Raw genomic sequence first — 57,671 nt, 5'->3', positions numbered from 1 at the left:
GTGACGGAACTGCGCGTCGCCGTGTCCCGGTTGCGCCGCCAACTGGCCGCGTATCCGGCCGAGTTACCCGACCGGCCCATCGCGGAGGAGGAACTCGCCGCGCTCGCCGCGATGACCGTGGGAGGCGTCCCGGAGACCGACCGGCTGCACCGGTCCCTGCTCCTCCTCGCCGGCGCGATCGGCTCCGTCAGCGCGCTCGCACAGGGACTGACGCGGGTGCGGGCGGCGGTGGAGCTGTTCGGGGAGCGGCGGCGGGGGGCGATGGACGGGGGCGCGAGCGGGTGACGCGCGGGCGGCCCGGTGGGCGGGGCTCGCGGTGGGCGGGGCTTGCGGACGGCCGGTGGGCGGGAGCCGTGGGCGGGTCCGGTGGGTGGGAGCAGCCGGTGCGTGGTCGGTCGTCGGCTCGTTGGTCTGTAGATCCGTCGGTCTGCCGGTCTGCCGGTCCGTCGACCGGAGCGGTCCGTCCCGTCTCCCGCGGGACTCAGCCCGCCGGGCCGGATGAGCTCGCCAGTGTCTCCGACAGTTCCCGCGCGACCTCCAGCAGCACCGGCACGATCCGCGCCGTCGCCGCCTCGGTGACCCGTCCCGCGGGCCCGGAGATGGAGAGGGCGGCCGGGGTGGGGGAGCCGGGCACCGGCACCGCGAGGCAGCGGACCCCTATCTCCTGCTCGTTGTCGTCGACGGCGTACCCGAGCCGGCGCACGTCCTCCAGGGCCGCGAGGAAGCCCTCCGGCGTGGTGATGGTCTTCTCGGTCGCGGCGGGCATGCCGGTGCGGGCGAGCAGGGCGCGCACCTCCTCGTCCGGGAAGGCCGCCAGCAGCGCCTTGCCGACGCCCGTGGAGTGGGGCAGGACCCGCCGGCCCACCTCCGTGAACATGCGCATGGAGTGCTTGGACGGCACCTGCGCCACGTACACGGCCTCGTCGCCGTCCAGCAGCGCCATGTTCGCCGTCTCGCCGGTCTCCTCCACCAGGCGGGCCAGGTGCGGCCGGGCCCAGGCGCCCAGCAGGCGAGAGGCGGACTCGCCGAGGCGGATCAGGCGCGGGCCGAGCGCGTAGCGGCGGTTGGGCTGCTGGCGTACGTAGCCGCAGGCCACCAGGGTGCGCATCAGGCGGTGGATGGTGGGCAGCGGCAGCCCGCTGCTCGCCGACAGCTCGCTCAGGCCGACCTCGCCGCCCGCGTCCGCCATGCGCTCCAGCAGGCCGAAGGCGCGCTCCAGGGACTGGACCCCGCCGGCTGCGGGCCGGGCGGAGCCGGTGGTGCGGGCGCTGGAGGTCGGCACGGGGCGTTCCTTTCGGACGGGCGGGGAGGGCAAGCGTATCCGGCGGTCGACCGGCTCCCCGGGCGCGCGGACCGGCCGGTGCGGCCCGGTCGCCGTGGACCGGTCGGTGCGGACCGGCCGCGCGGACCTTGCTTCTGCTGAGCGGAATCCTAATTCCGCTTCATGGAAGCGTCCAGGCCGGATTCGTCGGGATACCTACAGCAGTGTGCCCTTGACGGTGGCATGGGGGGAGTGGAGACTCCGCTCAACAGAACGTTGAAGGAACCGAAGAACCGAAGAATCGAAGAACCGAGGAAACCTCGGAAACCGAGGAAACGTGGCGAGGGGAGCTCCGGGTGCCCGACGCTGAACTGGTGCTGCGTTCGACGCGCGTCATCACCCCGGAGGGGACGCGCGCCGCCTCCGTCGCGGTCACCGGCGGCACCATCACCGCACTCCTGCCGTACGACGCCGACGTACCGCCCGGCGCCCGCCTGGAGGACGTCGGCGACCACGTCGTACTGCCCGGCCTGGTCGACACCCACGTGCACGTCAACGACCCCGGCCGCACCGAATGGGAGGGCTTTCGGACCGCCACGCGCGCCGCGGCGGCCGGCGGCGTCACGACCCTCGTCGACATGCCGCTGAACTCCCTGCCGCCCACCACCACCGTCGACAACCTGCGCGTCAAGCGGAAGACCGCCGCCGGCCGGGTGCACGTCGACGTCGGCTTCTGGGGCGGCGCCCTCCCGGACAACACGGCCGACCTGCGGCCGCTGCACGAGGCCGGCGTCTTCGGGTTCAAGGCGTTCCTGTCGCCGTCCGGGGTGGAGGAGTTCCCGCACCTCGACCAGGACGCCCTGGCCCGCTCCATGGCCGAGACCGCCTCCTTCGACGGGCTGCTCGTCGTGCACGCCGAGGACCCGCACCACCTCGCCGCCGCCCCGCAGCGCGGCGGCCCCCGGTACGCCGACTTCCTCGCCTCCCGCCCGCGCGGCGCCGAGGACTCGGCCGTCGCGCACCTGATCGACCGGGCGAGACGCCTCCACGCGCGCGTGCACGTGCTGCACCTGTCCTCGAGCGACGCGCTGCCGCTGATCGCCGCCGCCCGCGCCGAGGGCGTCCGGCTCACCGTGGAGACCTGCCCGCACTACCTGACCCTCACCGCGGAGGAGGTGCCGGACGGCGCCGGCGAGTTCAAGTGCTGCCCGCCGATCCGCGAGGCCGCCAACCGGGACCTGCTGTGGCAGGCGCTCGCCGACGGCACGATCGACTGCGTCGTCACCGACCACTCGCCCTCCACCCCCGACCTGAAGACCGGCGACTTCGCCACCGCCTGGGGCGGCATCTCCGGCCTCCAGCTCGGCCTCGCGGCCGTGTGGACCGAGGCCCGGCGGCGCGGCCACACCCTGGAGGACGTCGCGCGCTGGATGTCCGCGCGGACGGCGGCCCTCGTCGGCCTCGACGGCCGCAAGGGCGCCATAGCGCCCGGCCGCGACGCCGACTTCGCCGTCCTCGCGCCCGACGAGACCTTCACCGTGGACCCGGCCGCCCTGCAGCACCGCAACCCCGTCACCGCCTACGCCGGCCGCACCCTCAGCGGCGTGGTCAGATCCACCTGGCTGCGCGGCGAACGCGTCTACGCCGACGGCGAGTTCACCGAGCCGAAGGGACGACTGCTCACCCGGCCCGCGTGACCTGTGCCCGCATGATCCGGGCTCGCGTGACCCGTGCGCGCGTGCGGCACGGCGGTCCCACCGGGCGCGCGCACCGCCCTCCCGCCGCACCGGGACACCGCCCCGCACGCTCCGGCCGACCGGAAAGGAACCCCTGATCACCGTGACGGAGATTCCCCGCTTCACCGGCGCCGCGCACCCCTACCGCGGCGGTGACCCGTACGCGGACTACCGCACCGCCGACTTCCCCTTCACCCATCACGCCGACCTCGCCGACCGCCGGCTGGGCGCCGCCGTCGTCGCCGCCAACGACGAGTTCTTCGCCGAGCGCGAGAACCTGCTCGTGCCCGGACCCGCCGTGTTCGAACCGGAGCGCTTCGGCCACAAGGGCAAGGTCATGGACGGCTGGGAGACCCGGCGCCGCCGCGGCACGGGCGCCGGGCACCCCTGGCCCGCCCCCGAGGACCACGACTGGGCGCTGATCCGCCTCGGCGCGCCCGGCGTCGTGCGCGGCATCGTCGTCGACACCGCGCACTTCCGCGGCAACCACCCGCAGGCGGTGTCAATCCGGGCCGCCTCGGTGCCGGGCACCCCCTCGCCGTGGGACCTGCTCGGCGACGGCGTGGAGTGGACGACGCTCGTCCCGCGCACCGAGGTCGGCGGCCACGCCGCCAACGGCTTCGAGGTCGCCGTCGAGCGGCGCTTCACCCACCTGCGCCTCAACCAGCACCCCGACGGGGGCGTCGCGCGCCTGCGCGTGTACGGCGAGGTCGCCCCCGACCCGGCCTGGCTGGCCGCGCTGGGCACCTTCGACGTCGTGGCCCTGGAGAACGGCGGGTGCGTCGAGGACGCCTCCGACCTCTTCTACTCGCCCGCCGTCCACACCATCCGGCCCGGCCGCTCCCACAGGATGGACGACGGCTGGGAGACCCGGCGCCGCCGCGACACCGGCCACGACTGGATCCGCTACCGCCTGGCCGCCCAGTCCGAGATCCGCGCCCTGGAGATCGACACCGCCTGCCTCAAGGGCAACGCCGCCGGCTGGGCCTCGGTCTCCGTGCGGGACGCAGAGGAAGAGGATGCGGAGGGCGAGGAGGGCGCGGAGAGCGAGGGGGGCGGGTGGCGCGAGATCCTGCCCCGCACCCGCCTCCAGCCCGACACCGGCCACCGCTTCGTCCTCGACACGCCCGCCGTCGGCACGCACGCGCGCGTGGACGTCTTCCCCGACGGGGGCATCTCCCGGCTGCGCCTGTTCGGCTCGCTCACGAAGGCGGGCGCGGCAGCACTGGCGGCCCGCCACCGGGAGCTGGGCGGGTGACACGGGAGGCGGGGGGTCGGCGTGAGGGCCGGGCGGGTGACGGCGGAGGGGTGGCCGACGCCCCGGTGCGCGTGGTGCGCATGGTGCATCTGGTGCGTGCGGTGCGCGTGCCGACCGTACGGCTCCGGCGCACCCCACCCGCAGCCTCCGCCCGTCCGTGGCCTCCGCCCGCCGGCGGAACCCGCCGGTCCACTCCCGCGTTCATCCGGTGTGACCCTTCAGCAAGAGATCGTCGGCAACGCCATGCAGATGGCGGTCGTCACCCTGCAGCCGGGCCAGACCGTGTACTGCGAGGCCGGAAAGTTCCTGTTCAAGACGTCGAACGTGACGATGGAGACCCGCCTGTCGACGCCGTCGAACGGAGACGGGCAGCAGGCCCGGGACGGGTCGGGCGGCGGCATGGGCGGCTTCCTGCGGCAGGCCATGGGGACGGCCATGCAGGTCGGGCAGCGGGTACTGGCGGGCGAGTCGCCGGCGTTCCAGTACTTCACCGCCCAGGGCGGCCAGGGCACCGTCGGCTTCGCGGGCGTCCTGCCCGGCGAGATGCGCGCCCTGGAACTGGACGGCACACGCGCGTGGTTCGCGGAGAAGGATGCCTTCGTCGCCGCCGAGTCCACCGTCGACTTCGGCATCGCCTTCGTCGGCGGCCGCACCGGCACGAGCGGCGGTGAGGGCTTCGTCCTGGAGAAGTTCACCGGGCACGGCACGGTGATCATCGCGGGCGCCGGCAACTTCATCGACCTCGATCCGGCCGACTTCGGCGGCCGGATCGAGGTCGACACCGGCTGCGTCGTCGCCTTCGAGGAGGGCATCCGGTACGGCGTCCAGCGCATCGGCGGCCTCAACCGCCAGGGCCTGATGAACGCCGTCTTCGGCGGCGAGGGCCTGTCCCTGGCCACCCTGGAGGGCAGCGGCCGCGTCATCCTGCAGTCCCTCACCCTGGAGAGCCTCGCCAACGCCCTGAGGAAGGCCCAGGGCGGCGACAAGCAGGGCCCGACCGGCGGACTGTTCTCCACCCACGTCGGCTGAGCCGCCGCCTCCCGGCGGGGACGGCGACGCGCCCCGTCCCCCTTGGCTGCTGAGTCCTCCCCGGCTCCTGGGTCCTCCCCGGCTCCCGGACCCCGGCTCCCGGACCACTGGCGTGTTCGCGCCCGCCCCGCCCGGGCGGACGCGGACCACCGCACGCAGGCACACCGCACGCAGGCACACCGCACGCGGACACGCCGCACGCGGATCCGCCGCACGCGGCCCCGCCACGCACCTGCCGGACCCGGCCGGGGGTCAGGGCCGCAGCACCACCCGGCGCCCGCGCAGCTCGCCGCGCTCCATCCGCCGGTGGACCTCCGCCGCCTCGCTCAGCGGCACCTGCTCCAGCGCCCGCGGACGCAGCGCGCCCGCCGCCAGCGCCTCGTTGATCGTCCCGGCCGCCTCGGCGAGTTCCGCGACCGTGGCGTGCGAGAGGGCGAACCCCCGCAGCGAGCCGTCCTTCATGTACAGCGGGCCCACCGGCAGCACCGGCTCGTCCCTGGCGCCCGCCAGCAGCACGATCCGGCCGCGGTGGGCGAGCAGGCCGACGGCGGACCTGAGGTCGTTGCGGCCGGAGGTGTCGACGTGGACGTCGACGCCGGACGGCGCGGACCGGGCCAGCCGCTCGGCGAGGTCCGGGGCGCGGTAGTCCACCACCTCCGCGGCGCCCAGGGACCGCACGTGGTCGTGGTCGCGCGGGGACGCCGTGGCCAGCACCCGGGCGCCGGCCCGTGCGGCGAGCACCACCAGCGCACCGCCCACGTTGCCGCCCGCCCCGGCCACCAGCACGGTCTCGCCCGCGCGCAGCCCGCCGTGGGTGAACAGGGCCAGATACGCGGTGGCGGCCGGGTGGACCACGGCCACCGCCTCCTCTGCGGCCACCCCCGGCGGCAGCCGGTAGAGCCGGTCGGCCGGCACCGCGGCCAGCTCGGCGGCGGCGCCCTGCCGCCCCGCGTGGCCGAGGCTGTTGCACCACACCGTCTCGCCCGCGGCGAAACCCGCGCCGGCGGTGACGACCGTGCCCACCAGGTCGCGGCCGATCACGAACGGAAAGGGCAACGGCGTGCGGAACAGGCCCGAGCGGACGAAGGTGTCCACCGGATTGACCGTGGTGGCCAGCACCCTCACCAGCACCTCACCGGGGCCGGGCTCGGGATCGGGCAGCCGCCCGAAGCGGATCGCGTCGGCCGGGCCGAGCCGTTCGACGTAAGCGGCACGCATGGGCACGCATTCTTCCAGCCGGCGCGGGCCGTGGTCGCGGCCCGCGCCGGTGCTGTGTCAGGTCGCCGGCGGAACACCGCGGGGACTTGACGTTCTCTCACCGGTCGCCTTTTCCCCGCCCTCGACCGCGGCGCAGCATTCCCGGCATCGGCGGACCACCATCGGGAGTGACCAGACGTGAGCGAACACACCACCGAAAAGCCCCTGTTCCGTGTCGCGGCCGACGTGCACATCGCCGCCACCCCCGCCCAGGTCTACGCGGTCGTCAGCGACCTCACCCGCAGCGGCGAATGGAGCGAGGAATGCGTCGGCGGGGAATGGGTGGCGGGCGAACCCGGCACCGTCGGCGCCGTGTTCCGCGGCGACAACCACCGCGCGGAGGACGTCGTCGCCTGGGCGCCGGTCGTCCGCGGCTCCTGGAGCACCCGCTCCGAGATCGTCGCCGCCGAGCCCGGAGTCACCTTCTCCTGGGCCGTCCAGGACTCCGCCGGCCGGACCCAGGACAGCGTCTGGACCTTCGACATCCGGGCCGAGGGCAGCGGCAGCCGCCTGGTGCACCACTTCCGGATGGGCCGGGCCACGGAGGGAATCCGCGGCATCACCGCACAGATGACCGCGCAGGAGAAGCAGAGGTTCTTCGCCGACTGGGGCGCCAAGCTGGAAAAGGATCTGGCGGCCACGGTCGAGCGCATCAGGAACGTCGTCGAAGGCGATTTCCGGGGCTGAATTCCCGCGCCTTGGAACCTGTTCAGGGAAGGGCGAGCACGTGCTGCTGCAACGCATTGGAAACCGGGGAATCCGGCTCGGGACGCTCTTCGAGCGAGCGGCCGCCCGGCACCCGGCGAACGTACTGATCCTCGACCACGACCTCGACATCGCCCCGCACCTGGGCCGCCGCGCCACGGTCGCCGAGGTCGCCGACCTCGTCGACGACTTCGCCTCCCGGCTGTGGGCGGCCCGGGTCAGGCCGGGCGACCGGGTGGTGGTGTACAAGTCCGACGGATTCGACATCACCCTGCTGGCCTGCGCCGCGGCCCGCATCGGCGCCGTACCGGTGCTGCTGTCGCCGAAGCTGGACGGCGCCACCGTCAAGGAACTGCTGCGCCGCACCGACCGGCCCTGCCTCGTCACCGACCAGGCCAAACTGGAGCAGGAACTGCCCGCCTCCGCCGCCGGGCTCGCCTCCCCGGTGCTGCTGGTCTCCGGCAGCCACCCCTCCGGCACCCCGCTGGCCGAGTTCGCCGGTGTCGAGCGGGTCGCCCCGGTCACCATGCCGCCGGAGCACCCGACGCTCATCACGCACACCTCCGGCACCACCGGCATCCCCAAGCTCGCGGTGCACACCGGCCGCACCCTGCAGGCCCGCTACCGGCCCCAGGCGGCCGCCGTCAACCCGGTGGTCCCGCGCCGGGAGACGATCGCGATCCACGTGTCCTTCGTGCACTCCCGGCTGTTCACGGCGCTGGCGATCGCGCTGCTGCGCGGCTTCCCCATGGTGGTGCTCGCCGACTCCGACCCGGCGCACGTCGCGGACGTCTTCGCCGCGCTCAGGCCGGGCGTCATCGAGGCGCACCCCAACTCCTTCATGAAGTGGGAGGCGCTGGCGGAGGACCCGCGCCGCCCGCTGTCCAACGTCAAGCTCTACAGCAGCACCTTCGACGCCCTCCACCCGCGCACCGTGCGGCGGCTGCTGGCCGCCACCGGCCGCCGGGCCCCCGTCTTCGGGCAGCTGTACGGGCAGAGCGAGATCGGCCCGGCCGTGGTCCGCTCCTTCAGCAGGCGGCGCCCGCCCGACGCCGACGGCCGCTGCGTGGGCATGCCCTTCCCCGGCATGACCGACGTCCGCGTGGTCAGCCGCGACGGGCGGCCGCCGTCCGCGGACAACCCCGGCTTCATCGAGGTGCGCAGCGACGGGCGGATCGTCACCTACCTCGGCGAGCAGGAGCGCTACGACAAGCAGCTCTCTGAGGGCGGCTGGTGGCGCATGGGCGACGTCGGCTACCGCACCAAGTGGGGCTGCCTGCACCTGCTGGACCGCGAGGTCGACGTCATCGAGGGCTTCGGCTCCACGCTCGCCGCCGAGGACAAGCTCTTCGCGCGGCTGGAGGAACTGGCCGAGGTCATCATCATCCCCGGCCCCGACGGCACCGCCGTACCCGTGGTGTGCACCAAGGACGACGTGCCGCTGGACCGGCGGGCCTGGCGGGCCGCCGTCGCGGACCTGCCGCCGATGGCCGACCCCGTGCAGTGGCGGCTGGCCGACCTGCCGCAGACCGCCACCACCAAGATCAAGCGCCTGGAACTCGCGCGCGTCCTCACCGCGCGGCAGGGCGGTTGACGCGATGATCAGGGCAGTCATCACCGGCGGTGGCATCGGCGGTCTCGCCGCCGCCCTCAGCCTGGCCCGCCGCGGCCACCGCGTCCTGGTCCTGGAACGCGCCCCCGAGTTCGCCGAGATCGGCGCCGGCATCCAGCTGGCACCCAACGGCCTGCACGCCCTGGACCGGCTCGGCGTCGGCGACGAGGCGCGCGCCGTGGCCGTGCGCATGGACGAACTGCGCTTCATGGACGGGGTGACCGGCGAGCACGTCACCAGCCTGCCGCTCACCGAGACCTACCGGCGCCGCTTCGGCAACCCCTACGTCGTCGTGCACCGCGCCGAGCTGCACTCCCTGCTGCTGCGCGCCTGCCGCGCCCACGACGCCGTCGCACTGCGCGGCGGCAGCACCGTCCAGGGCTACGAGCGCGACGCCGCCGGCGCCACCGCCGTCCTCGCCTCCGGCGAGCGGATCACCGGCGATGCGCTGATCGGCGCCGACGGCATGCACTCCGCGGTGCGCCGGCAGCTCGTCGGGGACGGCGCACCGCGGGTCTCCGGCATCACCGTCCACCGCGCCGTCATCCCGATGGACCGGGTGCCGCGCGCCCTGCGCCGGGACACCTCCGTGGTGTGGTGGACCGGTCCCGGCTGCCACTTCGTGCACTACCCCATCGCCGGCGGCAGGTACCTCAACCTCGCGGGCAGCCGGCACGACGGAGGCACCGAGGCGTTCTCCGGGGTGCCCGCCGACAACGACCACGTGCGGCGGCAGTTCACCGCGCTCGGGCCGGACGTGCAGCGGCTGGTGGAACTCGGCGACGGCTGGCGCTCCTGGATGCTGGTGGACCGCGACCCGGTCGCCGGCTGGACCGACGGCCGCGTCACCCTCCTCGGCGACGCCGCCCACCCCATGATCCACTATGCGGCCCAGGGCGCCTGCCAGGCCCTGGAGGACGCCGTGCACCTCGGCGACCTGCTCCAGGACGCCTGCGCCGACGACGTGGCCCAGCGCCTGGAGAAGTACAACGCCGACCGGCGCGAGCGCACCGCCGCGATCCAGCTCGCCGCCCGCGAGAGCGTCCGGCTCTGGCACCCCGCGGGCGCCGAGGCCCGCGCCCGCAACGCGATGCTCCGCGCGCTCACCGCGGACGACCTGCACGACCACGTCGCCTGGATGCACGGCGCCCGCGACTTCGGCGCGACCACGCCGCCCCCGCCCTACCTCCCGACCCCCTGGCAGAACGGAGTCCGGCCTTGAGCACGCGCCTCCGGCGCGACGGCCGGCCAACGGGCCCGATCGGGGTGCACGCGACCGCCTTCGACGGGAAAGAGCGCGACCTCGACTAAGCCGGGCGGGTGGGCCCCGTTCCCCTCGACGTCGACGACGAGGAGGGGAACGGGGCCAGTCGGCATGTTTTCGGCATATTTCACGGGCGGGGGTTCCTCCCGGGGCCTGCCGGCCGATTTCCGCGCGGCCGTGCCGCCGCGGTCGGTGAGGGCGGCCGCGCAGAGGCCCGCCTGCCTTCGCGGGCGGACGTCGCACAGCTCCCGGATGCCGTGACGGCCGTTGCGGCCCGCCGCTTTGTGGGCGTGGGCGACCGCGTAGGAGGTCGTGCGGAACAGTGGCCCGAAGGGCTGTTCCTCATCGCGGGGACGGTGGAAGGCCGCCGGAATCCAGAACGCGGGACTCCGGCGTCTCCGGCGTGATCTCGAGGCGAGCGGTGGTGCCGGTGGTGGGGGGTACGAGCCGGGCGGTGGGGGCTCGCCCCGCCCGGGCGGGGCGGTTGCGCGGGCAGGGCAAGGCCCCGGCCCCCGGGGGGAACGGGGCTGGGGCCTTCGGGGGCCGGGGTCAGGAGGTGCGCAGGACGTCCTGGAGGAGGTGGGCCAGGATCGCCGGGCCGTTCTGCGTCAGCAGGGACTCCGGGTGGAACTGGACGGAGGCGAAGCCGGGTCCGCGCAGCGCGTGCACCTCGCGCGAACCGGGGTCGCGGCACACCTCGACCACGCCCACCTCGGGAACCTCCACCTTGTCCTCCGTGCTGCGGGCGGTGAACGTGTTGTAGAAACCCACCCGCTCGCGCCGTCCGAACAGGTCGATCTCCCGCTGCACGCCCTGGTTGGGCACCGCTCGCCGGGTCAGTGCCAGGCCGAGCTCCCGGCTGAGCACCTGGTGGCTCAGGCACACCGCCAGGAACGGCCGGCGCCCGGCCAGCAGCGCCCGCACGGCCGAGCGCAGGTGCGCGATCTTGGGGTGCCGCACGTCCCGCGGATCGCCCGGACCCGGTCCCATCACCACCAGGTCGCAGGCGTCCGTGTCGTACGGTTCGTCGAAGCGGCGCACCGTCACCGACAGGCCCAGCGAGCGCAGTTGGTGGGCGAGCATCGCGGTGAACGTGTCCTCCGCGTCGACGATGAGCACCTCGCGCCCGGTCGCCGCGGCCACCGCCGTACGGTCCGCCTCGGCCAGCCAGAACCCGGCGATCGTCTCGTTGCGGGCGGCCAGCGCGCCGCGCACGCTGGGGTGGTCGGCGAACCGGGCCGGCCGCTCCGCGCCCAGGGCCGCGAGCAGGCCCGCGGCCTTGGCCCGGGTCTCGGCCACCTCGGAGTCGGGGTCGGAGTGGCGCACCAGCGTGGCGCCGACGCCGATGCTCAGCCGGCCGGCGGCGTCGATGTCGGCCGTACGGATCAGGATCGAGGAGTCCAGGGTGCGCCCGCCGGAGGCGTCCCGCCCGATCAGGGCGAGCACGCCGCTGTAGTAGCCGCGGCCCTTCGGCTCGTGCCGGCTGATCACGCGGGCGGCGCTCTCCAGCGGGGAGCCGGTCACGGTCGGCGCGAACAGCGTCTCGCGCAGCACCTCGCGGGGATCGCGGCCGGTCTCGCCCTCGACGAAGTACTCGGTGTGCGCCAGCCGGGCCATCTCCCGCAGGTAGGGGCCCCGGACGCGGACGCCGCTGTCGCAGATGCGGGCCATCATCTTCAGTTCCTCGTCGACGACCATGTACAGCTCGTCGGCCTCCTTGCGGTCGGCGAGGAAGTCCATGACGTCGGGCAGGGAGGGGCCCGCCGCCGGGTAGCGGTAGGTGCCGCTGATCGGGTTCATCACCGCCGTGCCGCCGTGCACGCTGATGTGCCGCTCCGGGCTGGCGCCGACCAGGGTGCGGCCGCCGGTGTGCACCAGGAAGGTCCAGTAGGCGCCCGACTCCTGCTCCATCAGCCGCCGGAAGAGGGTCAGGGCGCCGGCGGGGGAGTAGCCGGTGATGTCGGCGGTGAAGGAGCGCCTGATGACGAAGTTGGCGCCCTCGCCGGTGCCGATCTCCTCGTTGACGACGCGCCGCACGGTCGCCGCGTAGGTCGCGTCGTCGACGTCGAAACGGCCGCCGGCCAGGTGGATCGGGACGTCCGGGATCCGCCGCAGGGCCTCCGGGACCGGCACTGTGGCCTGGTCGGTGACGGTCAGCGCGACCAGCGGGGTGCCGTCGTCGGCGCAGGCGTAGCCGCGCTCCCTGAGCTGCCGGTAGGGCACCAGCACCAGCACCTCGTGGCCGCCGGGGGAGTCCTCGGGCAGCGGGATGCCGGCCAGCGTCTCCGGCTCGCTCACCTCGCCGGCCAGGACCTCCAGGGTCCCGCGGCCGGTGACGGCCGGACGGTGCAGCAGGGCGTAGGCCGGGACCCGCCCGGCCAGGACGCGGCCGAGCAGGTCGGAGGAGGGGCCCGTCATGCGAAAACCTCCTTGGCGGGGATGACGACGGCGCAGCGCCGGGCCGCGTAGTGCAGGGCGGCGCGGTGGTCCCCGGCCGAGAAGTCGGCGACCGCGTCGGCGACGACGAAGGTCTGCAGGTCGTGCGAGAACGCCTCGGTGGCGGTGATCAGCACACCGACGTGCGCGTACACACCGCAGACGACCAGCTGGTCGCGGCCCGCGGCCCGCAGCCGGGCCAGCAGGTCGGTGCGGAAGAAGGCGCTGTAGCGCCACTTGGTGAGCAGCCAGTCGCCCGCACGGGGCGCGAGCTCGTCCACCACCTCCCGGTCGGCCGGGTCCACCCGCATCCCCGGCCCCCAGAAGTCGGCCAGCAGGCCGCGCTGTTCGGGCGTCATGCCGCCCGGCTGGGCGGTGTAGGCCACGGGCACGCCGAGCCGCGCGCAGCGCTCCCGCACCAGGGCGGCGTTGCGCACCAGTTCCCCGCGCGGCCCGTGCTCGGGCAGCGGCTCGAGGAAGTAGCGCTGCATGTCGTGGACGAGGAGCACCGCCCGCCGCGGATCCGGCGTCCAGTCGGCGACGTTGCGGGGCAGCTCGCCGGGCGTCGGCATCGCGTACGGCTCGATCGTCGGTATGCCTGCCATGGGAAGTCCCTTCGGTACGGGCGGTCTCAGGCGCCGAGCGACGCGCCGCCGTCGACGGTGAGCAGGTGCAGGGTGATGTGCGCGGCCCGGTCGGAGAGCAGGAAGGACACCGCGTCCGCGATCTGCGAGGGCCGGGCGATGCGGCCCAGCGGGATGCCGACGCGGAAGGCCTCCGGGCTGCCCTCGACGGTGGCGCGCGGACCGGACTCGTCGTGCCACATCGAACTGAGCATCGGGGTGTCGGTGGAGCCGGGCGCCACCACGTTGCAGCGGATGCCGTGCCGCGCCACCTCCAGGCCCAGACTGCGGGTGAACATGGTGGCCGCCGCCTTCGACGCCGCGTACGCGGCCATCTGGGTGCGCGGCGTCACCGCCGCGTTCGAGGCGACCGTGACCAGCGCGCCCCGGCCGCGCGGGACCATCCGCCGCACCACCGCCCGGCTGACGTGGAAGACCCCGTCGACGTTGACGGCGAAGGTGGTGCGCCAGTCCTCGCCGGTGAAGTCCACCACCTCGCCCAGGCGCAGCACCCCGGCCGCGTTGACCAGCCACTCCACCGGGCCCAGCCGCTGCTCCACGGCGTCCACGGCCGCGTCCACCTGCGCGCTGTCGGAGACGTCCGCGCAAAAGGCCTCGGCGTGCAGTCCGTCGGCGGTCAGCTTCTCCACGGTCTCCCGCAGCGCCCCGGCCTCCCGGTCGACCGCCGCCACCCGGGCACCCTCCTCGGCCAGGGTCCGGCAGACGGCGGCGCCGATGCCGCCCGCGGCACCCGTGACCAGGGCGACGGGCCCGGCCGGCCGCTCGGACTGCTGCTGCTCTTGTCGCATGTGCACAACCTCCTTGGTCGGTTCATCCGCGATCGGTCCGTTTCTCCGCGTCTCTGCGTCTCCGCGTCTCCGCGGTCCCTGCGTCTTCGCGTCACCCGCGTCGTCCGTCTCCTCCGGGGCCTCCGCATCATCCGTGTCATCCGCGTCCTCCGCGGCGGCCTCCGCGACTTCCGCGTCATCCGCGCCAGGCCGAGACCACCGACGCGGCCTGCACCGGGTTCAGCCGGGGGTCGCAGAAGCTCGTGTACTTGTCGCCGACGTGGCCGATGTCGGCCGGTCCGGCGACGCACTCGGTGACGTGGTCGGGGGTGGTCTCCAGGTGCAGCCCGCCGGCGATCCCCCCGGAGGAGCGCACCGCGCACTGGAACGCCTCCACCTCGCGCACGATCGCCTCCAGGAAGCGGGTCTTGAGACCGTCGGGCGCCGGCACCGTGTTGCCGTGCATCGGGTCGGTCAGCCAGATGACCGGGTGGCCCGCCACCCGCACCGCCCACACCAGTGCCGGCAGCCGTTCGGCGACCAGGTCGGCGCCCATCCGGGCGATGAGGGTCAGCCGCCCCGGCTCCCGGTCGGGATCCAGCCGCTCGCACAGCGCGAGCAGTTCACGCACCGTCATGTCCGGGCCGACCTTGCAGGCCACCGGGTTGACCACCTGCGACAGCAGGGCGACGTGCGCGCCGTCCGGCTGCCGGGTGCGCTCGCCGATCCAGGGCCAGTGGGTCGAGGTGAGCAGCAGCCGGCCCGCGGGTTCCCGCCGCACCAGGGGAAGTTCGTAGTCGAGCAGCAGGGCTTCGTGGCTGGTGAAGACGGGCGGGCAGATCTCGGACGGCCGCCTTCCGCCGATCCAGCCCAGGTGGCCCGCCGCCTCCCGGGCCGCGGCGTAGCAGGTCAGCAGCCGGCGCGGGTCGGGTCGGCGCAGCTCCGGGTCGGGCTCGGGGTCGTTGACCATGTGCCCCCGGTAGACGGGGAGTTCGCGGCCCCCGATCACCTCGGTGGGCCTCGAGCGCGGCTTGGCGAACTGGCCCGCCATCCGGCCCACCCGGACCACGGGCCTGTGGGTGATCATCTTCAGGTGGCCGGCGAGCACGTCCAGCAACCCCGCCTTGCGGGCGACGTAGCCCGCGGTGCACTCGGCGGGGTCCTCGGCGCAGTCCCCCGCCTGTACGACATGGGCCCGGCCGGCGGCGACCCGGGCCAGCAGGTCCCGCAGCGCCAGCACGTCGGACACGCCGACCAGCGCCGGGCTGCGCGCCAACTCCTCCCTGACCGGCCGGATCTCCTCGTTCCCGCCCCAGTCCGGCTGCTGTCGTGCGGGCCGCGACCGGACACCGGGCAGATCAACGTCCACGTTCGTCTCCAAGGGGTGGTTCTCCAAGGGGTGGTGTCTTGCGGGTGCTCCTGTGCGACAAAGGGTGTGAGACCGTCGGGAACCGGCCAATGACGCACCGGCGAGTACGTCAGGTGGCCGCCCGGTCCATCAGGTCGCGAGGCCACCCGAAGTGCATTCGTGCGCGGGGGAGTTGACGGAGTATGCGGCTGCACTCGCGGCAGTGCCCGCGGCGGGGCAGGCTGCTCCATCGACTCGTCGACCGCGTCGGGAGGGGGCCATGCCGGACGGAAACCTGCGCCGTCTCGTCCACGAGGGCGTCTCCCCGTGGCTGAACGGGTTCCACCGGGGACTCCTGCGCTCGGGCCGCCTGGTGGACCTCGTGACGCGGGGCCTGCGCGGCGTCACCACCCGGCCCGACCTGCTCGCCGCCGCCCTCGCCGGGGACGCCTCCTACCAGGGTCAGCTGGCCCGGCTGGCCGCCCGCGGCAGCGCCGTCGACGAGGCCCTGCGGGCCCTGCGCGACCTGGACGTCCGCCTGGCCTGCGACGGCCTGGCCGCCACCTACCGGGCCACCGGCCACCGCGAGGGCCTGGTCTCGGTGGACCTCGACCCGCGCCTGGCCCACGACGCCGCGGCCACCGTCGCCGAGGCGGTCCGCGTCCGGGCCGCCGTCGCCCGGCCCAACGCCCTGGTGAAGGTCCCGGCCACCGCCGCCGGACTGGCCGCGATCCGGGAGTGCACCGGGCGCGGCATCGGCGTGCACGTCACCGAGATCTACGGCGTCGGCCGCTACCGCGAGGTCGTCGACGCCTACCTCACCGGGCTGGAACGGGCCCGGCGGGCCGGGCGGCCGCTGGGTGACATCACCTCGGTGGCGTCCTTCCCGGTGCACCGTATTCAGGCCGAGGTCGACGCCCTGCTGGGCGCCTCGAACGCACCGCTCGCCGGGGACCTGCGCGGTGAGGCCGCCCTCGCCGTGGCCCGCGTCCTGTACGGCGCCTACGACGAGGAACTGGGCGGCGCCCGCTGGAGCGCGCTGGCCGCGGCCGGCGCCCGCCCCCAGCGCCTGATGTGGACGGTCGACGGACCCTACGCCCCCGAGCAGGCACGATACGCCGCCCGCCTGGTCGGCTGGCACACCGCGGTGGCGCTTCCGGTGCGCGCCCTGGCCGCCGCCGACCGCGGCGAGCGGCCCCGCGGCGACACCCTCGACGGCCGGCTCGACGCCGGTCTGGGCGTGTTGGACGCCGTGCTGCGGACCGGCCTACGCTGCGAATCGGTCGCCCGGACCCTCGCCGAGCATGGCGAGAAACATCGGGTGCGCGCCTGGGAGGCGCTCCGGGCGGCCGTGGCGCTCCGCCTGCGGGCCCCGGCCGGCGGGCGGTGACCGGCCGGGCACACATGCAAAGGGGGAGGCAGCGTGTCGCAGGAGCCGATGGTGCGGGACACCAGTTCCGCCGTACTGGAACTGCTGGCGGCGGGTGCCCCGGCCGACCGGTTCAGCTTCCTCGTGGAGGACGCCAGGCGGCGCGGGGCCGAGGGCGCGGAACTGGCCGGCGTGGAACGGGCCGCCCGCCTGGGCCTGAGCATCACCTCGCGCTGGGAGCGGCACCGGCGGCGGGAGACCGGCCTGGCCGCGCTGCTGGAGGCGGTGCGCGACCTGGCCGCCGCGCACCAGCCCGAGGACGTCCTGCTGCAGTCGGTCGCCCGCCGGGCCCGCCTGCTGCTCGGGCTGGACCTGGCCTACGTCTGCTACCCCGACGAGGAGGCCGCGCAGGTCCGGGTGCGTGCCGTCGACGGACGGATCGCCCGGCTCGAGGCGGGGCTGACGCTGCCGCTGGGCCGGAGCCCGGCCGGCCTGGCGATGACCGACCCGGTCCCGCTGTGGACCGCCGACTACCTCACCGACGAACGGGTCGAACACAGCACGGCCGTCGACGAGGTGGTCCGCGCCGAGGGGCTGCACACCATGCTGGCGGTGCCCCTCAACCGGCAGACCCGCCCCTTCGGCGTCCTGCACGTCGCCGCCCGCCGCGTCCGCGGCTTCACCGCCGACGAGGTCGCCCTGATGAGCGCCTACGGCGACCTGGCGGGCACCGCCGTGGAACGCGCCCGGGTCCTGGACCGGGCCGCCGCCCTGCGCGAGTCCGGCGACGCCCACGCCCGGCTGCTCCGCCTCGTGCTGGGCGGTGCCGAACTGGGCGAGCTGGCCGAGGAGACCAGCAAGCTCGTCGACGGCGCCGTACGGGTCTGCGGCACCGACGGCGTGCCCCTGGCGACCACCGGCGAACTGCCCGAGACGGCCTGGGAGCAGGCCGAGACCGGCGCGCTGGAGGCGCACGGCTCCTGCCGGCCGGTCCCCGTCGGCCCCGGTCTGTGGGCCGCGCCGATCTGCACCGGCACCGTCGGCCTCGGCACCCTGCTGGTGCGTCTCAACGGGCCGCTCTCCGACGACGGCGCCCAGCTGCTCGGCTGCGCCACCCAGGCCATGGCGGTCCTGCTGCTCCTGCACAACAGCCGCGCCGCCATCGCCGAGGGGCAGGTCCGCGACGACCTGCTGGACGACCTGCTCGCCCATCCGGACCTGTCCGCGCAGAAGGTCCGGGCCCGCGCCCGGCGGCTCGGCCTCGACCTGGCCGGGCCGCACGTGGTCGTCGTCGCCCGGCCGGAGGAGGACAGCACGGGCCGTGCCTCGGTGTGGGCGGCCTCCTACGCCTACCGCCGCAACGGCCTGAAGTGCCTGCGGCACGGCACGGCCGTCTTCCTGCTGCCCGGCAGCGATCCCGGCGACGCGGCCCGCGCCGTCTCCGCCGAACTCGGGCCGCTGCTGCGCCACCCGGTGACGGTCGCGGGGGCCGGCCCCGTCACCGACCCCGGCGCCGTGCGGCACGGCTACCAGGAGGCCGTGCGCTGCCTGGAGGCGATGATCGCGCTCGGGGCCGTGGGCCGGGCCGGGTCGGTGGGCGAACTCGGTTTCCTGGGCCTGCTGCTGTCCGACAGCCGGGACGCCCAGGGCTACATCGGCTCGGTGCTCGGCCCGCTGCTGACCTACGACGAGCAGCGGCTGTCGGAGCTCACGCCGACGCTGGAGGCCTTCTTCGCGGCGGGCGGCAGCCCCACGTACGCCGCGCGGCGGCTGCACGTCCACCCCAACACCGTGGCCCGCCGCCTGGAACGGATCGGCGAACTCCTCGGCCCCGACTGGCAGCAGCCCGCCCGCGCGCTCGAACTCCAGCTCGCCCTGCGGCTGTTCCGGGTCCGCGAACAGCTCTCCGGCGAACCGGCGGGCGGCCGGTGAGGCCCGCGCGGCCGCCGGCCGGCAGGCGCATGGGGTGCGTCCCGCCGGCGGGACGCATCCTGCTGGCGGTGCGCGGCGGTCAGGACGCCTGCCGCAGGTTCTCCTCCGCGCGGAACCGGCCCTCGTCCATCCCGCCGAGCGCGGCCAGCGCGTGCGCCGCCGAGGCGAGGGTGGTGTGGCGGTGCCAGCCGCAGTACGAGCGGCCCGCGTAGTCCCGGATGCCCACCCGCTCGGAGATGTCCCGGAAGTCCCGCTCCACCCGGTCCAGCAGCCTGCTCAGCCGCAGCAGGGCCACCGGGCCCGCCTCCGTCAGGTCGGTCAGCCACAGCTCGGCCGGCCAGGGCCGGCCGCCGTCCCCGACCCCGAGCAGCAGCAGGTCGTCCGTGCCGCGCGGGCCGGCCGCCCGGCCGGTGCCGCGCACGCGCACCGTCGCCACCGGCGCGGTGCGCAGCGCGTGGCCCGGCCCGTGGTCCCGCCACACCACGGGCCGGCGCAGCAGCCCGGCCGCGGCCATGATCTGCCGCGCGGGCAGCGCCTCGGCCACGCCGCGGCCGAAACGCGCCGGATCGGCCGGCGCCAGCCGCAGCACCCCGTCGATCCGGACGAGGTAGGGCACCCCGGCCGAGCGCAGGCGCCGCACCAGGGCCGGGACGTCCATGCCGCGGGCGTCCAGTACCGCGGGGCGGGCGGGCAGTCCCCAGTCGCGGGTGGCGAGCAGGGCCGCCGCCGCGGACTCCTCCGGGGTTTCCTCCCGTACGTCGTCCGGGATCGCTGCCTGTCGCCGGCGTATCCCGTTCTCCAGCCAGTCCTGCGGAATGTGCAGCCGCCAATTGACCGGAACGCTCGTTGCCTGCGCGGCGGCCCACACTCCCACGGCCCGCTGCACGCCGCGGATCTGGCCGAACTGCGGGACGTAGCACCGGTACACGCCCACCGAGTTGCCGCCCGCCTTCGGGATGACCATGGTGTGCACCACGTACGCCTCGGGCAGCGCGGAACGCACCACGTACCGCGCCAGCGCCCTGCGCACCGGCATCCAGTGCCAGGTCGAGTTGGACACGAAATGGTGCAGGCTCTGCTCACGGGCCGAACCGCCCACCGGTGCGGCCATGTTGCGGATCGACTTGCGCCCCTTGGTCGCAAGCAGGCCGCGGATGTACTCCTCGCCCTTCCTGCGCTGGTCACTGCGGGGGAGCGTGGCGAACAACGTGGTTGCGAGTTCGGTGCCGCTCATCGGAATCCCATCTCGGTCATGAGGTCGCTCGGTTGAGCCGGGTCCACAGTGCGCGGCACGTCGTGTCGCGCTCCAGGTGATCCGGACACACCACTGGCGGACCTCGTGGTGGTCCGGCAACCACGGGCGGGCACGGCGGTGGCGGCGCCACCGCGCCCCGCCGCGCGGTGGTGGCCGGACCACCGCGCCGGTGACCGGCACCCGGCCGAGGAGGGAGCGAAGAGGGAGGGAAAGCGTCAACGACGTTCAGACGTGGCTGAATTCCGGCCAATCACCGTGCGTGTACGGGCGACCGGCGCCCGAGGGAATCCCCAGGTGGCCTCCGCCGAAACGGCCCTTCCCGGTCGCCCGCAGTTGGTTGACAGCCGTAGTCGATTCTTCTTACGCTCCGGCGAAAAGTAACCGCTCCGGTCTGCGCGGGTGGCGGCCCGCCGGGGGCGCGTGCCCGCCGCGGCGGGCTTGAGGCGGGGGAAATCGCCATGAATGCCAGGCGTACGGCGTTCTTCTTCCTGGACGTCACGCTCGGAATGGCCCCGAGCGTGACCGATTTCGTGCGCTTCTGGCAGGGTCGGCAGGGCGCGGTGACGGACAACCGCGGCGATCCCCGCTTACTGACCCGGGCCGAGGCGGAGGAGTGCCGGGAGGAACTGCTGGAGGCCGGTCGCGTCTGGGCGGCCGGCCGCGGGGTGTCCGCCGCCTGGGCCGACAGCGTGCTGCCGGAACTGCTGCGCAGACACCGGTTGGCCGGTGACGAACTCGTCCTGGTCTCCACTTCGTTCGCCCCGTGCGTCCGGCCGGTCGCGGAACTCCTCGGCATGCCGAGGGTGTTGTGCGTCGAACCCGCGCTCCCGGACGGCCGGCCCACCCTGGACCGGGCGCCGCGGAGCCGCGCGCTGGCCCAGGCCGTCGTGGAGACCATGATCCTGCTCGGCAGTGAGGCCGCCCGCTGCTTCGGGTACGCCGACCACGCCGACGGCCTGGACATGCTCGCCGTCGTCGGCAACCCCCGCCCGGTGGGCGTCGACCCGGTCCTCCTGCGCACCGCGCGCGAGCGCGGCTGGCTGCCGGTCTCCGTCCGGCGGCGGCTGGGGCCGGTCGGCGAGCCGGATCCCGGCCTCGGCGACCTGGGCCCGCGGCCCGGACCCGGACCCGGCTCGTTCTGAGCGGCCCCGCGGCGGCCCCGAGGCAGCTTCGCGGCGGCCCTGAGGCAGCCCCGAGGTGGCCCCGCGACGAGGCCGGGCGGGCCCGCTCCCGCGCCTTCGGCCGGGTGTCGTGCGGCCGCGTCGGAGGCCGTCGAGCACGGTCCGCACGGCGAGTTGACAAGGTCTCGATGGATTTGACAAGTCGTTTGACTGGCGGTGGACTTCCGGGCTTCCATCTCGTCAGGAGAGCTGGGCGAAGCGGGAAGGCCCGACAGGATCCACGGCAGGTTCCACGGGCCCGACGACTCGCCGGGAGGCGCTCTCCTCCACGACGACGCGCCTCCTCCACGGCGCGTCCCCACGGCGAGGAGGAAGAGGAGGACCCGATGGACCCGATGGACAGCCCGGTGGTGGTGATCGGCGGCTGCGGCCGGTTCGGTCGGCTGGTCGTCGGCAGACCGTCGGAACGCGGCGGGCGCGTCCCCGTGCCCGCCCGCGACGGCTCGGGACACCGGACGGCGGGCGGCACGGCCCGCCCGGCCGCCCCGGCGCGCGGCAGCGCCCCGACCGCGGTGCCCGGAAGGCGCCCGGCGGCATCCGGCCCGCCGCGCCCCGCCCGCCGCGCCGGGCGGCCCGGCCCGCGGCGCGTCCCGTCCGTGCCGTGGCGGGGCCGGGCCCCGGTGGGATGAGCTCCGGGACCGCGCGTCCCCGTGCCGCGACCCTCGCGGGACCACGGGTCCCCGGGTGACCGACGGCGGGATCCGCGCGTCCCGGACGGCGGCCGGCGACACCGGCGCGGCCACCCGCCCTGGGCCTCGCATCCTTGCGGGGGCGTGCCCCGTGTCCGTGCCCCGTCGTGCCGCCGCCGGGACCGCGCGTCCCCGTGGAGCGCCCCCGGACGCCCGTTCCCCCCTCGGGCCGCCCCCGGGCAATCGCACGTTCCCGTGGGGTGGCCCCCTCCCGGTGGCCGACCCGACGACAGAAACCACTCCCGAACGCCATGCAGACTCCACCCTTCCGCAGCGCCGGCCGGGTGACGGCCGGCCATCCGCAGCCGCCGGGCGCGACCCCGGACGAGGCGGGCGTGAACTTCTCCCTCTTCTCCGAGCACGCCGACCGCGTGCAGCTGCTGCTCTTCGACACGGCCGAGGACCCGCAGCCGAGCCGGGTGATCGAGCTGGACCCGGCCGTCCACCGCAGCCGCCCTTTCTGGCACTGCCACGTGGCGGGCCTGCGCCCCGGGCAGATCTACGCCTACCGGGTCGACGGCCCCGACCGCACCCGGGACCCGGGCACCCGCTTCGACTTCCGCAAGGTCCTGCTCGACCCGCGGGCCCGCGCCAACGTCAACACGCTGTGGGACCGGGTGCGCGCCATCGGACCGGGGGACAACTGCGCCCACGCGATGCGCAGCGTGGTCGTCGACATGGACGACTACGACTGGGAGGACGACGCGCCCCCGCGCACCCCGCTGTCCGACACCGTCGTCTACGAGATGCACGTCCGCGGCCTGACCGCGTCCCCCACCTCCCGCGTGCGGCGGCCCGGCACCTACGCGGGCGTCGTGGAGAAGATCCCGTACCTGACCGACCTCGGCATCACGGCGGTGGAGCTGATGCCGGTCTTCGACTTCGACGAACGGCAGGTGCTGCGCACCGGCCCGGACGGCGAGCCGCTGCGCGCCTACTGGGGCTACGACCCCTTCGGCTTCTTCGCGCCGCACTCCGGCTACTGCTCCGACCCCTGCCGCCATCACGCCACCGAGTTCCGCGACATGGTCAAGGCGCTGCACCGGGCCGGCATCGAGGTCATCCTCGACGTGGTGTTCCACCACACCGCGGAGGGCGGCGAGCACGGCCCGACGATCAGCTTCCGCGGCCAGGCCAACGACGCCTACTACCACCTGTGGCCGCGGGACCGCCGTCCCTACATGGACTTCACCGGCCGCGGCAACGCGCTCAACGCCAACCATCCCGCGGTCGCCGGGTTCATCGTCGACTGCCTGGAGTTCTGGGTCCGCGAGTACCACGTCGACGGCTTCCGCTTCGACCGGGCCTCGGAACTCCACCGCGGTCCCGGCGGCTTCGGGATGGCCGCGCCGCCCGTGCTGCGGGGCATCGAGCTGTCCGGCGCGCTCGCCGAGGTGAAGCTCATCGCCGAACCCCGGGACGGCGGCGGCCTGTACCAGGTGGGCCGCTTCCCGGGCCGCCGCTGGGCGCAGTGGAACGGGCCGTTCCGGGACGACGTACGCCGCTTCGTGCGGGGCGACGGCGGCCTGGTCGGCGCCGTCGCCTCCCGTATCGGCGGCTCGCCCGACCTGTTCCGCGGCGCGCACGAACGGCCCACCAGCAGCGTCAACTTCGTCACCTGCCACGACGGCTTCACCCTCAACGACCTGGTCAGCTACGACCACAAGCACAACGACGGCAACGGCGAGGCCAACGCCGACGGGGCGCACGAGAACCACAGCTGGAACTGCGGGGTCGAGGGGCCCACGGACGCCGCGGAGGTGGAGCGGCTGCGGGTGCGCCAGATCAAGAACTTCGCCGCCGTGCTGCTGATCAGCCGCGGCGTGCCGATGATCCTGGCGGGCGACGAGTTCCGCAACAGCCAGCGCGGCAACAACCACGCCCACTGCCAGGACAACGCCGTCTCCTGGCTGGACTGGGACCAGGCGGACAAGGAGACCGAGGTCCGCGGCTTCTTCCGCGGAATGATCGCGGTGCGCCGGCGCTTCCCGGCCCTGCGCGCCCCCGAGTTCTTCAGCGGCCGGACCAACGAGCGCGGCGTCCCCGACGTCTCCTGGCACGGCACCCGGCTGCACCGGCCGGGCTGGGACGACCCGCACGCGCGGGTGCTGTCGCTGACCCTGGCCGGCTTCCACGGGCAGCCGGATGTGCACGTCGTCCTCAACATGCACCGCCGGGGGCTCGACTTCGAGCTGCCGCACATCGCCGGCCACCGCTGGTTCCGCGTCGTGGACACGGCCCGGCCGGCCGGCGAGGACGTCCTCGCGCCCGGCGCGGAGGTCCCCGTCCAAGGCCGCGTCCTGCACGCCCACGGACACAGCGTCGTACTGCTCATGACACGCCCTGACCAGGGAGGAACACACTCATGAGGGCGCCCGAGACCCGCCGTTCCTACAGTGACAGCGTCGCCGGCTACATCACCGTCCACGAGCCCGCGCACGAGCGGTTCGGCCTGCGGACCACCGACGGGCGCGAGTTCACCGTCCACCTCGACGGACTGCTCGGCTCGCAGATCGTCCGCAACCTCGGGGAGCCGCCCCGGGACACCAGCGCCGCCACCCTGGACATGCTCGTCGAGGGCCGCTACGTCTTCGTCCACGGCATCTTCTACGAGTGGACCGGCGGCATGCGCATCGAGGCGCGCACCCTGACCTTCCCCGAGCGGCGGCGCGGCAGTTACGTCTTCGAGGATCCCGACTGGTGGATCCGGCAGGCGCGCGAGATAGCCGACTTCTACCTGCGCGGCCAGTTCCCCGACGGCATCCCCGACTGGCGCCGCTTCCGCACCCGGCTGACGCTGTGCGGGACCCACCTGCCGGAGTTCGCCGGAGAGAACGTGCGCCAGGAGGCGGACACCATCTCCCGCCTGGTCTACGCGCTGGCCACCGCCTACCTGCTCACCGGCGAGGACCGCTACCTGGAGGCCGCCGAGTCCGGCACCGAGTACCTGCGCGAGCACATGCGGGTGACCGACGACCGCGAGGGCATCGTCTACTGGTACCACGGCATCGACATCACCGACTCCGGCCGGCGCAAGGTGTTCGCCTCCGAGTTCGGCGACGACGTCGACGCGATCCCCATGTACGAGCAGATCTACGCGCTGGCCGGCCCCACCCAGACCTACCGGATCACCGGCGACCCGCGGATCGCCGAGGACATCGACCGCACCGTGGAGCTGTTCCGCCGCCACTTCAAGGACTACGTCCGCGGCGGCTACTTCTCCCACCTGGACCCGGTGACCATGGACCCGCGCGCCGACACCCTCGGCCACAACCGGGCCCGCAAGAACTGGAACTCGATCGGCGACCACGCCCCCGCGTACCTGATCAACGCCTACCTGGCCACCGGCCGGGCGGACTTCGCCGACATGCTGGAGGAGACCGCCGACACGATCGTGCGGCACTTCCCGGACGAGTCCGGCAGCCCGTTCGTCCAGGAGCGCTTCCACGAGGACTGGAGCCCGGACCGCACCTGGGGCTGGCAGCAGGACCGCGCGGTGGTCGGCCACAACCTGAAGATCGCCTGGAACCTGATGCGCATCCACAGCCTCGTGCCCAAGCCCGAGTACCGCGCGCTCGCCGAGCGGATCGCCCGGCGCATGCCGGCCGTCGGCAGCGACCGCCAGCGCGGCGGCTGGTACGACGTGGTGGAGCGGCGCCCCGACCCCCGCTTCGGCGACCACCGCTTCGTCTGGCACGACCGCAAGGCCTGGTGGCAGCAGGAGCAGGCGATCCTCGCCTACCTGATCCTGGCCGGCGTCACCGGCGACGCGGAGCACCGGCGCCTGGCCCGGGAGGCGGCGTCCTTCTACAACGCCCACTTCCTCGACTACCAGGACGGCGGCGTCTACTTCAACGTGCTCGCCAACGGCATCCCGTACCTGCTCGGCACCGAACGGCTCAAGGGCAGCCACTCCATGGCCGGCTACCACGCGCTGGAGCTGTGCTACCTGGCCGCCGCCTACGGCAACCTGCTGCTCGGCGGCAACCCGCTCACCCTGCACTTCCGGCCGCTGCCCGGGGCACTGCCCGACCGCACCCTGCGGGTCGCGCCCGACCTGCTGCCCGAGGACTCCGTGCGGCTGTCCAGGGTGTGGATCGACGGTGAGCCGCACGAGGACTTCGACGCCAAGAACCTCACCGTGCGGCTCCCGCCCGCGCCCCGGCGGCTCAGGGTGCGGGTGGAGATCGAGCCGGCCGACGTGCCGGTGCGCATCTCCGGCGGCCGCGAGGGCCGCACGGCACGCATCACCTGCGAGGGCGTCCTGGGCCGGGACAGCCTGGAGAAGCTGCGGCGCACGCTGGCCGAGGCGCTGGCGGACGAGCCCGAACGGGTGGAGTTCGACATGTGCCGGGTCACCGACATCGCCCGCGAGCCCATCAACGAGCTGCTGTTCCAGCGCACCAAGACCGGCCTGCACGTCGACTTCGTCATCGTGGGCGACGCCCCGCCGGAGGTGACCCGGGCGCTCGCGGCCACCGACGCCTTCCTGACGGAGCGGCACGCGCGCTGCGCCGCCGGGTGACCGGCGGCCGGTCCCGCCCCGCCGTCCCCGCCGCCCCGCCTCACCCCTCCCACCGCGACCTGCCGCGAGCACCCGCGCCCGGCACCGCCCGCTTACGGCGCGGCTTCGCCTGCCGCGCCCGGGCCGCCCGGCCAACCCGGGCGGCCCGGGCCACCCGGACACGGCAGTGCCCCCGCCGGCCGGCGGGGGCACTGCCGTGCGGGGGCGACGGCGCGGGAGGTCACAGCAGGGGCGGCCCGGGCAGGGCCGCCGCGTACTCCCGGCGGCCGAGGTACTCGATCCTCCGTACGCCCAGCAGGGCCGCGCAGGTCTCCTCCGTGGCCGCTCCCAGCTCCGGACCGGTGACCACCACGCGCCGCAGGACACCCAGCTCCGAGGGGTCGTCGGGCGCCGCGGCGACCAGGCCGTAGAGCACGGTCTGCGTCACGAACACCGTCTCCACCCGGTGCACGCGGACGGCGTCCAGCAGGTCCGGGATGTTCATCAGCTCCGGCATCACCACCACGGCGGCGCCCGAGCGCAGCGCGTGCAGCGCCAGGAAGGACAGGCCCTCCCGGTCGGCGAACGGCACCCCGGCCAGGACCCGCTCGCCGGCGTCCAGCGGGTGGTCCGAGGCCAGCAGGGCGAGGTCGGCGGCGAGGTCGGAGTGGGTCAGCCGGACGCACCGCCGGGAGCCGGCCGAGGGGTGCACCACGGCGATGTCACCGGCCGGGTCGATGTCCACCGCCGGCTCCGGCGCCGCGGTGGCCGCCAGGTCGAGCACACAGCGCCGGCCGTCGGCCGGCTCCAGGGTGAAGACGCCCTCGACGGGGCGGATCCCGGGGGCGAGGCCGCGGCACACCCGCAGCGCGGCCGGCAGCAGCGCGCGCGAGGCGATCAGCCACCGGGCGCCGCTCTCGGCGAGCTGGGCACGCAGCGCCGTCTCGGTGGTGCGGCCGTCCATGACGTAGACGACCGCGCCGGCGCGCGAGCAGGCGTGCAGCACCAGCGGATAGGCCGTCAAGTTGGTGCCGAGCAGCGCCACGACGTCGCCCTGCTCGACGCCCGCCCCGGCCAGGCCGGCGGCGAGCCGGCGCGTGGTGCCGGCCAGCTCCCGGTAGCCGACCGCGCGGCCGGTCGTGCCGTCGACGACCGCCGGGCTGTCGCCCCGCGGGGCGGCCTCGCCGAGCACGGTGTCGTGCACGGGCAGCTCGACCGCGAACTCGTCGTCGAAGGGGGTGATCGGGTCCTCGGGGAGATCGAACGTCGCCATTCCTTCCTCCGGTCGTCGATCCGGGGGCCGCCGGCCGGCGCCTCCGGTGCTGCGGGCCCTGCTGGGAACGTGGTGGACGGCGAACGGGACGGGCCCGGCGGTCCGCGGCGCCCGGCGAGCGGCCGGGACGGCCGGGAGGGGCCGCCGGCCCGGGGGAGCGGCCGACGGGAAGGGCCCGTGCGGCGCGGCGGCCCGCGGTGGCACGGGCGGGGCCGGTGACGGCCGTTCGCGCACCGGCGTACCCGCCGCGGCGGCGCGCCGGGATCCACCCGGGACCCATCCGGGAACCACCCGGGATCCACCCGGTGGCGTGCGTCGCCGCGCCACGCGCTCGCCACCAGGAAGTCTCGGGCGCGCGCGGCGGTCCCGTCACCGACCTCGCGAAGTACGGGCCGGGCAACGGCAGGTTCTCGCGGGGCGCGGCAGGGACGGCTTCACCGGTGTCCGGCGGTGCTCCGTGGCCCGTCCCACGGCCGCGCGGCCGGCCCTGCGCTGCCGGAAGGAGAGACCTCGTGCGCCGTGACGGTGAGCGGGCCAGGAACAACGTCGCCCTGGTGCGGCGGATGTACGAGCTGTTCGGGTCGGGCGAGCTGGACTTCCTCCAGCGGGAGGTGTTCGCCCCGGACGTGGTGTGGACCCGGCCGGGGCACAACCCCACGGGCGGGGTCAGGCAGGGCCCGGACGAGGTGATCTCCCTGTTCGCCGGGCTCAGCGCCACCGGCGTCAGCGTGGAGCTGGTCCGGGCCGACGCCTGGGGCGACGACACCGTGCTCGAGGTGCACCGGGTGCGCGGCGAGTCCCGCGAAGTCCTCCTCGACGTCTTCGACTGCGCCCGCTACCGGGTGCGCGACGCGCGGATCGCGGAGGTCCGGGTCTACACGAGCGACCAGCACGCGGTCGACACGTACTTCTGGACGGCCTACGACCTGGCGCCCCGCTCCGACCGCTGGACCGGGTGAGGTCTTCCCGTCCAGCCCGGCCGGCCCCGTCCACGCCGCCGCTCCCCCCTTCCTCGCGGCGCGTGTCCGCCGCCGCGTCCTCCCCCGACCGCGGCGGCTCCCCCCGGGGCCGGTCCGCACATGACCGGGCCCGGCACCCGCACAGGGTGCCGGGCCCGGCCGCGTGCCGCACCCTCCGTCCGCCTGTCAAACTGCTTGTCAACCACACGACCCGGCACCGTTCGTGTCGCCCTGTCACCCAGCCGCTCTGTCCGGGACTTCGCGGAACACTTGATTTACTAACAACTTTACTGTAATCAACTATAGTGTGTTAACAAGCTGGGGTGCCTCAGGCAGGGGGATCCATGTCTTCGAACGCTGACCCGAACGGCGTGCGGGAGCGGGTCCGGACGGACGGTCTCGCCGAGTACTGCGCGTATCTCTTTTCTCCCTTCGCACGCTCCGACCAACGCCGCTGGGGCGAGGTCTACGTGCGCGGACTGCTCGACGCCAGTGGCCGCAAGACGCCGGCCCGCATCTCCGAGCACGTCCTGGGGCGTCGTGCCTCCCAGTCGCTGCAGCAGTTCGTCAGCCAGAGCCCGTGGGAGTGCGCCGACGTCCGCAAACGCCTGGCGGAGCAGATGCTCCTCGCCGCCGACCTGGAGGCCTGGGTGGTGGACGAGGTGGTCTTCCCCAAGAACGGCAGCCACTCGGTGGGGGTGGCCCGGCAGTACGTGCCCACCGAGGGCCGTACCTGCAACTGCCAACTGGCGCTGGCGGTCTCCCTCACCACCGAGGAGGGCAGCGTGCCCGTCAACTGGCGGCTGCTGATGCCGCCGCTCTGGGACGACGACGAGCGGCGGCGCGGCGCCGCCCGGGTGCCGCAGGCCGAGCGCCACCGGCCGCGCTGGCGCCACGTCCTGGACAGCCTGGACGAGATGGTCCAGGACTGGGACCTCAAACCCGCCCCGGTGCTCGCCGACTGGCGCCACGAACCCGACGTGCTGCCCCTGCTGGAGGGGCTGGAGGCCCGCGGCCTCGGCTACCTGATCCAGATCTCCGGCGGCGCCCCGCTGCTGGCCACCCCGTCGGGCAACGGCCCCGTGATGCACCTGGCCGCCGCCTGCGACCTGATGCACACCGTCGGCCGGCGCAGCGCCCGGGTCACCCTCGCCTGGCGGGAGGGCGTGGAGAGCCGCACCCGGCAGTCCCAGTTCCTCGCCGTGCAGGTCCCGGCGGGCCCCGGCGGGCCGGCCGCACGGCAGGCCGAACGCCGCTTCCGCCGCCCCCGCCAGCTCCTCGTCGAATGGCCGGCCGGTCGCCCGCAGCCGCGCGCCTACTGGGTGACCAACCTCGGCTCGCGCCGGCTGCCCGACCTGGTCTCCACCGCGAAACTGAGCTGGCGCTCCCGCTACGACCTCGGCCGGCTGCGCGAGGAGTGCGGGCTCGCCGACTTCGAGGGCCGGTCCTTCCGCGGCTGGCACCACCACGTGACCCTGGCCTCCGCCGCCCACGGCTACCAGGTCCTGGAACGGCTCACCGCCCGCCGCGCGGCCGGAACCGCCCGCCGCGCGGCCGGAACCGCCCGCCGCCCGGCCCCGCAGCCGATGCTCTGCGCACCGCGCTCCCGCGGGGCCTTCACGGGCGGCCGCCGCCGTGCCGGCACGGTGAACTGAGCCCCGCCCGGAGGCACCCTCCGGTCCTCTCCTCGCTTCTCGTCCGTCCGTCTCTTCCGCGTCTTCCCCGTCTTCCGCGCTTCTCGTCCGTGCTTTTCCTCCGCGGTTCCCCTGCACGGCACCTCCGTGTTTTCCTTCCGTTCTCCCGCCGTACCCACCGGCGGGAGAAAGGGAAAACCCCGCGGCCTTCCGCGGGGTTTTCCGTGTGCCGTACGGCCGGGTGCGGACAGCACGCCGGACGGAAACGAAACGTTCCGGATCAGGCCGCCCGGCCCTCCGCGCGGACCTTCGCCCACACCTCGCTCTGCACCGAGTGGCTGTCGAATTCGGCCTCGACGGCGAGCAGTTCCTCGTACGCGGCCTGACCGTTGACGATCCGGCCCAGCAGCCGGAAGTAGTCGAAGCGGTCCACGCCCGGCGCGATGGTGATCAGCAGTTCGGCCGGGAAACCCGGCGCGGCGGCGAAGGCGTGCGGCATGTGCGGGGGCACGATCACCAGGTCGCCCTGCGCCGCCTCGATCACCCTGTCGTCGTTGAGGAACTGCGCCCTGCCCGCGAGCACGTAGAACATCTCCGACGACTTGGCGTGGTAGTGCGGCGCGGAACCGTCGGAGCCCGGCGCCAGCTCCACCCGGTGGCAGCCGAGCGCACCCGCCGTGCGCTCCGCGTCCGTCAGCAGATACGCCGCACCGGTGGCGTGGGTGAGCGCCTCGGCCTCGGACCCTCGCACCAGGACGGGCTCATGGCGGAATGCGGTCATCCTGTTTCCCTTCTGAGAATTCCGGCGACCCTGCCGTTGTATCCGCAACGCATATTGCTGTCCACGGAACTTGACGCAGTACCGGAGCAGCACTCGGACATTTCCCCGAAGCGGTGCCGAGTTGACGAATATGGGCGCGCATCGACATGAGGGCCGCGTCGTCCGTTCCGCCGTTCCGTCGCGATCCTGTCGCACTCGGCCGAAGCCGATCACACCGATCGCACCTGCCGCACCTGCCGCACCGGCCGTACCGATCGCGCCGGTCGCACCTGATCGAAGGGGGATCCCGTGAGACAACAGCTCAACCGAAGAAGCCTGCTGGGCGCCGGCGTCGCGCTCGGCGCCGGCGCCGCGACCGCCGCGGTGGCCACCCCGGCGCAGGCCCGGGCCGCCCAAGCCGCCGACGCCGCCGACGTCGTCGTCGACACGGTCGTCGTGGGCGCGGGACTCGCCGGACTGGCCGCGGCCCGCAAGCTGGTGGCCGGCGGCAAGAAGGTCATGGTGCTGGAGGCCCGCGACCGGGTCGGCGGCCGGGTGCACGACGTGAGCCTAGCCAACGGCGGCACGATGGAACGCGGCGCGCAGTTCACCGGACCGACCCAGACCCGGCTCCAGGCACTGGCCGCCGAGCTGGGCGTGCGGACCTTCACCGGCTACAACACCGGCGACAGCGTCTACTACACGGCCGACGGCACCGCGATCCGCTACAGCGGAGCCCTGCCGCCCATGGACGACGAGTCCTACCAGGCCCTCGGCCAGGCGATGTACCAGCTCGACACGCTGGCCTCCACCGTCCCCGTCGACGCCCCCTGGACCGCCGCCAAGGCCGAGGAGCTGGACGCGCAGACGTTCCACAGCTGGATCGAGGGCAACGTCTCCAACGACACCGCGCGCACCATCCTGCACCTGATCTCCAACGGAGCCCTGTCCGCCGAGTCCCGGGACATCTCCCTGCTGTGGGTCCTCTTCTACATCGCGGTCTCCGGCAACGAGACCAATCCCGGCAACCTCACCCGCCTCACCAGCACGCTCGGCGGCGCCCGTGACTCGCGGTTCGTCGGCGGCCCGTACCAGATCGCCACCAAGATGGCCGTGCAGCTCGGCAGCCGGCTCGTGCTCAAGGCGCCGGTCCGGCGGATCGTCCAGTCCGGCGGCAGGGCCCTCGTCGTCGCCGACGGCCTGTCCGTCGCCGCGAGTTCGGTCGTCGTCGCCCTCCCGCCCACGCTGGCCGGGCGCATCGCCTACAGCCCCGCGCTGCCCGCCACCCGCGACCAGCTCACCCAACGCTTCCCGCTGTCCTCCATCGCCAAGGCGATCGCCGTGTACGACAAGCCGTTCTGGCGGGACGCGGGCCTCAACGGGCAGGTGGCCTCGCTGACCGGCACCACCCGCTCCACCTTCGACAACTCGCCGCCCGACGGCTCCTACGGCGCCCTGCTGGCCTTCCTCGACGGCGACCAGGCACGGGCGGTGGAGGAGCGGAGCGACGCCACCGTCAAGCAGGCCGTCCTGGACGACCTGGTGCACTACTTCGGCGCGAAGGCCGCCACGCCCACCGAGTTCGTCCTCGGCCGCTGGGACGCCGAGGAGTTCTCGCGCGGCGGCGCGCCCGGCTTCACCGCGCCCGGCGTGCTGACCCGCTTCGGCACCGCGATCCGCCGGCCCGCCGGCGTCATCCACTGGGCCGGCGCGGAGACCGCGACCTTCTGGAACGGCCACATGGAGGGTGCCGTCCGCTCCGGCGAGCAGGCGGCGGCGGACATCCTCAAGGGCTGACCACGGCCCGATTCCCCCGTACGCACCCACACGCGAGGCCGTGCCCGGACCGGTCCTGCGCCGTCGTCCTCGGCGGACGGCCGGCCCCGGACGGCGCACGCACCGAGCACCCACCGAGCACCCACCGAGCACACCCAGCCAGCCGAGGACGCCGAACGGAGGAACGGTGCCGTGCAGCCGACCGGGCAGTTGACCGGACAGAGGATCGCCGTCCTGATGGAGAGCGACTTCTACGAACCCGAGATCTCCTACTACCGGTGGCGGTTCGCCGAGGAGGGCGCCGAGGTCCACTTCCTCACTCGGCTGTGGGGCCACGACCGCCTCGTCTTCCACGGCCACGAACACCGGCTGCCGTTCGAGGTCACGGAGTCCCTGGAGGACCTCGACGGGGCGGCGCTGCGGGAGTACGCCGCGCTGATCGTGCCCTCCGGCATGGTGGCCGACCGGCTGCGCTACACCGAAGACCCCGCCGTCCTGCCGCCGGCCGCGCGCCTGCTGCAACGGGCGTTCGCCGAGCCGTCCCTCGTCAAGGGCATCATCTGCCACGGCATGTGGCTGGCGGCCCCGGTCCCGTCGGTGGTGCGCGGCCGCCGTGCCGTCGTGCACAACAACCTGCTCGGCGACCTGCGCAACATGGGCGGTGTCTACGTCGACCGGGACGTCGTCGTCGACGGCGACCTGGTCACCGCCCGCACCGGCGACCACTGCCACCTGTTCGCCCGCGCGGTCATCACCGAGCTGGCCCGCCGCGGCCGGCCCGCGGGCACCGCCGCGCCCGGCCCGCACTGAGCGCCGCAACGAACGGAACGAGGAAGGACCGAGAAAGGACCGAGGAAGAAGGACGAGACCGAAGAAGGGCGAAGGGGAAGCGAAGCGGGGACGAGAGGGAGGCGAGAGCGACGGAAGGGGCCGGGAGCCGACGGGCGCGCCCGGCCCCTTCCGCGGGTGTGCTCCGCCGTGTCGCCGGACTCAGCGGTGCTGTTCGGTCAGCGCCTGCTCGGGGACCGGCTGCGGGCGCAGGCCCACGTCGGACAGGGCCCGCTGGTAGGCGCTGAGCGCGTCCGCCGTACGGCCCTGGCGCTGCCAGAAGTCGCCCAGCAGGCGCCACAGTTTGGCGGCCTTGCGGCTCGGCGGGAGCTGGCCCAGCTGGCGTGCCACGCCCTGCAGGGCGGCCTCGCCCCGGTCGGGCCGGCCCGCCGCGAAGTACGCCTCGCCCAGGACGAGCCGGGTCTCGGCGACCTCCGTGGACTCCTGGACACCGAACAGCCCCAGCGCCCGTTCCGCCAGGTCCACGGCCTCCTCCGCCCGGCCGCAGCGCAGGGTGGCGCGGGCCACGCCGAGTTCGGCGAGCGCGCGCTCCAGGCTGGTGCCGACGTCGCCGAGGTCGTCGCGGGCCTCCTCCAGGAACTTCAGCGCCCGCTGCGGGTCCGGCGGGTCGGTGTCCAGCAGCAGCGTGCCGTACGCCCCCTTGAGCATGGCCTGGTGGCGTACGTTGTCGGTCTCCGCCATGAGCACCAGGGCCCGTTCGATGAGGGCGAGGGCCTCGCTGGTCTGCCCGCGGGAGTGCGCGACCAGGCCGGCGTTCCAGTAGACCGAGCCACGCGCCACCCGGGAGCCCGTGGCGTCCGCGGTCTCGATCAGCCGCTTGGCGAGCAGGTGGGCGCGGGTCAGATCGCCGCGCATCTCGTAGCAGCCCAGCAGCGTGGTGCCGAGCTGGACGTGGTCGTCGGTGACCGACAGGCCGAGCGAGTCCAGCGTGCGGAGGGCCTTCTCGCCGATCTCGATGCTCATGTCGAGGTCGCCCGCCGCCCGGTAGCACCGGCACAGGGCGATGGCCAGCTGGGACCACTCCGCCGAACCCGCCACCGTCTCCGGCGCCTCGAAGAGGCCGTGCAGCAGTTGCAGCGCCGCCTCGACCCGGCCCAGCTTCTCCATCGCCATGGCTTGGCCGAGTTTGGCCCGGCGCAGCGACTGCTCGTCGAGGAGCGGGGCGGAGGCCAGCACCTCGCTGTAGGACTGGAGCGCCTCGCCGTTCGACCCGTTGCGCAGGGCGATGTCGGCGAAGGCGATCTTCAGTTGCAGCTCCTTGACCCTCGCGTCGTCGCGTCCGGTGCGCAGGTACTCGACGGAGCAGCCGACCCGGGCGGCGAGCGTCTCCAGGACGGCGGGGGAGGGGATCCGCTTGCCGGTCTCGATGAGGGAGACGTAACTGACGGAGATGTCCTCGGACGCCAGGTCCTGCTGGTTCAGACCGCGTCGCTGGCGTTGCTCCCGCAGTCGCCGCCCGATGCCGCCGGCTTCGCTCGGTGAGGGTTTCATGTTTCTCCAGGGGGCGTGCTGCCATGCCCTTGATCACAAGCATGGAGTGGGTAAGGGGCACGGTACGACTACCCTGTTTACCGATACTTTACTGGCTTGTCAATGTGGCCGCCTCCTTGTTGACCGAAGTCCGACCCTGCTTGGCGGGCGGACACCTGTTCCTTCGTGCTGCCCCGGTAGCGGCCCGGATACTGTGTCATGTCCTGTTGACTGACTGTGTTGGTTTTAATTGACTACCTCTGTCAAATTACTCGGCCGACCGGACAGGAAAGGATCGGAACCATGGTCGAGAGGCTGTCTGCGCGCATCCTCGGAGCCGTGTTCGGCGCTGTGCTGATCTTCGCCGTGCCCGCGGTGGGCCTCGGCGCCGCGGCGGGGCCCACCGGCGGCGCCGCGCACCGCGTGGCCGCCGGCATTCTGGTCGCGCAGGACCAGCGCTGCTGCTAGGCGCGGCCGGGAGGGCGGCGGGTCATGACCGCGTTCCGCCGAGGGCTCCGGGACGCCCGGACGCCCCTTGGGCCCGGCGGCTCCTCTCCACCACCGGCCCCGCCCGCGTCGCACCCGCCGGCCGCCGACCCGGTGCCTGCGGAGAACGCCGCACGGCGCGCCGGTCGCACGGCGCGCCGGTCGGGTGGGGCGTCCCCGGTCCGCGGGGCCCGGTCCCCGGCGCGTCCGGTCCGGCGTTCCGCCCCCTGCGCGGCCGGTCGTCCACCCCGTCGAGAAATGTGACCGGCGTCACATCGATCGGATGTCACGGCGGCGGTTCCCCGACCCGTCGTGCTTTCACCAACCCTCCCCGGGCAGCCGGGGCCTGATTCCTGGAGTAGTCATGCGAGTTCTCGTCGCCGGAGGGACCGGCGTGATCGGCCGGCAGCTGGTGCCGCTGCTGCGCTCTGCGGGCCACGACGTGGTCGTGCTCTCCCGGCCGGGCCGCAGCGCGAACGCCGCCGAGCGGCTCGGTGCCGCAGTCGTCACGGGCGACGCTCTCGACCGCGCCGCCGTCGCGTCCGCCGTGCGCTCCGCCGCCCCGCACGCGATCGTCAACATGCTCACGGCCATCCCCCCGGCGATCAACCCGCGCCGGCTGGCCAAGGACTTCGAGCTGACCAACCGGCTCCGCACGGAGGGCACCCGCAACCTGCTCGAAGCCGCCCGCGACGTCGGCGTGCGCCGCGTGGTGGCCCAGGGCCTCGCCTACGCCTACGACCCCAGCGGCAGCGGCCCCGCCGACGAGGAGGCGCCGCTGTGGCAGAACCCGCCCAAGCAGTTCGTGCCGGTGCTCGCCGCACTGCGTGACCTGGAGCGGCAGACCCTGAGCGCCCAGGGCGCCGTCCTGCGCTTCGGCCACCTCTACGGCCCCGGCACGATCTACGCCCCCGACGGCTCCTTCGTGCAGCAGGTGCGCGGCGGCAAGGTGCCGCTGGTCGGCGGCGGCACCGCCACCTTCTCCTTCACCCACACCCGGGACGCCGCCTCCGCGGTCGTGGCCGCCCTGGACTCCGACTACACCGGGGTGCTCAACATCGTCGACGACGAGCCCGCCCCGATGCACGTCTGGCTGCCGGAGCTGGCGGACATCCTCGGCGCCAAGCGGCCCAAGGGCGCGCCCGCGGCGCTGGCCCGCATGGCCGTCGGCGGCTGGGGCGTCGCCTTCATGACGCAGCTGCGCGGCGCGGACAACTCCCGCGCCAAGCGCCTGCTCGACTGGACGCCGCGGTACCCCAGCTGGCGCAACGGTTTCACCGTGGAGCTGCGCGACGCCGCGACCCCGACCGCGGCCTGAGCCCCACTCCGACCGCGACCTGAGCCCCGGCGCGGCGCACCCTCCCCGCGTGCTCCCGCGCACCCCGCCTCCGTGGCCCGCCGCCCTCCACGCCGATCCGGCGCGCAGGGCGGCGGCGCGTGCGTACGGCCGGGCCGGGGCCATTCCAGGCCCGGTCGGCCGGGGACCGTTCCGGACCCGGTCGGCCGGGGACCGTTCCGGACCCGGTCGGCCGGGGACCGTTCCAGGCGCAGTCGGCCGGGAGTCATCCCAGGCCCAGCCGCACCGCTCCGTCCAGACGGATCACCTCGCCGTTGATCATGGGGTTCTCCACCACGTGGGCGACCAGGGCGGCGAACTCGTCCGGCCTGCCCAGCCGGCCCGGATGCGGGGTCTGCCGGATCAGCGAGGCACGCATCCCGTCCCGCAGCCCGGCCAGCATCGGCGTCTCGAACAGCCCCGGCGCCACGGTCACCACCCGGATCGCGTGCCGGGCCAGGTCCCGGGCGAGCGGGAGGGTCATCCCGGTGACGCCCGCCTTGGAGGCCGCGTACGCCGCCTGGCCGGGCATGCCGTCGTAGGCGGCGATCGACGCGGTGCACACCAGGACCCCGCGGTCGCCGTCCTGCGGCTCGTTGCGGGCCATCGCCTCGGCCGCGAGCCGTACGACGTTGAAGGCGCCGAGCAGGTTGACCCGCACCACCTCCTCGAACTCGGCGGCGGGCAGCGGGCCCCGGCGGCCCAGCACCAGCCCGGTGCGGGCGCTGCCGGCGCAGTTGACGGCGATGCCCAGCCGTCCCCGCCGTACCGCCTCGGCGACCGCGGCGGCGACGGCGTCCTCGTCGGACACGTCGCCCGGCACGAAGCCGACGTCCCGGCCGAGTTCCGCCACCGCCTTCGCGCCGCGCTCCGCGGACCGCCCGGTCAGCACCACGTCGGCGCCCGCCCGGAGCAGCCTGCGGGCCAGGGCCAGTCCCAGCCCCGAGGTGCCGCCCGTGACGAGGGCGACGTTCCCTGCGATCTCCACCTCTGTCCTCCCTGCGTGCCTGCGTCGCGTGCCTGCGTCCCCGCGCCCGTGCCCCGCCGGTCCCCGCGAGTGTCCCGGTGCGTCCGTGCCCCGTCGTCCCGTCGCCCGTCGTCCCGTTGTGCCGCTGTCCCGTCGCCCCCGTCGCCCCCGTCCCTCAGCGGCCCCGGAACCCCTCAGCGGCGCCGGAACGCGGCCGGGCGGCGTTCCGCGAAGGCCGCCATGCCCTCCCTCGCGTCCGCCGTCGCCGCGGCCGCCCGCAGCGTGGTCGACTCGTCCTCCAGGTGCTCGGCCAGCGCCCGCCGCGCCGCCGCCCGCAGCAGCCGGCCGGTCTCGCCCAGGGCCCGGGTCGGACCGGCGGCGAGCCGCTCGGCCACCTGCCGGGCCCGCTCGGCGAGCCGCCCCGCCGGCACCACCTCGGTGCACAGCCCCCACGCGACGGCCTCCTCGGCCTCCAGGACATGGCCGAGTAGCGTCATCCGCTGGGCCCGGCGCAGCCCGATCAGCTGGGGGAGCTGGTGGCTGGTGGCGGCGTCGGGGGTGAGGCCGATCGCCGCGTACGCGGAGCGGAAGGTGGCGCCCTCCTCGGTCAGCAGGACGTCGCCGAGGCAGGCCAGGCCGAGTCCGGCGCCCGCCACGTGTCCGCCGGCGGCCACCACCAGCGGGGCGTCGTTGGCGACCAGGCGGGCCAGTGCCGCGTGCAGATGGCTGGTCACCTCCAGCAGGTGGCCCGGGACGTCGTGCTGCTCGCGGAAGCTCTTCAGGTCGCCGCCGACGCAGAAGTGCGGGCCGGCCCCGGTGAGCAGCACGCACCGGGCGGTGGCCACCTCCGGCAGGTGGACGGCTTCGTGCAGTTCGCGGGCGAGCGTCAGGTCGATGGCGTTGCGCCGCTCGGGCCGGTTGAGCAGGACGTGCGCCACCCCGCCCCGGCGGGTGACCCGGATCGTGCCGAACTCCCGCACGGCGGGCGGGAGTCCGGCGGTCGTCGCGGTGACGGTCATCTCAGGCGCCCAGCAGGAAGTCGTCCGGGGCGGTCCAGCGCACCACGGTGCCGCCGTGGCTCATGCCGGCCCCGAAGGAGATGAGCACGACGTTGTCGCCCGGCTTGATGCGGCCCGCGTCCAGCGCGTCGCGCAGCGCCAGCGGCACGCCCGCGCCGGAGGTGTTGCCGTAGCGCTCGACGGTGGTGAAGGTGCGCTCCGCGGGCAGGCCGACCTTCTCCATCAGGGCGTGGATCATGTGGTAGTTGGCCTGGTGGAAGATGATCAGGTCGATGTCCTCGAGGGTCAGGCCCTCGGCCTTCACCAGCTGCCCGACGAAGCCCGGGATGTGCTCCAGGGCGAAGTCGCGGACCGAACGGCCGTGCATGTAGGAGAAGTTGTCGCCGAACGCGGACTGCTTGGGGCTGCCGTCCGCCCAGGTCCGCAACTCCCGCTTGACGTAGGCGGTGTGGTACGAGCTCGGGTCGCTGGACAGCAGCGCGGAGCCGACGCCGGTGCCCGACACGGTCGGCTCCAGCAGGTAGCAGGCGGCGCCGTCGCCGAAGATGACGCCCACCGTGCGGTCCTCGGGGTCGAACAGCTTGGTGTTGACGTCGGAGAGGACGACCGCGACCCGGCGGTAGTCGCCGGACTTCACGAACTTGGCCCCCACGTCCAGCGCGAAGACCCCGCCGGGGCAGCCGCCGCTGTTGACGTCGAAGCCGGGCACGCCCTGGATGCCGGCCTTGCGCATGATGCCGACCGCGGCGGCCGGGATCATGTGGTCCGGGGTGTAGGTGCCGCAGATGACCAGGTCGAGCGAGTCCGGGCTGACGGCCGCGCGGTCGCAGGCGTCCAGCAGGGCGGCGGCGCCGAGGTCGGAGGTCCACTCGCCCGAGGCGGACCAGCGCCGCTCCCTGATGCCGATGTTCTTGCTGATCCACTCGTCGGTGGTGTCCAGCATCTGCTCCAGGTCGGCGTTGGTGACGATCCGGTCGGGGACCCGGCCGCCGACGGACCGGATGCCGACGCCGTGCGCGGTGTGCTCGGTGAGTTCCATCTGAACGCGACTCCTGTGCGGATCGGGTGGGGTGTCGTGGGGTGGGGGCCGGGGGCGGCTCGTGTGCGAGCCGCCGCCCCTGCCCCGTGCAGCGGCCGAACCTCATGGGCCTTCGGCACTCCGACCCGTCCTCGTGGGAAAGGGCCCGGATTTCCTCGCCGCACCACCAGATTCCCGGAAAAGGGGAAAAGCGGTGCTGCACCTGTGGGGTGCCCGGTCGGGGTACCCGAACGGGTAGGGTCGGGAAATGCGGAGGAAAGCGCGGGCGGGCGGGACAAGACGGATACCCGTGGAAGACGGGCCGCTTTTACGGCGCGCCTTCCACGGGTATCCGTCCTCTTTTCCGGAACAGCTCCCGCAGGTTTCGCGAAGAGCCCCGCGGGCGGCCTGCGCAGGCAGCCCCCGCGAGCGGCGATGTGCGCCCCACCTGCGCGGACGATCGGTCTCCGATCAGTTTCCGATCAGCCCTTCCTGGAGGGCGAGCGCCACTGCCAGGGTGCGGTTCGGTGCGTTGAGTTTCGCCAGAAGATTGGTCACATGGCGTTTGATGCCGTGTTCGGTGATGCCGATCCGGCGGGCTATCTGTTTGTTGCTGAGACCTTCGGCGAGCAGGTGCAGCACTTCCTCCTCGCGCGGGGTGATGGAAATGCGCCTGGAAATCCGGGGCGGTGGCGGGGCGTGCCGGGACCGGGTCATCAGCCGCCGGGCCACACCCGCGGGCAGCGGCAGGTCGCCGGCGTTGACGCGGTGCACGGCCTCCCGCAGCCGGTCCACGGTGACCTCCTCCCGGATGAGGAAGCCGTCCGCGGCCAGCGCGGTGTCCTCGTCGACGGCGTCCAGATCGGGACCGTCCAGCAGCAGCAGCGTCCTGGCCCCCTGCCGGGCGGCGGCCCGCACCAGCGCGGGGGTGCCCTCGTCCGCGGCGAGGCACACCACGAGGCCGGGGCGCTGCGCGGGCAGCAGGGGCAGCGCCTCCGCCGCCCCGGGGCAGGCCCACACCGAGCCCACCCCCGGGACGCTGCGCAGCATGGAGCGCACCCCGTGGCTGAGCAGCTCGTTGCCGACGACGACCAGGGCGGTGACTCCGCCGTGGTTCACCGCGCCACCCCCGCGAAGGCCCGGGCGGTCAGCGCGACCCGCCGCCCGAGGTGCCGGGCGGTCTCCGCGTCCGCCTTGGTGACCGCCTCCGGGCCCTGGTCGGTGTTGGCCTGGGCGCCGGTGCCGAGGGTGATGCCGAGCCGGTTGAGGTCGTGCTCGGAGCCGGTCGAGGAGCACCAGCCCGGGGTCAGGTCCAGGTTGATCCAGTGCATGCCGTGCTGCGAGGCGAGGATGGAGAAGTACTGGAGTGTGTGCAGCTTGTCCCCGTTCATCGCGCCGGCCACGGTGAAGCCCGAGGCCAGCTTGTCCTGCCAGGCGCGGTCCGCCCACCGCTTCGACGTGGCCTGGGCGAAGACGTGGAAGGCGGCGGACGCGGTGCCCATGTAGGTCGGCGCGCCGAAGACGATGGCGTCCGCCGCGTCCAGTACCGCCCACTGCTCGGCGGTGATCGTGTCCACGGCGATCAGCACGGCGTCGGCGCCCGCCTCCACGGCACCGTCGCGCACCGCCTCGGCGAGAACCGCGGTGTGCCCGTTTCCGGAGTGGTAGGCGATGGCGACGGTGGTACCCATGTGCGAACTCCCTTGGAACGTCGGGTGCGTCAGGTGTACGGCGGGCGGCGTGCGCCGGGCGGTGTGCACCGGCGGTGTGCGGCTGCGCGCCGGTGCGCCGGAGCGGGTGCCGGCGGCCGCCTCAGGGACGGCCGGGACGCTCCGGGCCGAAGGCCGCGGCCAGTTCGGCGCGCAGCCGGTCGGTGTCCCGCGCGTGCCCGTGCGCCGCCACGTGGCCGTCCGGCCGGACCAGGTGGTACCCCGCCCGCCGGCAGCCGGTGAGCGGCCCGGCCTGCCCGCCGGTCAGCCGCACCACCCTCAACCGCGGGTGGTGCCGCGCCCAGGGCGCCCCAGCGAAGAGTCCGTCAGGTCCGGTGAGCACCAGCGTCCAGGCGTTCGGATCCGCCTGCGGGCCGACGATGCCGTGCGCCAGCGCCGGGCGGCGGGCCAGCACCCGGCCGGGCCGGGCACCGCAGGGCAGCCGTCCGGAGGGCGACTGCGTCTGCCGCTCCGGCCGGTAGGCCAGCCGCCGCCCCGCCATCACCGGCGCGTAGTACCTGGACACCGCGCCGGTGCGCTCCAGCAGCCGGAACGCGGCGTCCCGCGCGACGCGCTGGACCCGGTTGCCCGCCATCCAGGCCCTGGTCTGCACGTCGGTGTCGCGCACGATGCGACGGGTCGCCTCGGCGCGCTCGGGCCCGTAGGACAGCAGCAGCGAGACCGGGGAGGTGCCGTGCACCACCGCGGCCAGCTTCCAGGCCAGGTTGTGCGCGTCCTGGAGCCCGTTGTTCATGCCCTGCCCGCCGGCCGGGCTGTGCACATGGGCCGCGTCGCCCGTCAGGAACACCCGCCCGCGCCGGAACTCCCGCGCGCGGCGGGCGTGCACCCGGAACACCGTGTGCCACACCGGCTCGGTGATCCGCACCCCGCGCGGCCCGCGCTCGTCGACGATCCGCTGCATCATCGGCACCGTCACCTCGCCGCCGCCCCGGGGCATCACCGACAGGAAGCGGTGGACCCCGCCGGGCATCGGCACGACGACCAGGGTGCCGGTGGGCGCCTGGTAGTACAGCACCCGGTCACCGGGCAGGTCGCCCTCGACGTGCGCGTCGACCAGCGCGAACGCCATCTCGTACGTGCTGCCCTCGAAGCCGATGCCGAGCTGGCCGCGCACCGCGCTGCCCGCCCCGTCCGCGCCGACGACCCACGGCACACGGGTGCGCTCCACCCGGCCGTCGGGGTGCTCCAGCAGCGCCGTCACCCCGTCCGTGGCGTCGATCGGCCCGTCGAAGGACACCCCGTCCAGGCACAGCAGCCGCACCCCGTGCTCCACCTTGCCGCCCAGCTCGCGCAGCCGGGCGGTGAGCAGGCTCTCCGTCACCGGCTGCGGCAGGGTCCGCGAGGCCAGGTCCTCGGCGAAGTCGAAGGTGGCCAGCGGGCGGCCGTCGGAGAAGTAGCTGAAGGCGTTGATCCGGTTCGACGCCCGCCGTATCTCCTCGCCGATGCCGAGGTCCTCCAGGATGTCCAGGGCGCGCGGCCACAGCGACAGCGCCTTGGGCGCCGTCATGGGCCGCTCGGCCCGGTCCACGATCCGCACCCGCACCCCGCGCCGGAGCAGTTCGCAGGCGGCCAGCAGTCCGGTGGGGCCGGCCCCGACGACCAGGACGTCGACGTCGGCCCGCACCGCGGTCCGCGCGGTCACGCCTTCTCCTTCAGCCGGCGCGCCAGCTCGATCCGCTGCACCTTCATGGTGGCGGTGCGCGGCAGCTCGCTCAGCGGCAGGTGCACCGGCGGCGCGAGCTGCGGGAAGCCCGCGGTGGCCGCCCGCCAGCGGTCCGGGTCCAGCGGCGCGTCCCCGCGGGTGCACACCACGGGCACCGGCTCCCGCCGGGGGCCGGGCACCAGCACCAGTTCGGTCAGCTCGGGCAGCCTGGCCAGGACGGCGTCCTCCACCTCCAGGGTGCTGTGCACGCCGGGGATGTGGTCGACCTCGCGGTCCAGCAGGTGCAGGCAGCCCCACCTGCTGCGGTAGCCGATGTCCATGCCCCGCCACCAGGCGCCGTGCACCTGCTTCAGGAACCGCTCCTGCTCGCCGTGGTAGGTCACCGCCCGGCCCGGCGTGCGGACGTCGATGTAGCCGGGGTGGGCCTTGGAGGGGCGCTTGCCGTCGCGGCCGACCAGCCGGAACCTGGTGATGCCCGGCATCGCGTAGCCCAGGCAGCGGCCGTCGGCCTTGTGCGCGCCGCGCCGGGTGTAGCCGCGGCCGACCAGCGGGCCGCACTCGCTCTGGCCGTAGATCTGGAAGAACAGCGCGCCCCGCCGGTCGGACGCCTTCAGCAGCCGGTCCATGGTGCCCGGGTGGATCGCGTCGAAGGTGCTGCTGAAGTACTTGACGTTGGCGAACGGGCGGCGCGGGTCGTCGGCGACCTCCTCCCACTCCATGAAGGAGTTGGGGTGGGTCTCCAGGAATCCGGGGCGCAGCCGCGCGAACAGTTCGGCGGCGTTCTGCGCGCTGCCGTCCTCCATGATCAGCACCGGGAAGGCGCGCGGCAGCACCACCGCCATCGCCAGGAACATCCGCGAGTGCACGAACGACACGTGCACCGCCACCGTCTCCCGCTTGCGGATCAGCGAGAAGAGCCGGTTCTGCGGCCGGAACCGGCCGCGCAGCGTGCGCGCCGAGTGCACCACCAGCTTCGGCAGGCCCGTGGTGCCCGAGGTGTGGGTCATCAGGGCCGGCTCGTCCGGGCCGTTGAAGACCGGGGCCCGGCGCGGCGCGCCCGCCAGCTCGGCCAGCGACACCGCGCCCTCGCGGTGGCCCGCCGCCAGCACCACCCGCTCGGTCAGCTCGGCCAGCGGGGCGTCCGCCAGCGGACCGTCGAGCTTGGCGGTGTCGGTCAGCAGGTACGGCCGCTCCAGCCGCCGCAGCAGCGCGGTGACGCTCGCCCCCGGCAGGGCCGGGGAGAGCATCACCGGCACGGCGCCGATGCGGGAGGCGGCGCTGGCCAGGATGTAGATGTCGAAGTTCGAGGTCTTGTGGACGGCGACGTGGTGGCCGGGGCGGACCCCGGCGGCCCACAGCCGGGCGGCCACGTCGTCGACGAAGTCGGCCAGCCGAGCCACCGTCAGCTCCCGGCCCGCGCCGGGGAAGACGTCCAGGTCGTGGTCGAGCGTCAGCGGCGTGCCGCCGTGCCGGGCCGCCGCGTGCTCGGCGACCACGCCGAGGTACAGACCGCTGCGGCGTCGGGGGATCCGGGACATGGCGTTGTCTCCTTGACTGCCTCGAAGAGGTCTCGGCCGCCTCGGGCGGAGGCGGTCACTGGGCGGGCTGCTCGGCGGGCTCCTCCACGAAGCGCTTGCGCAGGAACTCGGCGTCCTCGGGCCGCAGGGTGATCCGGAAGGCGTCCTGCAGCGTCTCGACCACCTCGTCCGGGGTCAGTTCGGCGTGCTCCACCCGGCCGTCGGGGTACTGCGTGGTCAGCACCGTGTTCTTCAGCACCAGCCGGGTCTTCTCGTCACCGCGCTGGGCGATCAGGTGGCTGAGCCCGCCCGGCGGCATGAACACGGAGCGCGGGTCGGCGTAGGAGAAGTGGTTGACCATGTCGAAGTCGATGAAGTGCTGCGGCTCCAGCCACCAGGCGTAGACGTCGAACCAGCCGTCCGCGTGCAGGCTCTGCAGCAGCCACTCCTCGCCGTCCTGCTGCAGCCGCCAGGTCCACTCGCCGACGGTCACCGAGCCGTCGTGCCGGAACGGCAGCGGTTCCAGCGGGCTCTCGTCGCCGAAGCCGGGGTCGGCGAACCAGATGTCGCCGTCGACCTCCACCAGCAGCACGACGTGGGAGCGGGTGCGGACGGCCCGCGAACCGCGGCGGACCCGGGCGAGGTGGCGCACCAGCGGGAAGCCGAGCCGGTCCAGCGCGGCGGCGAACAGCAGGTTGCTCTCCAGGCAGCAGCCGCCCTGCCCGCGGCGCACGATCTTGTCCTGGACGCTCTCGATGTCGAGGGAGATCCGCCGGCCGACGGCCGAGTCCACGATCTCCCAACTGATGGCGTCGGCGTGGGCGCGGTGCAGCGCGCGCAGGGTCTCCAGGGTCGGGGTACGCGGCCCGTCGTAGCCGACACGGGCCAGGTAGGCGTCGAGATCGAGCAGCTCCGTCTGCCACTCCGGATCGGAACCGGAGGGCATGGGAAGGACACTGCGGGCCATCGGGCGAACCTCTCTTCGGGGCTTCGTGGTGTTCCGCCGGTGGCGCACCGCGGTGCGCCGGCGGTGACCGGGCGGCGCGTCGGCGGTGACCGGACGGTGCGCCGGGCGCGTCGCCGGCCGGTGACGCACTGGAAGTGTGCGAAAGGCCGGCGAGGGGGCGGGGGAGGCGGTGAACAGTCCGTCAGATGGCGGGGGAGTCAGTCAGGTCGGCCGCGCGGCGGATCGTTCCGGGGGTCCGGCCGGTCCGGTCGTACGCCACCGCGGGCGGCCTCCGGTACGGCTCCCGCGAGCCTTCCGGAGGAGCGCGAACGGGGCGGTGGTCGGGGCAGTGGTCGGGGCAGTGGTCGGGTCGGCGGCCGGGCCGGCGGTCGGGTGGGAGCGGGGTGTGTGAGGGCGGCGTGAAGGCGGGGCGCGGCAGATTAACTTCCGGGAAAACCAACCGATTTGGTGGACAAAATCTCCGTTGTTGACATTGACATGCCATGCTCTACGCGCGTCATCATGAGGGCCATGAGAATCCCCCCACGCGCCACCCGGATCGGCGCCGCAGCCGCCCTCCTGTCCGCCCTCCTCGTCGGCGGCACCGTCTCCGCCACCACCGCGGACGCCGCCGCCACCTCGGTCGGCAGCATCTGCTACAGCGACCTGCCCTCCCAGGCGTACGACACGCTCGACCTGATCGAGCAGGGCGGTCCCTTCCCCTACGCGCAGGACGGCAGCGTCTTCCAGAACCGCGAGGGCGTGCTGCCCTCGCAGCCGACCGGCTACTACCACGAGTACACAGTCGTCACCCCCGGCTCCTCCACCCGCGGCGCCCGCCGCATCGTCACCGGTGAGGAATACCAGGAGGACTACTACACGGCCGACCACTACGCCACGTTCGACCTGATCGACTTCGGCTGCTGACCGCCGCGGGAGCGGACCCGGCGCCGGCCGGCCGGTCGGCCGGCGCACCGGTGGATCGGCCGGTCGGTCAGCCGGTGGGCCGGGCAGCCGGTCGGCCGGCCGGTCACCGGGGGCCCCGCCCGCGGCGGGCCGGGCCTCCGGCTCCCGCCCCGGCCGACTGCTGCCGGGCCACTCGCCCGGGTGCCCGCGGGGGCGCCCCGCGGCGGACACCCGGCGGGAATCACGCCCCGGACGGGCGCCGCCTCGTCCGTCGGCAGGACCCCTCGCCTGCCCGGGCACCACCTCGTCCGCGCCCGGCGGCTTCCGCTCTCCCCTGACGCCCCGGTCGGGGCTCACCCGGCGGCGCTCAACCCCTCCACCGCGTCCGCCCCCGGGATCTCCGCCAGGGCCACCGGCCGGCGCTCGCGGCGGGACAGTTCGCAGGCCTCGGCGATGCGCAGGGCCTGCAGGGCCTCGCGGCCGTCGCAGGGGTTGGCGCGCTCGCCGCGGACGACCTCGACGAAGGCGGACAGCTCCGCCTCGTAGGCGGGGCCGAAGCGCTCCAGGAAGCCGGTCCAGGGCTTGTCGGCGGCCGGGGGGCCGGTCGGCTCCGTGGAGGCGATCGGCGTGCGGTCGTCCAGGCCGACGGCGATCTGGTCCAGTTCCCCGGCGAGTTCCATGCGTACGTCGTAGCCGGCGCCGTTGAGCCGGGTCGCGGTGGCCGTGGCGAGGACGCCGCCGTCGAGGGTGAGGACCGCGGCGGCGGTGTCGATGTCGCCGGCCTCGCGGAAGACGGGCGGGCCCGCGTCGGAGCCGGTGGCGTACACCTCGACGACCTCCCGGCCGGTCACCCAGCGCAGCGCGTCGAAGTCGTGGACGAGGGCGTCCCGGTACAGCCCGCCGGACAGCGGCAGGTACGCGGCCGGGGGCGGCGCCTGGTCCGAGGTCATCGCGCGCACGGTGTGCAGCCGGCCCAGCCGCCCGGAGCGCACCGCCTCGCGCGCGCCGGCGTACCCGACGTCGAACCGGCGCTGGAAACCCATCTGCAGCACCGTGCCGGCCGCCGCGACCTCCGCGAGCGCGTGCAGTGTGCCCGGCAGGTCCAGGGCGATGGGCTTCTCGCAGAACACCGGCAGACCGGAGCGGGCCGCGCGCCCGATGAGCTCGGCGTGCGCCTGTGTCGCGGTGGTGATGACCACGGCGTCCACGCCCCAGCGGAAGATCTCGTCCACCCCCGGCGCCGCTGTCTCGCCCAGACGGTGCGCCAGCTCCTGCGCCCGCGCCGGCTCCGTGTCCGTGAGGATCAGGGAGCCCACATCGCGATGGCGGGCGAGAGTGGTCGCATGAAGGGTGCCGATGCGGCCTGTCCCGATGACCCCGATGCGCATGGAAACAAAGTGCGGGTCGGCACCGTACCCTGTCAATGCGTATGTCCGGACAATCGGACTACACGACTTCCCGTCAACAACGGCTGGGGCTACGCTCGGCCCGTGCCGAAACCAGAAGTGGACCCGACTGTGTCGCTGGACCTCAGGGTGGACCGCAGCTCCCCGGTGCCGCTGTACTTCCAGCTGGCCCAGCAGCTCGAGGCCGCCATCGAGCACGGCGTGCTCACCCCCGGCAGCCTGCTCGGCAACGAGATCGAGCTCGCGGCGCGGCTCGGACTCTCCCGGCCCACGGTCCGCCAGGCCATCCAGTCCCTCGTCGACAAAGGCCTGCTGGTGCGCCGCCGCGGCGTGGGCACACAGGTGGTGCACAGCCAGGTCAAGCGCCCGCTGGAACTCAGCAGCCTCTACGACGACCTGGAGGCGGCCGGGCAGCGCCCCGCCACCAGGGTCCTCGTCAACACCGTCGTCGCCGCGTCCCCCGAGGTGGCGGTCGCGCTCGGCGTGCCCGAGGGCAGTGACGTGCACCGGGTGGAGCGGCTGCGCCTGGCGCACGGCGAGCCGATGGCGTACCTGTGCAACTTCCTGCCGCCCGGCCTGCTCGACCTGAACACCGACCAGCTCGAGGCCACCGGCCTGTACCGGATGATGCGCGCCGCCGGGATCACCCTGCACAGCGCCCGCCAGTCCATCGGCGCCCGCGCCGCCACCGCCGACGAGGCGGAGCGGCTCGGCGAGCCCGAGGGCGCCCCGCTGCTCACCATGCAGCGCACGACCTTCGACGACACCGGCCGCCCGGTCGAGTACGGCACGCACACCTACCGCCCCTCGCGCTACTCCTTCGAGTTCCAGCTCCTCGTCCGGTCCTGACGCCCCGCGGGACCCGCCGCGGCGACCACCACGGGACAGCTGCGGGAACCACCGCGGGACCCGCCGCGGAATCCACTGCGGGAGCCACCGTGGAACTGCTTGTCCGGACAATGCGACCTGCGGGCGCGCCCGGCATGAAGCAGCCGGGACCGTCCCCAGGTACGTGGCCCCGGCACGGGAGCGGGCCCTGGGTGTTGTGTTCATCACCCACAACCCGCGCACCCCGCCCCCTCGTGGGCGACCGTTTCGTACCGCTGCAGCGGGGCACGAGGGCGGGCAGCCCCACGCGGGACGAGACCACCTCGGAGGAGCCGGCGCGCCGGACAGCCGGCGGCGACGGGCTCGAGGACCTGCGCCGCGAGCCGGAGAACACCGGCGCGGCGGCACGGCCGGCCGACGCGGGCGCCCGGCCGCCCGGCGGCGCCACCGCGCACCCGCCCGACGCCGCCGCCGCGCGGACGCCGGCGCCGGCCGGCGGCACCGCCCCTCCGCTCCCCCGCACGGCGCCCCGTGGACCCGTACGGCAGAATCAGGCCCGATGAGCACCTACCGCGACCTCACCGCCCCCCTCGGCTCCCGCCGCCCCGTGCTCCGGACCGTCGGCACCCGGGAGCGCCGCTCCCACCTGACCGCACCCCGCGTGCCGACGGTGGGCATCGACATCGGCGGTACGAAGGTGATGGCGGGCGTCGTCGACGCCGACGGCAACATCCTGGAGAAGCTCCGCACGGAGACCCCGGACAGGTCCAAGAGCCCGAAGGTCGTCGAGGACACGATCGTCGAACTGGTCCTGGACCTGTCCGACCGGCACGACGTGCACGCCGTCGGCATCGGCGCGGCCGGCTGGGTCGACGCCGACCGCAACCGCGTGCTGTTCGCGCCCCACCTGTCCTGGCGCAACGAGCCGCTGCGCGACCGGCTCTCCGAGCGGCTGTCCGTGCCGGTCCTGGTCGACAACGACGCCAACGCCGCCGCCTGGGCCGAGTGGCGCTTCGGCGCCGGCCGCGGCGAGGACCACCTCGTCATGATCACGCTGGGCACCGGCATCGGCGGCGCGATCCTGGAGGACGGCCAGGTCAAGCGCGGCAAGTACGGCGTCGCCGGCGAGTTCGGGCACATGCAGGTGGTGCCCGGCGGCCACCGCTGCCCGTGCGGCAACCGCGGCTGCTGGGAGCAGTACAGCTCCGGCAACGCGCTGGTCAGGGAGGCGCGCGAACTGGCCGCCGCCGACTCCCCGGTGGCGTACGGGATCATCGAGCACGTCAAGGGCAACATCTCCGACATCACCGGCCCGATGATCACCGAGCTGGCCCGCGAGGGCGACGCGATGTGCGTCGAGCTGCTGCAGGACATCGGCCAGTGGCTCGGCGTCGGCATCGCCAACCTCGCCGCCGCCCTGGACCCGTCCTGCTTCGTCATCGGCGGCGGCGTGTCCGCGGCCGACGACCTGCTGATCGGTCCCGCCCGGGACGCCTTCAAACGGCACCTGACCGGCCGCGGCTACCGCCCCGAGGCCCGCATCGTGCGCGCCCAGCTCGGCCCCGAGGCCGGCATGGTCGGCGCCGCCGACCTCGCCCGCCTGGTCGCCCGCCGCTTCCGCCGCGCCAAGCGGCGCCGGGTGGAGCGCTACGAACGCTACGAGCGGTACGCGCAGGCGGTGCGCCGGGCGGCGGCGGGGGAGCCGCTGTGACCGCCTCGCTGCCCCGCCAGAGCACACCGCCGGACCAGCCGCCGCCCCCGCCGGCCGAGGACCGCCGGCACATGATCCGCCGCCGGGCGCTCACCCTGCTGATCATCGTGCTGCTCATCGGCATCCCGGCGGGCTACCTGGTGATCTCCGCCAACCAGAGCCGCGACAGCGGCAAGGACAAGGAGGAGAAGTACTCGGCGACCGGCCTCACCCGCGGCTGGCCGTCCAAGGTGCAGCGCCGCCTGTACCAGGTGCCGATCCCGCACCCCTCGGGCAAGGTCGCCTACTACGAGACGAACAACTGGAAGACCAGCCGCCTGTACGTGCAGTTCCAGACCCCCAACCGGAACCTGGACGTCTTCCTGAGGCAGATGGGCACCAGCCGCGCCGCGCTGAAGAAGGGCGACATCACCATCGGCGCCCGCGACCGGCGCGTCACCGGCTGGCGGTTCACCGGCCCCGGCCCCTGGTACGGCCTGGTCCACGAGCAGAAGGACCCGGCACCCACCCAGGACGTCGTGGTCAGCCTGGCCGACCCGCGCAACCCGTTCGTCTACGTCGTCTCCCGGACGGTTCCCTGACCCGTTCCGGCCGGCCCGCTCCGGCCGGCCCGCTCCGGCCGGGGTCCGGCCCGCCCCGGCCTGCGCCGCACCGCGCGGGCCCCGGACGCCCCGCCCCTTCCCGGGCCACCCCTTCCCGGGCCACCCGTCCCGGCCGCCCCGGCGGCTCGCCGCGGCCGATTGTCAGACCCCGCCCGTACAGTCGGAGACGTCTGGTCCGACACGCGGGCGGGAGGTGACAGGACGTATGAGCGGCACGGTCGCGGTGGCCGAGCGCACGGCGAAGGACACCGAGGGGGACCTCTCGGTGCGCCTCGCCGCCGTCTTCCTGCCCGGTTCCCTCCCGCGCGAGGGCCGCATCGCCCTGTGGGACCCGGACGGCGCGGTCTGGCGCGACGGCCGGGGCCCACGCGGTGCCACGGAGCTGACGGTCGTCCGCCCGCACGGCGCGACCGGGGTGCGCCGCAGACCCGCGCCCGCGCTGACCCTGCCCCTGGAGGAGGCGCTGCCGCTGCTGCTGGCCGCGCGGCACGACCCGGCCGCCCACCCGGCCACCGCCTGCTGGGGCGCCGCCGCGCTGCACGCGCTCACCCTCACCGCCCGCGGCCGGCTGCTGCCCGGCCTGACCGCCACCGGCCACGACGCCTGGCGCGCCGGCCCCCTCGACCCCGACGACATCGCCCACCTGCGCGCCATCGCCGCCGCCCTGCCGTACGAGGGCCACGCGGTGCCGCTGCCCGGCACCGGCCCGCTGCGGCTGCCCGAGCCCGAGGCGCTGGTGCGGTCCTTCCTGGACGCGGTCGCCGACACCCTGCCCCGCACCCCGGCCGCGCCGCACGCGGCCGGCCGGCCCTTCGCCGACCGCGCCCCGCAGCACCTGCCCCGCGCCCGCGACTGGGCCGCGGAGGTCGCCGCCGGCATGGACGCCGGGGTGCGGATCTCACTGCGCCTGGACCTGTCGGCCTCCGACCTCTTCGACGGGTTCGGCGGGTTCGACGGCGAGGAGACCACCGGGATCGCCGGGGCCGCCGTGGTCCAGGTGCACAGCCTCGCCGACCCCACCCTCGTCACCGACGCCGCCGCCCTGTGGGCGGGCGAGGCCGACGACGTCCTCGGCCCGCGGGCGCGCGTCGACGCGACCCTGGCGCTGCGGCGCGCGGCCCGCGTCTGGCCCCCGCTGGCCCGGCTCGCCGAGCAGGAGGTGCCCGACGTCATGGCCCTGACGGAGGAGGAGCTGGCCGACCTCCTCGGAGCCGCGGCGACCCGGCTGGCGGCGGCCGGGGTCGCCGTGCACTGGCCCCGCGACCTGGCGCGGGACCTCACCGCGAGCGCCGTGGTCCGCCCCGCGCCCGGCTCGGCCACGGACGGCACCGGCTTCTTCAACAGCGGGGAACTGCTCCAGTTCCGCTGGCAGGTGGCGCTCGGCGGGGAGCCGCTGACCGAGGCCGAGATGGACGTCCTGGCCGAGGCCCACCGGCCCGTCGTCCGGCTGCGGGACCGCTGGGTGCTGGTCGACCCCGCCCTCGTCCGCAAGGCCCGCAAGCGCCACCTCGGCCTGCTCGACCCCGTCGACGCGCTCGCCGTCGCCCTCACCGGCAGCGCCGAGGTCGACGGCGAGAGCGTCGAGGCCGTCCCGGTCGGCGCGCTCGCCGCCCTGCGCGACCGGCTCACCGCCGGCCCACGCCCCGCCCAGCCGCCCCCCGGCCTGCACGCCACCCTGCGCGACTACCAACTGCGCGGCCTGGCCTGGCTCGACCTCATGACCTCCCTCGGCCTCGGCGGCTGCCTCGCCGACGACATGGGCCTGGGCAAGACCGTCACCGTCATCGCCCTGCACCTCAAGCGCGCCCGCCGTGAGCCGACCCTCGTCGTCTGCCCCGCCTCCCTGCTCGGCAACTGGCAGCGCGAGATCGCCCGCTTCGCCCCCGGCGTCCCCGTCCGCCGCTTCCACGGCCCCGACCGCACCCTCGACGGCCTCGACGGCGGCTTCGTCCTCACCACGTACGGCACCCTGCGCACCGCGGCCGCCCAGCTCGCCGAGCAGCCCTGGGGCCTGGTCGTCGCCGACGAGGCGCAGCACGTCAAGAACCCCTACTCGGCGACCGCCCGCGCGCTGCGCACCGTCCCGGCCCCCGCCCGCGTCGCGCTCACCGGCACCCCGGTCGAGAACAACCTGTCCGAGCTGTGGGCCATCCTCGACTGGACCACCCCCGGTCTGCTCGGCCCCTTGAAGTCCTTCCGCGCCCGCCACGCCCGGGCGGTGGAGAACGGCGACGAGGAGGCGGCGCGGCGCCTCGCCCGCCTGGTCCGCCCGTTCCTGCTGCGCCGCCGCAAGTCCGACCCGGGCATCGTGCCCGAACTGCCGCCCAAGACGGAGACCGACCACCCGGTGCCGCTCACCCGCGAGCAGGCCGCGCTGTACGAGGCGGTGGTGCGCGAGTCGCTGCACGACATCCGGGACGCGCGGGGCATGGTCCGCCGCGGCCTGGTGCTGAAGCTGCTGACCGCCCTCAAGCAGATCTGCGACCACCCCGCGCTGTTTCTGAAGCAGACCCCGGACCCGGCCACCCTCGCCGCCCGCTCCGGCAAACTCGCCCTGCTCGACGAGCTGCTGGACACCCTGCTCGCCGAGGACGGCTCCGCGCTGGTCTTCACCCAGTACGTGGGCATGGCCCGCCTCCTCACCGCCCACCTCACCGCCCGCGCGGTCCCCGTGGACCTGCTCCACGGGGGCACGCCGGTCGCCGAGCGCGACCGCATGGTGGACCGCTTCCAAAGCGGCGCCACCCCCGTCCTGGTCCTGTCCCTCAAGGCCGCCGGCACCGGCCTCAACCTCACCCGCGCCGGCCACGTCGTGCACGTGGACCGCTGGTGGAACCCGGCCGTCGAGGAACAGGCCACCGACCGCGCCTACCGCATCGGCCAGACCCAGCCCGTCCAGGTCCACCGCCTCATCACCGAGGGCACCGTCGAGGACCGCATCGCCGAGATGCTCCAGTCCAAGCGCGCCCTGGCCGACGCGATCCTCGACTCCGGCGAGTCCGCCCTCACGGAGCTGACCGACCGTGAGCTGGCCGACCTGGTGCGGCTGCGGAGGGAGGCGTGAGGGACGTGCGGGAGTGGCAGGAGCGGGCGGCCGGGCCCGCCGCGGAAGACGCGCGCGCCGCGGAGGAGGGCGGCGCGCGCCGCCCGCAGGTGCCACCCGCGCCGGAGCCGCCACACGAGCCGGACGCGACCGGGCCCGCCGCCGCTGCACGCCGGGCACTGCGGGAGGCGCGGCTGAAGGAGGAACAGGAGAAGGAGGAAGGGGAGAAGAGAGCGAAGGAGGAGCGGGAGCAGGGGGAGCGGCAGAGGGAGGAACGGGACCCGGACGTGGCGGGAGCCCCGGGCGAGCGGGGCGTGCGGCACGGCGCCGGGGCCGAGCCGCCGGGGGAGGAGCCCGTCGGCAGCCGGGGCGCCGGGGACCGGCGAGAGCCGTACGCACGGTCCTGCGGCGACGCCCCGGCGGAAGCGGCACCGCAGGAGAGGCCGGACCGCGAGCCCGCAGCGTCCCGGACGCCCTCCCGCCCGCCCGGACCGGCCGACGCCGCCCGCGCGGCGCTGCGGCGCGCGGCCGCCGAGCGGCCGGACCGGAGCGGCGGCCCCGCGGACGACGCGGAGCCGGCACCGGCCCGCCCCGCCGAAGAGGCCGGCGAGCCGGCCGGTGCCGCGGACCGGGAACCGGCCCCCGGGACGACGGCCCGCGCCGCACCCCGCCCCGCCGGTGCCCCCCGTCCGGCGGACGCCGCCAGGGAGGCTCTGCGGATGGCGCGCATCCGCCGGGCGCGGACCGGGACGGTTCCCGCCGCGGCCCCGCCCGGCGGGGACCGCCCGCCGGCCGGGACCCGGCAGCGACCGGGCGCACGCGGCCGGGTCGCCGGCATCCGGGCGCGCAACGTCAAGGAGCTGCTGGCCGACGCCTCCCGCAAGCCCGCACCGACGAGCGCCCCGGAGGGCTCCGCGGCCGATCCGCCGACCGGCAACTACCGGGAGGAACACGGCAGTTCGGCTCCCCGCGGCGAAGCACCGGCCGCCCGCGCCACCGACCCGCCCGCCGCCGCCACCTCCTCCTCGCCCACCCCCTCGGCCGCCTCCGCCTTCCGGGTCCCCCCGACCATGGCCTCCCCCCGCCGCGACGGCGAACTGCGCCGCACCTTCCCCGCCTTCCCGCCCGGCGCCCCCGACGACGGCGGCCGCTTCGCCGCGACCTGGTGGGGCAACGCGTGGGTGACCGCCCTGGAGGAGGGCGCGCTGGACGCGGCGCGGCTGGCGCGGGGCCGGGTGTACGCCGAGCAGGGCAACGTGGACGCCATCACGGTCACCCCGGGCCTGGTGCTGGCGTACGTGCGGGGCAGCCGCCCGCGGCCGTACCGCACGCAGGTGCGGCTGCGGACGTTCGACGACGCCGAGTGGGGGCGGTTCCTGGACGCGGCGGCCGAGCGGCCGGGACACATCGCGGCGCTGCTCGACCGGGAGCTGCCGCACGCGCTGGCCGAGACCGGCGTGCCGCTGCTGCCCGCCCCCGGCGACCTCGACCCCCGGTGCAGCTGCCCGGACCGCGGCCACCCCTGCAAGCACGCGGCGGCGCTGTGCTACCAGACCGCCCGCCTGCTCGACGCCGACCCCTTCGTGCTGCTCCTGCTGCGCGGCCGGGGCGAGCGGGAACTGCTCGACGCGCTGTCCCGGCGGAGCGCGACGCGCGCGGCCCGCGCCGCCGGGGAGCGGGAGCCGGCGCCGCTGCCGGGCGTCCGGGCGAGCGACGCCGTGGCCCGAGGTGAACGCCCGCCGCTGCCGCCGCCGTTGCCGGTGCCCCCGCACCCCGGGCAGCCCCCGGTCTACCCCGCGGCCCCCGGCGGCCCCGACCCGCTGGCGCTGGACCAGCTCGCCACGGACGCCGCCGCCCGCGCCCACGCGCTGCTCGCCACCGGCCACGACCCGGCCGGCGGTCTGACGCTGTGGCAGGACGCGGTACGCCTGGCCGCCGCCCGCCCCGGCTCCGGGCTCACCGCCGCGAGCCGCGCGCTGTACGCCGCGCTCGCCTCCGCCGCCGGACGCACCCCGGCCGACCTGGCCCGTGCGGTCGCCGCGTGGCGGCAGGGCGGACGCGAGGGGCTCGCGGTGCTGGAGGAGCCGTGGGACCCGCCGGCGGGACGCTTCGACCGCGCCCGCCCGCAGCTGCTCGCGGCCGACCTCCCGGCCTTCCGGCCCTGGCGCAACCGCCTCACTCACCCCCGTGGCCACGTCCAGCTCCGCCTGGGCCGCGACGGCCTGTGGTACGCGTACGAGTCGGAGCCCGGCCGGGACGACTGGTGGCCGCGCGGCACCGCCGACCCCGACCCGGTCGGCGCGCTGACCGGCGTGGGCGTGGCCCTGACGGCACCGGACGGCCTCGGCGCGGGCTGAACGGCCCGCCCCCGGACCGGAGTCCCGGCGGCCACGGCGGCGACCGGCCCCGGGATCCTCCCGGACCGCGACGGCCGCGTCGCCGGGCGGCCGGGAGGCCGGGAGGCCGGTCCGGACGCACCGCGTGCCCGCGTGCCCGCATGCCTGGACAGGCCAGTGCTTCCGCGGGCCGGAGCCGCCTGCGCGGAAAAGGCGGGAAGGGCGGGAAGGGAGTATCTGCGCGGCGGATTCGCGCCGTTGGAGCGCAAGATACGGCCGGGACGCCGACGCAGCAGGCCGCCGGACGCCGACGCAGCAGGCCGCCGGACGTCGGCGGAGCAGTCCGGTGGGGACCGGCGGAGCAGGCCGGTGGGGACGCGGACGTGGTGCGGGAGGAGGCCCGCCGAGGCGGCGACGCTTCTCGCGTGAAGGCTGAGCAAGATCCGCCGTGTCGTCACCACGAGCACGCGCGGATATATTTGACAAAAAGGGAATTTTTGGCAGATGAGGCCGGGTTTCCCTGCGTGTGCCGTCACGCCGCGTCCGGATTCCCTTCCGGGTCGCGCGGTCGGAGTTCCCGAGGGGCCGGGAGTGCGACATGGGCATCATGCCCCTTCCCCCGAGGCGGGCCGTGTTCCTCCCCGGAGCGCGTGGAACCGCTCCGCCGTGCCGTTTCGTCCGGCGTGAGCGCCGACGGCCGGGGGGCGGCGGGCGCACGACGGTTCTCTTCGCGCTGGTGGTCGGGGCGTACGCGGCCGTCTTCGTGGCGGTGCTCACCCGGTCGCCCCTGCTGGAGTTCGACTGGCGCGTGGCCCTGTGGCGGCCGTACCGGCAATGGCCGCAGCCGGCGGGGTTCCTGGACGTCCTCGTGGTCGCGGGGCAGCGGGGCCCGACGGCGACCGTGGCGGTGGCGTGGCTGGTATGGCGTTTCCGGCAAAGCCGTGACCCGCGCCCGCTGCTGGTCTTCCTGACGGCGCTGGCGCTGCTCAACGTGAGCGTCGGCGCGGTCAAACTCGGCACCGGGCGCCTGGGGCCCGACTACGCGCATGCCGTCGGATCCGGCGAGTTCTTCCGGGGCGGCGACATGTTCCCGTCCGGGCACACGGCCAACAGCGTCGTCGTCTGGGGGACGCTGGCCTACCTCGCCCCGCGTCGCCGCGGGGCGGCGGGATCGCTGGCCGCGCTGGCC

General features: G+C 74.8%; 44 protein-coding genes (2 of these 44 only partly in view). 25 read left to right on the top strand and 19 right to left on the bottom strand.

From position 1 onward, the window contains the following. Window positions 1-285, top strand: partial view of a DUF5955 family protein gene (locus IE225_RS20040; RefSeq protein ID WP_190058941.1) — the 3' portion only. It extends 54 nt beyond the left edge of the window; 285 of the gene's 339 nt are visible here — the last part of the coding sequence; the start codon falls outside the window, past its left edge; the stop codon is at window positions 283-285. A gap of 196 nt (window positions 286-481) precedes the next feature. On the opposite strand, the gene IE225_RS20035 is transcribed toward IE225_RS20040, so the two are convergent. After that, a complete protein-coding gene (locus tag IE225_RS20035; protein WP_190058940.1) occupies window positions 482-1,282 on the bottom strand; it encodes an IclR family transcriptional regulator in 801 nt (266 codons plus the stop codon). Between the two features lie 335 nt (window positions 1,283-1,617). Here IE225_RS20035 and allB point away from each other — a divergent pair, with 335 nt between their 5' ends. From allB to IE225_RS20020, 3 genes are all read left to right on the top strand, one after another. Next, complete coding sequence (allB, locus tag IE225_RS20030; RefSeq protein ID WP_190058939.1) at window positions 1,618-2,958, top strand: allantoinase AllB; 1,341 nt, start codon at window positions 1,618-1,620, stop codon at window positions 2,956-2,958. Between the two features lie 142 nt (window positions 2,959-3,100). Further along, on the top strand, window positions 3,101-4,255 hold the full coding sequence (gene alc / locus IE225_RS20025; protein WP_190058938.1) for an allantoicase: 1,155 nt from the start codon (window positions 3,101-3,103) through the stop codon (window positions 4,253-4,255). A gap of 210 nt (window positions 4,256-4,465) precedes the next feature. Beyond that, window positions 4,466-5,284 carry an AIM24 family protein gene (locus IE225_RS20020; RefSeq protein ID WP_190058937.1) on the top strand — a complete coding sequence of 273 codons (819 nt, stop codon included), beginning with the start codon at window positions 4,466-4,468 and terminating at the stop codon, window positions 5,282-5,284. 252 nt (window positions 5,285-5,536) lie between these two features. On the opposite strand, the gene IE225_RS20015 is transcribed toward IE225_RS20020, so the two are convergent. Beyond that, window positions 5,537-6,502 (bottom strand): NADPH:quinone reductase, encoded by a 966-nt coding sequence (locus IE225_RS20015; protein WP_190058936.1) that lies wholly within the window; start codon window positions 6,500-6,502, stop codon window positions 5,537-5,539. A gap of 177 nt (window positions 6,503-6,679) precedes the next feature. Here IE225_RS20015 and IE225_RS20010 point away from each other — a divergent pair, with 177 nt between their 5' ends. From IE225_RS20010 to IE225_RS20000, 3 genes are read left to right on the top strand one after another with little or no spacing between them, the layout of a single operon-like run. Further along, window positions 6,680-7,228 carry an SRPBCC family protein gene (locus IE225_RS20010; protein ID WP_190058935.1) on the top strand — a complete coding sequence of 183 codons (549 nt, stop codon included), beginning with the start codon at window positions 6,680-6,682 and terminating at the stop codon, window positions 7,226-7,228. A 40-nt stretch (window positions 7,229-7,268) separates the two neighbouring features. Then, on the top strand, window positions 7,269-8,840 hold the full coding sequence (locus tag IE225_RS20005; RefSeq protein ID WP_190058934.1) for a class I adenylate-forming enzyme family protein: 1,572 nt from the start codon (window positions 7,269-7,271) through the stop codon (window positions 8,838-8,840). A gap of 4 nt (window positions 8,841-8,844) precedes the next feature. After that, a complete protein-coding gene (locus IE225_RS20000; protein ID WP_190058933.1) occupies window positions 8,845-10,080 on the top strand; it encodes an FAD-dependent oxidoreductase in 1,236 nt (411 codons plus the stop codon). A 591-nt stretch (window positions 10,081-10,671) separates the two neighbouring features. Here IE225_RS20000 and IE225_RS19995 read toward each other — a convergent pair. From IE225_RS19995 to IE225_RS19980, 4 genes are all read right to left on the bottom strand, one after another. Then, window positions 10,672-12,540, bottom strand: coding sequence for an anthranilate synthase family protein (locus tag IE225_RS19995; protein WP_190058932.1), 1,869 nt, complete (start codon window positions 12,538-12,540; stop codon window positions 10,672-10,674). Further along, a complete protein-coding gene (locus IE225_RS19990; RefSeq protein ID WP_190058931.1) occupies window positions 12,537-13,163 on the bottom strand; it encodes an isochorismatase family protein in 627 nt (208 codons plus the stop codon). The genes IE225_RS19995 and IE225_RS19990 overlap by 4 nt, the downstream gene beginning before the upstream one ends. Window positions 13,164-13,189: 26 nt before the next feature. Next, window positions 13,190-13,990 carry a 2,3-dihydro-2,3-dihydroxybenzoate dehydrogenase gene (locus IE225_RS19985; RefSeq protein WP_190058930.1) on the bottom strand — a complete coding sequence of 267 codons (801 nt, stop codon included), beginning with the start codon at window positions 13,988-13,990 and terminating at the stop codon, window positions 13,190-13,192. A 175-nt stretch (window positions 13,991-14,165) separates the two neighbouring features. After that, on the bottom strand, window positions 14,166-15,338 hold the full coding sequence (locus IE225_RS19980) for a 3-deoxy-7-phosphoheptulonate synthase (protein WP_190058991.1): 1,173 nt from the start codon (window positions 15,336-15,338) through the stop codon (window positions 14,166-14,168). 259 nt (window positions 15,339-15,597) lie between these two features. Here IE225_RS19980 and IE225_RS19975 point away from each other — a divergent pair, with 259 nt between their 5' ends. After that, complete coding sequence (locus IE225_RS19975) at window positions 15,598-16,707, top strand: transaldolase family protein (protein WP_190058929.1); 1,110 nt, start codon at window positions 15,598-15,600, stop codon at window positions 16,705-16,707. Window positions 16,708-16,740: 33 nt separating this feature from the next. Beyond that, window positions 16,741-18,618, top strand: coding sequence for a helix-turn-helix domain-containing protein (locus IE225_RS19970; protein WP_229879793.1), 1,878 nt, complete (start codon window positions 16,741-16,743; stop codon window positions 18,616-18,618). 79 nt (window positions 18,619-18,697) lie between these two features. Here the strand turns inward: IE225_RS19970 and IE225_RS19965 are convergent, their stop codons facing one another. Beyond that, window positions 18,698-19,852 carry an IS701 family transposase gene (locus IE225_RS19965; RefSeq protein WP_190058928.1) on the bottom strand — a complete coding sequence of 385 codons (1,155 nt, stop codon included), beginning with the start codon at window positions 19,850-19,852 and terminating at the stop codon, window positions 18,698-18,700. A 479-nt stretch (window positions 19,853-20,331) separates the two neighbouring features. On the opposite strand from IE225_RS19965, the gene IE225_RS19960 reads away from it, so the two are divergent. The 3 genes from IE225_RS19960 (at window position 20,332) to IE225_RS19950 (ending at window position 26,268) form a co-directional block, all read left to right on the top strand. Further along, the gene (locus IE225_RS19960; RefSeq protein ID WP_190058927.1) at window positions 20,332-21,015 is read left to right on the top strand and encodes an HAD family hydrolase; all 684 of its coding nucleotides are present in this window, start codon (window positions 20,332-20,334) and stop codon (window positions 21,013-21,015) included. Between the two features lie 979 nt (window positions 21,016-21,994). After that, the gene (glgX, locus tag IE225_RS19955) at window positions 21,995-24,112 is read left to right on the top strand and encodes a glycogen debranching protein GlgX (RefSeq protein ID WP_190058926.1); all 2,118 of its coding nucleotides are present in this window, start codon (window positions 21,995-21,997) and stop codon (window positions 24,110-24,112) included. Next, on the top strand, window positions 24,109-26,268 hold the full coding sequence (locus IE225_RS19950; RefSeq protein ID WP_190058925.1) for an AGE family epimerase/isomerase: 2,160 nt from the start codon (window positions 24,109-24,111) through the stop codon (window positions 26,266-26,268). The genes glgX and IE225_RS19950 overlap by 4 nt, the downstream gene beginning before the upstream one ends. Before the next feature lie 220 nt (window positions 26,269-26,488). Here the strand turns inward: IE225_RS19950 and IE225_RS19945 are convergent, their stop codons facing one another. Further along, on the bottom strand, window positions 26,489-27,520 hold the full coding sequence (locus tag IE225_RS19945; protein WP_190058924.1) for an AMP-binding protein: 1,032 nt from the start codon (window positions 27,518-27,520) through the stop codon (window positions 26,489-26,491). Between the two features lie 512 nt (window positions 27,521-28,032). On the opposite strand from IE225_RS19945, the gene IE225_RS19940 reads away from it, so the two are divergent. Then, the gene (locus IE225_RS19940; RefSeq protein WP_190058923.1) at window positions 28,033-28,479 is read left to right on the top strand and encodes a nuclear transport factor 2 family protein; all 447 of its coding nucleotides are present in this window, start codon (window positions 28,033-28,035) and stop codon (window positions 28,477-28,479) included. 344 nt (window positions 28,480-28,823) lie between these two features. Then, window positions 28,824-30,134 (top strand): IS701 family transposase, encoded by a 1,311-nt coding sequence (locus IE225_RS19935; protein WP_229879791.1) that lies wholly within the window; start codon window positions 28,824-28,826, stop codon window positions 30,132-30,134. A 259-nt stretch (window positions 30,135-30,393) separates the two neighbouring features. Here IE225_RS19935 and IE225_RS19930 read toward each other — a convergent pair whose 3' ends face one another. Then, the gene (locus IE225_RS19930; RefSeq protein ID WP_190058922.1) at window positions 30,394-30,894 is read right to left on the bottom strand and encodes a cupin domain-containing protein; all 501 of its coding nucleotides are present in this window, start codon (window positions 30,892-30,894) and stop codon (window positions 30,394-30,396) included. A 288-nt stretch (window positions 30,895-31,182) separates the two neighbouring features. Between IE225_RS19930 and IE225_RS19925 the strand changes: the two genes are divergently transcribed. Beyond that, entirely contained in the window at window positions 31,183-32,670 is a 1,488-nt protein-coding gene (locus tag IE225_RS19925; RefSeq protein WP_190058921.1) for a flavin monoamine oxidase family protein, read from the top strand. 171 nt (window positions 32,671-32,841) lie between these two features. After that, window positions 32,842-33,459: a DJ-1/PfpI family protein gene (locus IE225_RS19920; RefSeq protein ID WP_268250006.1), complete on the top strand. Its 618-nt coding sequence runs from the start codon at window positions 32,842-32,844 to the stop codon at window positions 33,457-33,459. A gap of 180 nt (window positions 33,460-33,639) precedes the next feature. On the opposite strand, the gene IE225_RS19915 is transcribed toward IE225_RS19920, so the two are convergent. Continuing rightward, a complete protein-coding gene (locus IE225_RS19915) occupies window positions 33,640-34,989 on the bottom strand; it encodes a helix-turn-helix domain-containing protein (RefSeq protein ID WP_190058920.1) in 1,350 nt (449 codons plus the stop codon). 282 nt (window positions 34,990-35,271) lie between these two features. Here IE225_RS19915 and IE225_RS19910 point away from each other — a divergent pair, with 282 nt between their 5' ends. Together IE225_RS19910 and IE225_RS19905 are read left to right on the top strand one after the other, a co-directional pair. Beyond that, a complete protein-coding gene (locus IE225_RS19910) occupies window positions 35,272-35,436 on the top strand; it encodes a hypothetical protein (protein ID WP_190058919.1) in 165 nt (54 codons plus the stop codon). A gap of 382 nt (window positions 35,437-35,818) precedes the next feature. Further along, a complete protein-coding gene (locus tag IE225_RS19905; protein WP_190058918.1) occupies window positions 35,819-36,772 on the top strand; it encodes an NAD-dependent epimerase/dehydratase family protein in 954 nt (317 codons plus the stop codon). Between the two features lie 244 nt (window positions 36,773-37,016). On the opposite strand, the gene IE225_RS19900 is transcribed toward IE225_RS19905, so the two are convergent. The 8 genes from IE225_RS19900 to IE225_RS19865 form a co-directional block, all read right to left on the bottom strand. Further along, complete coding sequence (locus IE225_RS19900) at window positions 37,017-37,778, bottom strand: SDR family NAD(P)-dependent oxidoreductase (RefSeq protein ID WP_190058917.1); 762 nt, start codon at window positions 37,776-37,778, stop codon at window positions 37,017-37,019. A 173-nt stretch (window positions 37,779-37,951) separates the two neighbouring features. After that, a complete protein-coding gene (locus IE225_RS19895) occupies window positions 37,952-38,776 on the bottom strand; it encodes an enoyl-CoA hydratase/isomerase family protein (protein ID WP_190058916.1) in 825 nt (274 codons plus the stop codon). 1 nt (window position 38,777) lies between these two features. Next, window positions 38,778-39,815 carry a 3-oxoacyl-ACP synthase III family protein gene (locus tag IE225_RS19890; protein WP_190058915.1) on the bottom strand — a complete coding sequence of 346 codons (1,038 nt, stop codon included), beginning with the start codon at window positions 39,813-39,815 and terminating at the stop codon, window positions 38,778-38,780. A 450-nt stretch (window positions 39,816-40,265) separates the two neighbouring features. Then, a complete protein-coding gene (locus IE225_RS19885; protein ID WP_190058914.1) occupies window positions 40,266-40,913 on the bottom strand; it encodes a helix-turn-helix transcriptional regulator in 648 nt (215 codons plus the stop codon). Then, complete coding sequence (locus IE225_RS19880; RefSeq protein ID WP_190058913.1) at window positions 40,910-41,485, bottom strand: flavodoxin family protein; 576 nt, start codon at window positions 41,483-41,485, stop codon at window positions 40,910-40,912. The genes IE225_RS19885 and IE225_RS19880 overlap by 4 nt, the downstream gene beginning before the upstream one ends. Before the next feature lie 121 nt (window positions 41,486-41,606). Beyond that, window positions 41,607-43,166 (bottom strand): FAD-dependent monooxygenase, encoded by a 1,560-nt coding sequence (locus tag IE225_RS19875; protein ID WP_229879789.1) that lies wholly within the window; start codon window positions 43,164-43,166, stop codon window positions 41,607-41,609. Beyond that, window positions 43,163-44,725: a class I adenylate-forming enzyme family protein gene (locus tag IE225_RS19870; protein WP_190058912.1), complete on the bottom strand. Its 1,563-nt coding sequence runs from the start codon at window positions 44,723-44,725 to the stop codon at window positions 43,163-43,165. Before IE225_RS19870 ends, IE225_RS19875 begins: the two co-directional genes overlap by 4 nt. Before the next feature lie 55 nt (window positions 44,726-44,780). Further along, window positions 44,781-45,650, bottom strand: a complete 870-nt coding sequence (locus tag IE225_RS19865; RefSeq protein WP_229879787.1) for an arylamine N-acetyltransferase family protein — start codon at window positions 45,648-45,650, stop codon at window positions 44,781-44,783. Window positions 45,651-46,181: 531 nt separating this feature from the next. On the opposite strand from IE225_RS19865, the gene IE225_RS19860 reads away from it, so the two are divergent. After that, window positions 46,182-46,577, top strand: coding sequence for a guanyl-specific ribonuclease (locus IE225_RS19860; protein WP_190058910.1), 396 nt, complete (start codon window positions 46,182-46,184; stop codon window positions 46,575-46,577). 332 nt (window positions 46,578-46,909) lie between these two features. Here the strand turns inward: IE225_RS19860 and IE225_RS19855 are convergent, their stop codons facing one another. Continuing rightward, on the bottom strand, window positions 46,910-47,944 hold the full coding sequence (locus IE225_RS19855) for a Gfo/Idh/MocA family protein (RefSeq protein ID WP_190058909.1): 1,035 nt from the start codon (window positions 47,942-47,944) through the stop codon (window positions 46,910-46,912). Between the two features lie 129 nt (window positions 47,945-48,073). Here IE225_RS19855 and IE225_RS19850 point away from each other — a divergent pair, with 129 nt between their 5' ends. From IE225_RS19850 to IE225_RS33305, 6 genes are all read left to right on the top strand, one after another. Beyond that, on the top strand, window positions 48,074-48,811 hold the full coding sequence (locus IE225_RS19850) for a GntR family transcriptional regulator (RefSeq protein WP_190058987.1): 738 nt from the start codon (window positions 48,074-48,076) through the stop codon (window positions 48,809-48,811). A gap of 538 nt (window positions 48,812-49,349) precedes the next feature. Further along, window positions 49,350-50,501, top strand: coding sequence for an ROK family glucokinase (locus IE225_RS19845; protein ID WP_190058908.1), 1,152 nt, complete (start codon window positions 49,350-49,352; stop codon window positions 50,499-50,501). After that, entirely contained in the window at window positions 50,498-51,082 is a 585-nt protein-coding gene (locus tag IE225_RS19840; RefSeq protein WP_190058907.1) for a sugar kinase, read from the top strand. Before IE225_RS19845 ends, IE225_RS19840 begins: the two co-directional genes overlap by 4 nt. Window positions 51,083-51,308: 226 nt before the next feature. Then, window positions 51,309-54,167, top strand: a complete 2,859-nt coding sequence (locus IE225_RS19835) for an SCO1167/SCO6262 family helicase (protein ID WP_190058906.1) — start codon at window positions 51,309-51,311, stop codon at window positions 54,165-54,167. Continuing rightward, complete coding sequence (locus IE225_RS19830) at window positions 54,164-56,503, top strand: SWIM zinc finger family protein (protein ID WP_308432526.1); 2,340 nt, start codon at window positions 54,164-54,166, stop codon at window positions 56,501-56,503. The genes IE225_RS19835 and IE225_RS19830 overlap by 4 nt, the downstream gene beginning before the upstream one ends. Window positions 56,504-57,218: 715 nt before the next feature. Then, window positions 57,219-57,671, top strand: partial view of a phosphatase PAP2 family protein gene (locus IE225_RS33305; protein ID WP_229879778.1) — the 5' portion only. Its footprint extends 408 nt past the window's final position; the window shows 453 of its 861 coding nt (coding positions 1-453); the start codon lies at window positions 57,219-57,221; its stop codon lies beyond the right edge, outside the window.

This window comes from Streptomyces echinoruber (assembly GCF_014651135.1).
GTDB classification, from domain to species: domain Bacteria; phylum Actinomycetota; class Actinomycetes; order Streptomycetales; family Streptomycetaceae; genus Streptomyces; species Streptomyces echinoruber.
Note: the sequence above shows the minus strand (reverse complement) of the source record. Positions and strands in the feature narration are given on the sequence as shown.

Bases quoted from the DNA above. Each gene is read 5' to 3' on its own strand.
- IE225_RS20015 (WP_190058936.1), bottom strand. From the start codon at position 6,502: ATGCGTGCCGCTTACGTCGAACGGCTCGGCCCGGCCGACGCGATCCGC.
- IE225_RS20000 (WP_190058933.1), top strand. From the start codon at position 8,845: ATGATCAGGGCAGTCATCACCGGCGGTGGCATCGGCGGTCTCGCCGCC.
- IE225_RS19995 (WP_190058932.1), bottom strand. From the start codon at position 12,540: ATGACGGGCCCCTCCTCCGACCTGCTCGGCCGCGTCCTGGCCGGGCGG.
- IE225_RS19990 (WP_190058931.1), bottom strand. From the start codon at position 13,163: ATGGCAGGCATACCGACGATCGAGCCGTACGCGATGCCGACGCCCGGC.
- IE225_RS19985 (WP_190058930.1), bottom strand. From the start codon at position 13,990: ATGCGACAAGAGCAGCAGCAGTCCGAGCGGCCGGCCGGGCCCGTCGCC.
- IE225_RS19975 (WP_190058929.1), top strand. From the start codon at position 15,598: ATGCCGGACGGAAACCTGCGCCGTCTCGTCCACGAGGGCGTCTCCCCG.
- IE225_RS19965 (WP_190058928.1), bottom strand. From the start codon at position 19,852: ATGAGCGGCACCGAACTCGCAACCACGTTGTTCGCCACGCTCCCCCGC.
- IE225_RS19960 (WP_190058927.1), top strand. From the start codon at position 20,332: ATGAATGCCAGGCGTACGGCGTTCTTCTTCCTGGACGTCACGCTCGGA.
- glgX (WP_190058926.1), top strand. From the start codon at position 21,995: ATGCAGACTCCACCCTTCCGCAGCGCCGGCCGGGTGACGGCCGGCCAT.
- IE225_RS19950 (WP_190058925.1), top strand. From the start codon at position 24,109: ATGAGGGCGCCCGAGACCCGCCGTTCCTACAGTGACAGCGTCGCCGGC.
- IE225_RS19945 (WP_190058924.1), bottom strand. From the start codon at position 27,520: ATGGCGACGTTCGATCTCCCCGAGGACCCGATCACCCCCTTCGACGAC.
- IE225_RS19935 (WP_229879791.1), top strand. From the start codon at position 28,824: ATGTCTTCGAACGCTGACCCGAACGGCGTGCGGGAGCGGGTCCGGACG.
- IE225_RS19930 (WP_190058922.1), bottom strand. From the start codon at position 30,894: ATGACCGCATTCCGCCATGAGCCCGTCCTGGTGCGAGGGTCCGAGGCC.
- IE225_RS19915 (WP_190058920.1), bottom strand. From the start codon at position 34,989: ATGAAACCCTCACCGAGCGAAGCCGGCGGCATCGGGCGGCGACTGCGG.
- IE225_RS19910 (WP_190058919.1), top strand. From the start codon at position 35,272: ATGGTCGAGAGGCTGTCTGCGCGCATCCTCGGAGCCGTGTTCGGCGCT.
- IE225_RS19905 (WP_190058918.1), top strand. From the start codon at position 35,819: ATGCGAGTTCTCGTCGCCGGAGGGACCGGCGTGATCGGCCGGCAGCTG.
- IE225_RS19895 (WP_190058916.1), bottom strand. From the start codon at position 38,776: ATGACCGTCACCGCGACGACCGCCGGACTCCCGCCCGCCGTGCGGGAG.
- IE225_RS19890 (WP_190058915.1), bottom strand. From the start codon at position 39,815: ATGGAACTCACCGAGCACACCGCGCACGGCGTCGGCATCCGGTCCGTC.
- IE225_RS19880 (WP_190058913.1), bottom strand. From the start codon at position 41,485: ATGGGTACCACCGTCGCCATCGCCTACCACTCCGGAAACGGGCACACC.
- IE225_RS19870 (WP_190058912.1), bottom strand. From the start codon at position 44,725: ATGTCCCGGATCCCCCGACGCCGCAGCGGTCTGTACCTCGGCGTGGTC.
- IE225_RS19865 (WP_229879787.1), bottom strand. From the start codon at position 45,650: ATGCCCTCCGGTTCCGATCCGGAGTGGCAGACGGAGCTGCTCGATCTC.
- IE225_RS19860 (WP_190058910.1), top strand. From the start codon at position 46,182: ATGAGAATCCCCCCACGCGCCACCCGGATCGGCGCCGCAGCCGCCCTC.
- IE225_RS19855 (WP_190058909.1), bottom strand. From the start codon at position 47,944: ATGCGCATCGGGGTCATCGGGACAGGCCGCATCGGCACCCTTCATGCG.
- IE225_RS19845 (WP_190058908.1), top strand. From the start codon at position 49,350: ATGAGCACCTACCGCGACCTCACCGCCCCCCTCGGCTCCCGCCGCCCC.
- IE225_RS19835 (WP_190058906.1), top strand. From the start codon at position 51,309: ATGAGCGGCACGGTCGCGGTGGCCGAGCGCACGGCGAAGGACACCGAG.